This is a genomic window from Niastella yeongjuensis (assembly GCF_900110245.1).
In the GTDB taxonomy this organism is placed as follows: Bacteria; Bacteroidota; Bacteroidia; order Chitinophagales; family Chitinophagaceae; genus Niastella; species Niastella yeongjuensis.
Genome location: NZ_FOCZ01000004.1, coordinates 346,029 through 403,699 on the forward strand (window position 1 = coordinate 346,029; position 57,671 = coordinate 403,699).

The following is a 57,671-nucleotide window of genomic DNA, read 5'->3' on the forward strand; positions in this document are numbered from 1 at the left end:
AGTTTACAACCTGCTGTCAACGCATCTTCTATGGCCGCTAAATGCGTTTTCGTAGTAGTTTGTTGCGAAATAAAATATACCCGTTCTAACATGATGTATGATATCCCAGTAATGACTGGTTACTGTTTAAAAATGTTTCTACATATTGTTTCGCACTACGGCAGGCTGCTGCTACCGTTGCACCCTGCGCCAGCCGGGCCGTGATGGCTGCCGACAACACACAACCCGATCCGTGTTTGGGAAATACTTTTTCAACACCGGGTTCAATGATGGTTTGTCCTGCCGGTTCGTACAAAGTATCGGTGCCCTGTGCATCCGGACGATGTCCGCCCTTTAACAACACCGGGCAATACACCGCCTGGTCGTTTTTCACCAGCGCTTCCCCGGTTATGGATTGCAGTTGCTGCAATTCATTGTAATTGGGTGTAACCAGTGTCAGCGAAGCCAATACCGCATCCAGGTCATGAAAGGTTTCCACTGCATGAAAATCATAACCAGCGCTGGCTTTCAATACCGGGTCCCATACAATTTGTACTTCAGGACTATTCTCCTTTAGGAACGCGATGACATCCACCAATGTATCCAGCGAATCGATGATACCGATCTTGCAGGCCGACACCACATACTTGTTCATCAGCGGTTGCAGCTGCTCGATGATCTGTTCTGCAGACAGCCAGTGAATATTCAAAAAGCGGTCATCGGTTTGAACCGTCCAGGCCGTGGCAACACCAAAGCCATACACTTCGTGTTGTTCAAAGGTTTTGCAATCGGCCAGCAGTCCTGCCCCACCACTGGGGTCGAACCCGGCAATGGTCAATACGTTTGGACGTTCTGTTTGCATAGTTTAAAATTTTCAACGGCGTTTGCCGGTTCCTTCCAGATGGTGCCGAGCAAAGCGGCCCCATCAAAATTCATGGCCATGGCTGATCGAATATTCCGGGCATCCACGCCTCCCAGTGCATAAACCGGCACCGGCTTTTGTTCCGCTTCCAGATAGAAATCATCTGCGGCTACGCCTTTGTAGTGATGTTTAGAAATACTATCGAATACCGGCGAAAAAAAGACATATGAAAAAAGCGACGTCAACCGTTGAACCGTTGGCAGGTCATGTACCGAGGTACTTAACGTGTAGCCTTTGTTTTTCAGTCGCATCATTTCTTCTTTAGTTGTCTCCTGCCGGTGTTCCTCTCTGAAATGCCAGCGATGGATCTTATATTCCTCCATTAAATGAAAGAAACCGTGCATAGCAATGCGGTTATGATAAACAGCAGGTATTGCTTCTATCAACAGCCGCACCGCCTGCTCATCCGCCTCCGGTTTGCGCAGGTGAAACACCTCCAGTCCATCTTCAAACAATTGTTGAATGATGGCGGCTTCATCTGGAACCATAGTAGCATTTGATATAACAACGATCGAAAACATATTGAAAAGCTGTTGCAGGTTGCAGGTTGCAGGTTACAGGTTGCAAGTTGCAGGTTACAAGGAAATCCCGAAACAGCGCCCTGAAACTTGAAACATGGAACCCGAAACTATAAATAGATATTGCTCCCCTTTTCCGCAAATTCCTTCGACTTTTCCTCCATCCCTTTCTGTAATGCATCTCCATCCTGCAGTCCGTTTTCGGCTGCATACTCGCGCACATCCTGCGTAATTTTCATAGAACAGAAGTTCGGTCCGCACATAGAGCAGAAATGCGCCACTTTAGCGCCATCGGCCGGCAGTGTTTCATCATGAAACTCACGTGCGGTATCGGGATCGAGCGACAGGTTGAACTGATCTTCCCAACGGAATTCAAAACGTGCCTTACTCAATGCATTGTCGCGGTATTGCGCACCGGGATGTCCCTTCGCCAGGTCAGCCGCATGGGCAGCGATCTTATAGGTGATCACGCCATCCTTTACATCTTTTTTATTGGGCAGTCCTAAGTGTTCTTTCGGCGTTACATAACATAACATCGCAGTTCCAAACCAGCCGATCATGGCGGCGCCAATAGCAGAAGTGATGTGATCGTATCCAGGTGCAATATCGGTGGTTAAAGGTCCGAGCGTATAAAAAGGCGCTTCCTTACAATGTTTCAATTGTTTGTCCATATTCTCCTTGATCAGGTGCATCGGCACGTGACCTGGTCCTTCTATCATCGTTTGCACATCGTGCTTCCAGGCAATATCGGTGAGTTCACCCAATGTTTCCAGCTCGGCAAACTGCGCGGCATCATTGGCATCGGCCAAACTGCCGGGACGCAATCCATCGCCCAGCGAGAAGGCCACATCATATGCTTTCATGATCTCGCAGATCTCTTCAAAATGCGTATATAAAAAACTTTCTTTGTGATGCGCCAGACACCATTTAGCCATGATGCTACCGCCGCGGGATACAATTCCGGTAACACGTTTTGCCGTTAATGGAATATAACGCAACAGCACACCTGCATGGATCGTGAAATAATCCACGCCCTGCTCGGCCTGCTCTATCAGCGTATCGCGGAACAGTTCCCAGGTCAGCTCTTCGGCTTTGCCATTCACTTTTTCCAGCGCCTGATAAATGGGCACGGTACCAATGGGCACGGGTGAGTTGCGAATGATCCATTCCCGGGTTTCATGAATGTTTTTTCCGGTCGACAGGTCCATGATGGTATCGGCACCCCAGCGACAGGCCCATACGGCTTTTTCCACTTCTTCTTCAATGCTGGACGTTACTGCCGAGTTCCCGATATTAGCATTGATCTTCACCAAAAAGTTACGCCCGATGATCATGGGTTCACTTTCCGGGTGATTGATATTGCTGGGAATAATAGCACGGCCGGCCGCTACTTCTGCCCGTACAAACTCAGGCGTGATATAACTTTTGGGTGTATTGGCGCCAAAGCTGTGTCCCGCATGTTGCTGGGACAGCATGGCATAACTGCCGTTCAGTTGTTCTTTTAACAGGTCGAACCGCTGGTTCTCGCGGATGGCGATGTATTCCATCTCAGGCGTGATGATCCCTTTGCGGGCATAATGCATCTGGCTTACGTTGTAGCCGCTTTTGGCACGCCGCGGTTTGCGGAGATGTTCAAAGCGGAAAGCATCCAGTTTTTCGTTGTTCAATCGTTCAAGACCATACGAAGAAGATACCTGTTGCAATTGGTCGGTATCCTGGCGATCGATGATCCATTTTTCACGCAGGGCAGATAACCCCTTCTTTACATCGATTGCCACATCAGGATCAGTATAAGCGCCACTGGTATCGTATACGGTTACAGAAGCATTCTTTTCAGTAGCACCCTTTTTGCCATGGAGCTGCGTATCGGTCAATGATATTTCACGCATGGCAACAGCTACATCTTTATGCAGTTGCCCTTTTACATATATCTTTTTCGATGCCGGGAAAGGCTCGGTGGTTATTTTACTTTGATTGGGAATAGCTTCTTTCTTCATAATAATATTTTTGTTGTAAATGGTCAATGGAAAAACGGCAGCAAGCCTCAGGCTTTAAGCTGTAAACAGTAGAACTCAGAACTTTGAACTTAAAACTTGAAACTTTAAACTTTAAACCTTGAACTAACTACCCGCCTTGTGTTGCGCGAATCAGCATTATTTTATCAGCTGGCTGAAGCATATAGCCTGGCCAGTCGGTACTGGGAATAACAGTTTGATCAACGGCTACCGCTAAACCGGCTACCGGTATGCCTAATACCTGGGTAAGCAATTGCTCCAACGAACACTGGTCAGGAATATCCCTGGATTGTTGATTAATAAGAATGTTCATACCTATGTTTTTAATCACTTCAGGGAATGAACATGCAGCAAAAGAGAAATGAAAGAATAGAATATAAAAGAAGACTTTCACTTTTCCCTTCGGCAGTACGAACTGCATCAGGTTCAAAGGGTATTATCTCAGTCCGTTATGGACACCCCTAAAGTGGAGTAAAGGTAGAGTTTTTTTTGAAATGGCAATTTTTTTGTGAAAGTCGGCTTTAGTTTAAGCGAGGAGTAAGTTGAATACCAGTTTAAAGTTTTAAGTTCAAAGTTTAAAGTTGTAAGATCATAAGTTACAGGGCTGGCATTCGGCTTTAAACTTTAAACTTTTTCCAACAACATGATCTATATCAACCAGCAGGCTGATAATTTTCATTCGTTATAAGCGTTAACCTAATATCTTTGCCCAAAATTTGGAGACTTGAATAAATGGTGGACGATAGTGTTCTTGATAGGCATGCTGGGGCAAACCTTCAGCAAAAGCCTTATCGTCCTGAATTTCAAGATGAACCAAAAGACCATTGCGGCCACCTTGTGCGAAAACCGCAATAAACCCAAAAGCTGCTGTCATGGTACCTGCTACCTCACCAGGCAGCTGAATAAAGACGAAAAATCGCAGGACATCCCGCTGAATGGCGGTTCCAGCCTGAAATTCGAGATCGTGCTGTACAGTGAAAAGAAGGTTGAAACCCACCATCCCGTAATCAACGACAAACCGGTACATGTATCGCGGTATACCGATCCCATCTCACAAAAGGTAATAGACGCCGTTTTCCATCCTCCACAAGTGTAGCTGCTGCCACACACATTATTATCATTTCATTTTTATCTGTTTCTTACCTGCTGTAAGTATGTCAGTAAAGGCATGCTGTTTACAGTATGTAATGAGATTAACCTGTCCCAACGATCTATTCCACTTCAACCTTAGCATGCGAAAGCATAGCAGGCATTGTATTGCCTGAACTTGCCACTGCATGTGTAATACGCTATGACCATGAGACGCTTTATAAAATGGGCAACTGCTTTATTGATCGTACTGACCGGATCCCGCACCTTTGCGCAAACAAATTGCACCGGCAAAGTAATAGATGCCACAACACATGAACCCATAGCCCGGGCCTCCGTACAGATCAAACAAAGCAACAAAGGAACTATTACCAATACGAATGGAGAATTCAACCTGCCACTGGCAGATACCGCGAACGAACTCATCATTTCATCTTTGGGTTATCAGCCTGTAACCATTACTACAGGCGCACAACGTACATTACTGGTAAACTTACAAAGCAACAACAACAGCTTACAGGAAATAGTGATCAGCGCCAGCAGAACGGCGCAAAAGCGCAGCGAAGCTCCTGTAGCTATTGGCACCATCAGCAAACAAACGATGGAAGATACCCGGGCCACCCGCATAGATCAACTGGTGAATAAAGTGAGTGGCGTAAACATGGTGAACCTCGGCAATGAACAACATCAAATGAGCATTCGCCAGCCCATGACCACCAAGAGCCTGTTCTTATACCTGGAAGACGGCATTCCCATTCGCACCACCGGCGTTTATAACCACAATGCTTTACTGGAAATGAACCTGCCTGCAGCCCGCCAGATCGAGATCATAAAAGGGCCGTCATCTTCCCTGTATGGCGCGGAAGCCATCGGTGGCGCAGTAAACATCATTACACAAGCCCCGCCGGCTATCTTTACCGGACAGGTCAGTGCGCAGCTCACCAACACCGGCTATAAAAGAACAGACCTTCAGGTGGGTAACACGTTTGGGAAATTTGGTTTGCTGATCAGCGGTTATTATGCCAACCGGCATAATGGCCCCGTTGGCCACAGCGATTTTCATAAAACCGGCATTACCATTCGCGGCGATTACGCCATCAGTGAAAAAACAAAATGGGTGAACGACATCACGTATGTAAATTACAACAGCGATATGCTGGGTGCCCTCGACAGCCTGCATTTTGCCAATAAAGATTACAGCACACCGCAGACATTCACCTATCGCAAAGTGCCCGCTCTTCGCTACAAATCACAACTGTTTCATCAATGGAATGCCAACAGCAGTACGCAGGTATCGTTTGTGTATCGCAACAACTCGGTGCAACAAAACCCGGCCTACCGCATAAAAAATGTAGCCAGCGACCCATCCCTGGCTTATGGGGAAATAAACGAAAGCGCGTTCAATACTTATATGGTGGTGGCGCAACACCAACAGTCGTTTAATTTTCTGAACAGTAAACTGATTGCAGGCATAACCATTGACAACAGCCCTTCGACGTACAACGCCAACTTCATCAACATCCAGCGCGATGACCGCGGCTATTACGTAAGTTATGCCACCACCGACTCTGTATTGAGCCAATATAAAACAAAGATCAACAACCTGGCATCGTATCTTCATTACGAAGCAGAACTGGTAAAAGGCTTAAAATTAACAGCAGCACTGCGGTACGATTTCTACCATTACAACTTTATAAACGCATTGCCGCCATCAGCCTATACCGGCGCGCCATCAACCAAAAATAATTTCAAACGCTTCTCGCCCAAAATAGGCGCTACGTATAATTATAAAGGCGCCGGCCTGTACGCCAACTACAGCGAAGGTTTTGTACCACCGCAGATCAGTGACCTATATACAGGCGTTCAGGTGCCTTACCTGGGTTCGCAAACTTTTTACAATTATGAAGTGGGTGGCTGGTTCTCCCTGCTTAAAAACAAACTATATGCCGACTGGAGCTGGTACCTGTTAAATGGCACCAACGAAATCATCACTGTAAAGAACCCTGATGGTTCTACCGAAAACCAAAACGCCGGTAAAACAAAACATACGGGTATTGAATACGGCCTCACCTATCGCCCCGTAAATGGTGTCTCAATACGGTTCAGCGCAGCGAACAGCAAACATACCTTTGGTGATTATATTGAAAAGGGTGTGGCCTACAACAACAACCAGCTGGCTGGCGGTCCGCAATTCATTTGCAATGGAGAAGTCACTTACAAACCTGTTTTTGTAAAAGGCTTACGCGTGGGCGCAGAGTGGCAGCACATCGGTTCTTATTACATGGATAATGCCAATACGAAAAAATATGGTGGCTATGATGTATTGAACCTGCGTGCCGGTTATTCCATTCATGCATTTGAAGTATGGATAAATGCTATGAACGCTACCAATACCTATTACTCCACCTATGCCAGCAAATCGGGCAGCACGTTGAGTTATAACCTGGGTGATCCCCGGGAGTTTAATGTGGGAATTGCCTATAAGTTTGGCACTAAATAAAAGCCGAAGTAAGAAGTATGAGGCAGGAAGTATGAGGCAGGAAGTACGAAGCTCGCGAAAATTCTTACCTCTTATTTCTTACCTCCTACCTCTTACCTCTTACTTCCTATTTCTTACCTCTTACCTCTTACCTCCGTTATCAATCTTTTTTCTGGGATCTATACTGTTTAGGAGACAAACCAATAATCTTACGGAACCGTTTCGAGAAGTAATATGGATCATCGAAACCCATGCTTAAGGCAATGTCTTTTACTGAGCTGCTGCTAAAGTCGAGCTGCTGACTGGCCTTTTGCATTTTCATCTGAATGAAATAATCGATGGGTGCGTAGCCGGTTTTTTGTTTGAACAAACTGGAGAAGCGCGAAGCCGAATAATTATAATGGCTGCTCAGGTCCTGCAGGGAAATATTTTCATTGATGTGTTCCTGCATATACAGGATGGCGCTGTCAACCACATCCAGTTTATCGTTGGGACTAACTGTTGTATGCTTCGAATTATAAATAAACAGGCTCAGGAAATGCGGCAGGGATAAATTGGCGAAAATGAGGTTATCGGTACTATACCCCAATTCCAGGGCTTTGTACATGCGGGAGAACATGGTAATGATCTCACCACTGCTTTTTATATAAAATGGTTTGAAATGTTTTTGTACTGCAATGAGCGAATTCATTTGCGGCAACGATTCGCCTCCAAAATGGATCCAGTAGATGCTCCAGGGATTATCATCATCACTACCATAGGCATGTTCAACGTTTTGCGGTAAAATAAAAAACTGGTTGGGCCCCACCTCCTGTTTTTTATCTCCTATCTGGTACCACCCAGCGCCATCCACACAATAAAATAAAAAGTTTTCCGGTAACCCTTTTTTCCGGTAGGTATAGTGGCCACGCGCATTTGGATAATACCCCAGGCTGCAAACATACAGCTGATTGAGCAAGGTATTCGTTTGTACCTTTTGCTTTAGCACCGTTTTTGGGATCTCTATGCGCTGGCGACCAATTCCATACCAGATGTTTTTATGGCTCCCCTCTTTATTTTTCGCATTCATATGGTATAACAATAGAATTTACGGCAAGATACTTACATTCGCTGATTCCCGGCATGATCTCATAATATTCTAAAAACGGGAACATCGAATCGTACATCAGCCCATGAATAAAAAAAACTTTCTTCTTATTACAGGAATTATCGTTAGTAACCTGCTGCCGCTGGTTTTACCGGCACAGTCTGTATTACCAACTTACAATATTATCTGGAATTCACAAAGTAGAAATGCAGGAGAATCTATGCCCTGTGGCGGCGGTGATATAGGACTGAACGTTTGGGTAGAAAAAGGTGACCTGTTGGTGTACATGGCCAAAAGCGGTTGCTTCGATGAAAACAATGCGTTATTAAAAGCAGGCAGAATACGTGTCAAATGTACACCGAATGCCTTTGAGGGAGAGTCGTTTAAACAGGAGTTGAAATTGGAAGAAGGATATGTACAGATCGAAGGCCGGAACAATAATCTGCAAACGACCGTTAAAATATGGGTAGATGTGTTTCGACCCGTGATCCATATCGACGTTACAGGCAATGAAGCCATTAATACTGAAGTTAGTTATGAAAGCTGGCGTTATGCCAACCGTACCATGACCGGCAAAGCCAATAACGCCAATTCCTACAAATGGGCCCCTCCTACTGAAGTAATTACTAATAAAGATAATATTGACTTTAAGGACAACACCGTACTGTTTTATCACCGTAATCGGGCCGATGTACCAAACGTTTTTGATATAACGGTAAAACAACAGGGGCTGGATGCCGTAAAAGATCAGTTATACAATCCCATTGCCAACCTAACGTTTGGAGGATCTTTACAAGGGAGCAACCTGCAACCAGCCGGTACCTATACGGGCACTTATATGGATACCGATTTCAAAGGCTGGAAATTGCAAAGTAAAAAAGCCAGCCGCGACCATCACATTACCGTTTTATTACATACTGCACAAACCCCTGCGGCTGAAACCTGGCTAACCGGTTTACAAACCGTTAGTACGGATGCTGCTAAAAATTCAGCCCCGGCCTGGCAACAAACCCGTAACTGGTGGAAGCAATACTGGCAACGCAGTTTTGTTTATCTGCAACCTGACCACCCCGATACGAATTCCGTAAACTGGCAAACCGGTCGCAATTACCAGTTGTTCCGGTATATGCTTGGTTGCAATGCCATGGGCAATTACCCTACTAAATTCAATGGCGGGTTGTTTACCTACGATCCGGCCGCAACAGATAGCAGTTTACGTTTTACGCCCGACTTCCGTAATTGGGGCGGTGGAATCCATACCGCCCAGAACCAGCGGCTGGTTTACTTCCCCCTGCTGAAAAGCGGCGATTACGACCTGATGAAACCCCAGTTTGATTTTTACCTGCGGATACTGCGTGCGGCTGAATTGCGGAGTGAAACCTACTGGCACCATGGCGGTGCCTGCTTCCCTGAACAGATCGAAAATTTTGGGTTGCCCAATTGTACCGAATGGGGTTGGAAACGTCCTGCTGATTTTGATAAGGGCGTTGAATACAATGCCTGGCTGGAATATGAATGGGACACTGCGCTGGAGTTTTGCTTAATGATCCTGGAAACAGAACGATATAACGGCAACAACATAAAAGAATATATTCCGCTTATTGAAAGCTGCCTGCGTTTCTTTAACGAACATTACCAATACCTGGCCAGTAAACGGGGAAGAAATAAACTCGATGGCAAAGGACAATTGGTGCTGTTTCCCGGTTCTGCTGCAGAAACTTATAAAATGGCTTATAATGCCAGCAGCACGGTTTCAGGTTTGCGTACGGTGTTGACCCGGTTACTGGAACTACCGGCTCCATACCTTACCGATACAGCACGCACCCAATGGCAGCAGATGCTGTTGCGCATTCCTCCCATTAATTTCCGGCAATTTGGTAGTTACACGACTATTGCGCCGGCCAAACTTTGGGAACGGATCAACAATACCGAATGCCCACAGCTTTATCCTGTTTTCCCATGGGGTATCTATGGCGTTGGCAAACCCGGTCTGGATACCGCCATCAACACCTTCAGGCACGATACAGATGCGCTTAAATTCAGAAGTCATGTGGGCTGGAAGCAGGACAACATTTTTGCCGCACGTCTTGGGTTAACCAGCGAAGCATTACAACTCACTACCCAAAAGTTAAAGAACAGCGGCCGCCGCTTTCCGGCTTTCTGGGGTCCTGGTTTTGACTGGACACCCGATCACAACTGGGGTGGCAGCGGTATGATCGGTTTGCAGGAAATGCTGTTGCAAACCGATGGTAAGAAGATTTACCTCTGTCCTGCCTGGCCAAAAGACCAGGATGTGCATTTTAAATTACACGCGCCCTATAACACTACGGTAGAAGCTACCGTTATAAATGGAAAAGTGCAATCGCTTATCGTGGTTCCGGAAGAAAGAAGAAAAGATGTAGTTGACATGTTAGCTGCAAGCCCCAAGCCGTAAGCAATACACCTCTGCGCGGCAAAGGGTATGCTGAAATAGAAATAAAAAGTTTACCAAATGAAGTCCTTACCCGGCATATCGTTGTTTTGCCTGTTGTCCTGCCTGTCACAGGCGCAATCGCCCTGTGATAAAATAAAGTACCTCGACAAACTGGCGATGGCCCCTTCCGAATTGCCGGTGCAGGATTTCAAATTATTCGATTATAACCAGATCCCTGATTCTGTAAAGAGCCGGCTGCAAAACGAGATCATTCAGGAAACCAGCGCCGCCTTCTTCAGGGAGCTAACAATAAAAAGCGTCAGGTACCTTGATTCTGTTATCAATGAAAAATTATTCACCCCTGTTGTTATGCTCGACAGGGAGAACAACCCGGTGAACTTTGTATATGCTATCTTTTATGAAATGAAGTTTAAAGGCGATATTCCCTTCGTATTTAAACTGGAAGTAAAACAAAACGGCGAGTTGTTAAAGAAAGGACAGTTTGAAGGGATCGTGAACCAAAAGAAAAAGATCATTCCCTGTACAAAAGCATTGACAATTGCTGCTACCGACAAAGAGGCGCCTATTACCAAACCAGGCGATATATACATCTATTACAATCAATCCTACAAAACAATAGTATGGCAGATCATGGAAGCCGATAATACCACCGGCGACAGCCAGCACGTTACCGTGATCAATGTATTCGATGGGGAGATCCTGGAAAGGAATGAGTTTCTGAAAGGGATGCAGGAGTTTGATAATGACCTGTAAGGTCCATCATTGGGTCTTGCATTTTCAGTATGTTGAATTGGACCTGACAGGTCTAATTCAACCACTTAAAAAAAGACCTGTCAGGAGCGCATAAATCGACTACTATAGCTGGCTCAAAAGGCGCACCTTACAGGTCTTCTTTAAATAAATTACTTCCTCACCCACACCGTCATATCCGACTTACCACGATTGCCCCAGGCATAATAAGGGACCATGGTTATTTTTATCGGGGTCGATGTAGTGCGCACTGGTTTATATAAAGCATTCGACCAATCTTCTTTTGGCTCCAGCAAGGCTGTTCCCTGTAAGGTAGCGATCTTGCTTTTGCTGATGGTGGTGATCACAGGCTTAAGATCGTTCTTAAGCGGAATAGCAACATCAAACACGTTTGTTCCTTTGGGCAGGTCAGTCGATTCCAGGCAATAAACCACGGGACCACGTTTCACAGCCAGCTGGTTACGGGTTTCTTCCACCAGCGGATTACTTTCAATCAGTGTTACGGGCATGCTCAGATCCAGCTCTACTACATCACCAGCTTTCCAGGTACGATTGAGCTCGGCGTATTGTGCTGCTTTAGCAGAAGCGGTCACCGGTTTGCCATTTACGGTTAACCCTGCTTTATCACACCAACCGGGTATGCGCAGGAATAAAGAGAAAGATTTTGCCTCAGTTTTTGTAACTGTGAATTTAATATGACCATCCCAGGGATAATTGCTTTGTTGCGTCATTTCCAGGGCAGCACCATCTTCCAGCTTTGTTGCTATTTTGTTGGCGCCATACAAATGCACCCACAAGCCTTTATCAGAAGTAGTGTAGGCATAATCGCTTACTTCCGCCATCGTACGCACGGTATTGGGCGGACAGCAATTCGATAATTTGATATAAGGAACACGTCCGGCTTCCTGCCAACGTAACGTATAAGGAAAATCTGCTGAGTGGCTCAGCGGATTGGTATAAAAGAAATCATTTCCATCGAGGCTGATGCCTGATAAAATACCATTGTACAATTCCAGTTCCATTACATCGGCATACTTGGCGTCGCCCGATAACAACAGCATCCGCCAGTTCCATAACAGGTTGCCGATATTTGCGCAGGTTTCGTTATGTGCCGTAATATTGGGCAACTGGTAAGCCCGGCCATATGCCTGATGCGTTTTTTGAACAACCGGTGGTTTATAAGAGGTACCATAAGGAGACACACCATCATATAAAGCGCCGCAACCGCCGGTAACGTACATTTTTTTATTTACCACATCATTCCAGATGCTGTTCAAACAAGTCATCAGCGAATCATCACCGGTTTCAGCATACACATCCGCTACGCCCGCATACAAATAGTTGGCGCGAACCGCATGGCCCATCGCCTCCATCTGTTGACGGAAAGGAACGCGGTCCTGGTTGTCATCGGTACCTTCTTCTACCAGTCCACGAATATTGATGAGGTTGATAGCCAGTTGCAGGTATTTAGGATCTTTTGTTGTACGATACAGCTCCACCACACCCATGTAATGCGAAGGGCAAATAGCATTGCGTGCGAGTTCAGGCGAAGCGCGTTTGTAAAAATTATCCAGGTAATCGGCTGCTTTGATCGCTACATCCAGTAACGTTCTTTTACCGGTAACGCGGTAATGGATACAACCGGCGGTCATCAGGTGACCCAGGTTATAGGTTTCAAAATTCAACCGGTCTGCAAATGCCTTTTCTTTATTGGTTTGCTTACGTGCTTCGATCAATACAGGCGTATGAATATACCCATCGGCACGCTGACAGGCAGCAATGGTAGCAATGGCCGTATCGAGCATGGTCTCCAGGTGTTTGTCTTTGGTAACCGCATACAAACTGGTTACGCCCTCCAGCAACTTGTAAAAGTCACCATCATGGAACGGCGGCCCGCTGTGCGAACCGGTATCCTTACCAGCGGCAATTTCGAAGTTCTTATAGGCGTGGCTCACATTGGCATCGGTATAGGTGCGCCATAAATGCGGCACCATGGAATCTTTACATACCTGCATGCGTTCGCCCCAAAAACCGCCAGTCCAAACCGTGGCCGACAGATCTACCGGTTGTAGTTTTACATGCGCACTCTTGCTGGTATTCACCAGGCTGTTGTTCTGACTGTACACACAATCTCCCGCTACCAACAGGACAAGGAAAAGATGAATACTTTTATACATAGCTTTTACAAAATTTTCAACGTTCTATATTATTGTTCTACTTCCAAAGTTACCGGGCCTAACAAACCGGCTGGCAACAATGGTTTTTCTTTCGACCAGAAAGGTGCGTTCGTCCAGGTGATGCGCTCTTTCTCCGGCAATAACTGATCCCCTTTTAACCGGTTGAACCAGGTATTGGTCACCTCAATTCTCAATTCATTTTTACCGGGGCGAATGGCGCTGGTAACATCAACCCGGTATGGCGGCGTCCACATTACGCCACAGGATTTTCCATTTACATATACTTCAGCGATATTGGCTACTTTGCCTGCATGTATAAAGATCTTTGATCGGGCCGTCATTGAAGTGTTAAAATTGAGCGCATAGGTATAGGCAGCCGTTCCGGAATAATATTTTATAGCCGGATCATTTTCCGTTGACCAGTCTTTTAATTGACTGAACACAACAGGTTTTGCCGGACCGCCTTTTGTACTGTCAAACGTAACCGTCCAGGGCAGGTTGAGCGGACTCATTGCTGTTCCAACGCCAATGAGATTGTAGTACGCTTTTGTCGTTGGTTTTCGTAACACCACAAATACACTTCCATTGGCGGGTAACATCAGCGGGAATGTGGTACGGCCGTTTTTAAAGCCATACAAATCGGATTTAGCGGTATCGCCAGTTACCGGGTCCCATATTTCAGGAATGCGGTCGGTTACCCGTAATGTTACTAATATCCGGCGTTCTTCATTGCGCTGGTTGCTGATAAAATACATATCATAACCATCGCCCGCTCTGTGCGTCCAGGCCATATCGCGAACAAATTGTCCGGAAGTATCCTGGAAGGTGATGTCTTTTTCCAGTCCAATAGGAGAAAATGAACCTTCCGTATAAGGTCCCTGCACTACAGTACCCTTCCCTACTTTCCATTGTTTCAATTTACCAGCTGGTGCTTTTTTCCAGATGGTGGCAGCAATGGCTTTCACCTGTTTATCGGCAGCAGCAGCCTGTTCCAAACTATAGGATTGTTCAGGCGCATCGTTTACAATAATTGTGGCGCCTGCCTGTACCAGCTCTGCAATCTTTTTTATAACGGCCGGTGTCATACGCCTGGCAACCGGTGATAACGGATGTGGTTGCGGAAACACCAGCACTTTGTAACTGGCGCCGCCAGGGAATTCAACCCTTCCATTGCTCACCTTTGCCTGCAACAGCACATCGGGATTAAAACAATCATATTTGTATCCATGTAATGGATCAATCCAGTTTTCGGGATCGGCCATATTAGCGGTGTGCGTTACGCCTTCGGGCATGGTACGCAAGGGATTACCGTCATTGGCTAATCGTTTTTTCTCTGATTGAACAACAGAGTCGCCAAAAATGCCTGGCAGCGTATTTACCAGCCTATAGGGCAATACAGAACGGCGGGGAATTTCTTCACCGGTAAACACGGCTACATCTACCACCGGCTTACCTGTTTGCAGCAAAGCCTGGCAGCGTTGTGCATATTCCACCCATGCCTTACCCGGTTTCCACCAGGTTTGGTCCCGTTGAAAATACAACCCGATGCCGTTCAGCGTCATGCCCGGTTTGCGGTTGAGCCAGGGATTTTCCATGGACACATGATATACCAGTTTGTTTATACCCAGGGCATAATTCCTGTCACCCAGTGCTTTTAACATGCCGGGGTGTTCATCCCAGGCCAAACGCAATTCAGTAAACGCTTCGGCGCCTATTACCGGTTTGCCATAGATATGTGCGCCTGAAATGGCATCGAACATATCGTTTGGCTTATCGTGTGTTGGGCTCTTTAACCAAAACTCGCCCATGGGAAGATCGGCCTCTTTATAATGCAACAACCCGTCGCTGGTCATGGTGGGTGCAATGCTTTCCGCACTCATGATACAGCCTTTTTCATGCGCCAGGTTTTTCAACGTTACATAAAACACATCTCTTATAAGCTCTATAATAGTTTGGCGTACGTCATATAGAAAACGTTCCGAAACATCGGCGCTTTGCACGGGCACACCGGTCATGGTAAGGAGATAGGGTAAACAATCATACCCACGGCGCTTTTTAAATTCTTCTCTGAAAACCGGCGACCAGTTCTGGCTGCCACATTCCCAGCTATCGATATGGAATAGTTTCAATGCTTCTTTCGCTAAATCCGGTCCGGCCTGACGAATGGCTTCTGCAAACCAGCTGTTAAATTGCAGCTTTACTGCTTCGGGATTGAATTTATCGCACTCCAGTCCTTTCCCACCACCACCGGTTGCGTTTGTTTGTCCGGTTGAAGTATGGCCAATCCGCATGATGGTCCAGTTGCCTTCGGGCACGTCCCAGTTAAGATGGCCATCAGCTGTCATTTTGCTGGTGAGATCGATGATGCGGTTCAACGGTACACACAAAGAGTCGGGCACCTGTGCCGTAGTGGTACGGTCGCTTACGCGCCAGATAGCGCCGCTTTTTCCTTCATATTGATGAACCACCGGTTCGCCTGATAAATAAATACCAGTGACTTTTAACACCGGTTTCCATTTGGCGGGGTCCATGTCTTCCGATCCGGGCTCCAGTTCTTTTTTATCATATACAAACCGGAAATACTTAGCGGTAGTTGTTTTAATGGCATGGGTGATATCCAGGTCATAATCCTGCCAACCGCTGCGAGGTGCCTGTAACCGTTCAACGGGTTTGAAGGTTTTGCCATCATTACTCACCTGGATCAGTAACCGGCGGGAGGAATAGTTATTACCACCTGTTTTTACTACAATAGCCCTACAGGTAAATGGCTTGTCGTAGGCGTACTGGATCCAGCAGGCGCTGTCGCTTTTAAAACTTTGGCGGCCGCCTTTCTCCGTCAGGAATTGGGGCGAAACACCCGCCACACTGCTGGTTACCACCGGTACCATGGCGGTATCTGCAATGCTTTTTTTGATCATCGTGGGATAAGCAAATACCGCGATGTCTTTATAATAATTTTCTTTTGTTTCAGGTTGTGGCAGTACCCGGTTAAAGGCTTGTTTGCCGGAAACGTAGGTTCTTGAGCTTACCACCCGCTGCATAGAAAGCTCGGGTTTTATCCAGGGACCACCGGCCAGTGCAAAACCATCACTTACGTGCATCCCCAGTTGAAAATGCAGCCGTTTGGCTTCCTGCATGGCAAACTTTACCAATTCCCACCAATGAGGTGATAACTGTTGCGCTGCCGGGCTGAACAGGGGAACACTATCAGCACCTTTGATGAACATCATATAGGCGCCGCCCAATCCTGCCGATTTCATGGCTTCCAGATCGGCCGTTATTCCCTCTTTTGAAGCCGCAGCCTGCATCCAGTACCAGAAGACCCAGGGCTTTGCCTGCTCTGGCGGATGCCGGAACAAGTCATCTAATGAGGTATCGGTTAGCGGAGCATTGTTTCCTATCGAACCTACATCCGGGAAATTCCGGGCCTGCGGAAAAAGGAACAGCACCGCTAAACAACAAGCTAATATTATACTATGTTTCTTCATTTCTTAATGATGGAGCGTGAAACGGCCATTGCAATCGGCAACTCGAAACCTGGAACTGATAGTTTAAAGTTAATAGTTCAAAGTTTAAAGAGAAGAGGTTGTTAGGCTTTAACCGGCCTTTTTTTCCAGTAATTAGCCAGTATAGAACCGGCCACATTCATCCACGGACTAAACACGGCAGCCGGTAAGCCCAGCGTGCCCAGCTTGCCCATGCTGGCGGCAATACCGGAAGCCATACCCGCATTTTGCAGACCCACTTCAAAGGCTACGGTGCGGGCCGAGTTTTTATCCAACTTGAATAAACGGCCTAACCAGTATCCAAAGAAGAAACCGGCCGCATTGTGGATCACGGAGCACAGGAACAACAAAAAGCCAGTCTTTAATAAATTGTCATGTCCGGCAGCGGTAGTAACCGTGGTAAAATAAATGATGCCGAACATGGAGAAATAAGGCATTACGGAATCAAGCTTTGTAACAACACGCGCCAGCTGGTGATACAAAACACCGGCCACTACAGCGCTCAACAAAAAGCCAAATATTTCTATGGATTGCAGCATCGATTCATTCGTGGTGTGGGCAGACAAATAATCCCACCAACCCAGCGGCAGGGCTATCAGCCAGCAGGCTGCTATTATAAATAAAACAGTTACCACCCGAATGCCTTTGGGCGATGCTGTTTTTAAAAAATCGTGTAACAGGGCGGCGCCAATGGGAACGATCACGATCTTGATGATCTCCATCATCATATTGATCACTTTTACCTGCACCAGCGTACCCGCCAGTAATTTCATCAATAAAGGCGTAAAGAAAGGGGCGGCCATGGTGGCCATAGCGGTAACCACAACAGACAACATCAGATTGGCCTTTGCCAGATACACCATTACGTTAGAGGCCAGGCCACTGGAGGTGGAACCTATTAAAATGATACCGGCGGCAATCTCCGGTTCAAAATGAAATACTTTTGTAAGCATCAATCCCATCAGGGGCATAATGGAAAAATGGCACATGAGGCCAATCACCACTCCCCGGCCGGTTTTACCAACACTGGTAAAATCTTCCAGTTTCATTTGAATGCCCATGCCAAACATCACCAGCTGAATGATGATCAACATCAGCCACTTGTTCCGCAAATCGATCTGTCCTACGTGGAATGGGCCCCAGTTTATTTTCAAATAGGTAAAAGCAAGCGGATACATCATGCCGGCAACCACAGCCGCAATGATCCAGGCAGTGTACCTATATCCCTTTAATGCAGGAATAGCGCCTAACCCCAGCGCGGTGCATACAGCCGTAATAACCGCTGCCGGTTTGTACACCGATTCCTGCTGCATAAAAACACCGATCAGTAAGACTACTAAACCAACGAGACCAGTTATCAGGCATGTTACCAGTGAGATTCTCTTCATATGGATTTTTCGAAAGAATTGCAGTTCCGGGTTTCAAGTTCCAGGTTACAAGGCCTCATTAAATGAATACCCCTGAAACCTGCAACTTGTAACCTGTAACTACTATTGATGAACTAAAAGGCCGTTCTTAAAACTTAAGCCTGTTTAAGAAGCGATGCGATATGTTGTACAGCAATTCCCGGACTGGCCAGAATAGGCACTTTTTTGTCTTCAGGCGCCAGGGCATCTGCCACACGGGCCATAGAAGCCTGAGCCAATACGATCACATCCACTTTGGTTGATAATTCGCGCAATGCTTTTCCAACCATGTCATCGTGTTTAGCGCCATCGCCGCTCATCAATGCGTCAAAAGCGCCTTCGCACAACACCGCCTGCAATTCTATCTCCTTGCCTGCTACTGCCGCTCTGCGTTTTACCAGGTCGCTGGTGGGGCCCAATGTGGTTGACAAGGTAGCGATCACCCCAATGCGTTTGCCGGTGCGTACTGCCTGATCGGCCATTGGCTGATCAACGCGCAATACCGGTACATTGGTTAAATCAGCAGCGGCTTCCACAGCAGCGCCAATAGAAGAACAGGTTACCAGAATAAAATCGGCGCCTGCAGCTTCTGCTGACCCTACATAGTTTACTACCCGGCGTGCGGTTGAGGGCGTTAACTCACCACAAGCGATGGTATTCTTGATAAGGCTGTCATCGACAATATTGAACACCTTTACCTGTGGCAAATATTCGCTTACTAATTGCTGGAACATAGGTACCAATGTGGCTGAGGTATGAATAAGCCCTAATGTTTTTTGTTGCATGTTGTATGATATTTTCTTCTGTTATAGTCTGATTAATTCAAATTACCCTGCATCAACACTTCAAAATAGTCTTCACCGCCAACCTGTCCGCCCTTGAAGTTCACTTCCATTCCATCGATGGGTGAAACGGGTGCTGTTGCTTTACACAAAGGTGCTCCGGGCACCAGGGCCGCGATCATTTCAACCGCTTCTATCCCCATGGCGCGGGCCGCATAACTGCTGGTATCACCTCCGGCAATCACGATCCTTTGTAAAGAAGTTTTACTTGCCGCATCCCGGGCAATTGATCCCAATGCAGTGCCCAATTGTGCTGCAGGTAAGTTTATTGTTTGTTGCTGTCCGGACCCGCCAGTGCTTATAATTACATGTTTCCCTTGCTGCAGGTGATCAACGGCTTTGCTGATCGCGGCATGAATGGATTGTTGATCGTTGTTGCATATAGCGGGTGCATCCAATACAATCTCTTCAAACCCTTTTGATTTGGCGTAATTGATCTGTCCGGCCGTTACAGGCGAACAACTGCCTACAATCACCAGTAAAGGCACTGCTTTACCGGGATGCGCCCAGGATGGTTTTGGGTTCAGTTGATTGGTGAAATTCCAGTGCTGGCCCAACGCCATTTCAATACCGGATGAACCTACAGAGAACAGGGTCCCTGAATTGGCCTGCGCATCGATTAACTCACCGATGGGCATTAATTGCTCCTGGTACAACGCATCGAACAAGGCTACCTCGAATCCCTGCTGTATCACCTGGTCCCAGGCATTTGCCAGCGATCCGTTCGATACCTGCAGAATGTCTATCAACCCTGTTTTCTTCGTCGTTTGTTTTTCCAGGTGCAACCGCAGGTCGCTTTCATCGGCCGGTGTTACCGGGTGTTTGCTCATGGAAGGATGCCGGTCTAACCGGTATATTTTTCCATTGCTGCCGATCCCCATGCGGGCAAACAGGTTGCCGAACATACAGTAACGGCCCAGTACAGGTGCTGCAACCAGTAAGGGCACACATTTGTTTTTGAAAACAGCCATTCCGGTATCGATCGCTTTTCCTATGCTTCCTATCGTGGGAGAAGAATCAAAGGTGGAGCAAACTTTATAATGCACATGCCGCGCGCCGGTTTGCCGTAACTTTTCAAAAGCAGGCAACAGCGTTTGTTCCATTTCTGCCGGCGCCATGGCCCGGGTTTTACCGGCTACACCAAATGCATTAAGACCCGGATACTTTTTTAATTGTTCCGCAGTAGGCGGCTCAATAAATAAAGCGGTCTTAGCACCGGCCCTGGCCAGAAATTCCAGTGCATCGGTAGAACCGGTAAAGTCGTCACCGTAGAATGCCAGTAATATATTCTTGCTTTTTGAATCCATTGTTTATTTCGTAATTGTGAGTAGTGAGTAGTCAGTAGTGAGTGGGCTCAAAATAGTTGTGATTTCTGAATAATAGCGAGCCAACACACCACTCACTTGTCAACTTGTTAACTTATTAACTTGTTAATTTGTTAACCTGTTAACCTGTTAACACATCAACCCTATCAACTTCCCCTACTTCTTCCCAAACTGTCTCACCGACTCAGAAAACTCCTTATACTTAGCCGCTGCCTGCTCAACACTCAGTCCATCCACCGCAGCCTGCCATGCCTGTTGTAAGGCAACAACACCTGCTGCAGCACCCATGGGATGCGCCATAATACCGCCACCGGCCATATACAACAGATCAACTGTATTGGTACGGCGATAGGTTTCCGGCGCCTGTCCGCCCCACTGGCCTGATGATACCACCGGCAATACCGATTCGTGATCATAGAATGGCGTTTGTAATGCTTTTATAGAAGCTACTACCGAGTCATCGCTTTCCCAGAATTTATTCTGAATGCCATTTACGTGCAGCTGGTCAACGCCTGCTACGCGCCATAATTTTTGATAGGCACGAAAATCGATCCCGAGCAACGGATGACGCGTTTGCATGCCCCAGCCATTGCGGTGCGCATGAATAGCCAGCTGGCGTTGATCACAGATCTTTTTCACCCCGGCCATGCCCACACTGTTAATGCTTACCATAGCACAGGTACCTCCGCTTTTTACTATGTATTCATAGCGTTGCAACATTTCATCTATCTCGCCGCTGATGTTAAAAGCATACATCACTTTTTTACCCGTAGCGTCGGCATGGGCATTGATCACTTTCATGATGGCATCTACCCTGCCCTTAAAAGAGGAGTTGGCTGATGAAGACAGCAACTCGTCGTCTTTTATAAAGTCTATTCCCGCACCGGCCAGTGTTTTAACCATCTCCGCCGTTTGTTCCGGCGTAAGCCCGATACTGGGTTTTATGATGGTACCGATCAACGGTCTGTTTTCTACTTTGGTCAACTGGCGGCAGCCTTTGACACCAAAGGCAGGTCCTTTGTAATGTTGCGCATAGGAAGCAGGCAACTCAATATCCATCAGCTTTAAACCAGTGAACTGACGCAGCTCATACAAATTACCCTGCAGGGTCGATGTCAACACCGGCAGGTTATACCCGAAGTTCTCGATACTCCACGATACCTGGATCTCAGCACGATGGTATTGCCCATTAGGACTGGCAGCACCGGGCATGGCCGGCGTAGTAACGGTTTCCAATGGGGTCACCTTTTCTACCCGCGCGGCAAAGCGCTGTTTCAACTCTTCGGTTTCACCGGGCACTGCAATGAATGTTCCTGATGATTGTTCACCGGCTAATACCGCTGCTGCTTTTTCCGGATCTAAAGGCGTTTCGATATAGTATGTCGCTGTTATCCTTTCCATCTTCAGTTCGTAGTTCTATGTTTTTAGTTCTTTGTTTAAGATTTGTATTTTATCTCGTAATCCTTACCTGCCTCAACTGTCATTTCATATACATTTCCACCTTTGCTGGTAATTGCTCCGCTTTTGCTGCTGGGTTTCGACTGACTCCTGAATCGCAGCGTTCCGGTTCCTACGGCACCCTTTATTTTGATTTGGGTAGTGCTGCAATACACGCTGATGTCGCCATGCGGTGTAGGCACTTTACCTTCCATCCATTGCAGGCCGCCCAGGACTGGCTCTGCTGTCCAGGTTGCATAACCGGGTGAAGTAGGTTGTACGCCCAGGTAATATTTGCCCAACAGGTAAATGGGGCTCGCTCCCCAGGCATGACAAAGACTTTTTCCAAACGGACGGCCATACATGGAGTAATGGTCGGCACCTGATTTGGAAGGATCGTATTCTTCCCAGAATGAAGTAGCACCGGCTTTCAACATGCCGCCCCAGTAGTTCTTCATTTCGTTCAGCACATACTTCTGCTCGCCCATCGCACACAATGCTTCCAGCTCATAGAAACGCATATACGGAGTGGTGATCTTCTGGATCTTGTCGTTCAGCAACACATTTTGCTTTACCGCCTGTTTTTGTTCTTCATTAAAGTAATTAAAGAAGATGCCGAACATATTGGCATACCGGGTCACATTATCGGTTGGTTTTCCATCCACGCGGCTGTGCACCAGCGCGTGTTTGCTTTCGTTCCAGTAAATAGAAAACAGTTTCGACCGCATATCGGCAGCCAGTTGTTTGTACAGGGTTTCATTTTTGGTATCGTTCACCATATTCGCACAAAGCGCCATGGTTTCCAGACTGCGGCAGAACAACATCTGCTCAAAGCTTACTTCCCCTTTTTTGCTTAAACCAGGCGCCCAGTCAATAAAGATCCAGTCGCCGGAGAGCCCTTGCATCATACCGTCTTTATTACGACGACTCAGGCAATACTCCATCATGCTTTGCATGCGGGGGTAGAACTGTTGAATAAAGGTTTTATCGCCGGTATACTGGTACAGGTCATAGATACCCAGGAACCAGTAAAAAGTATAATCCATAATGGTGTTGATGTGGCTGGTAACGGGGTCTTTTCCACGCAATGCCATCAACGTGCGGTTTACCGTGGGCACATCGAAGAACAGGTAATAGTTCATCAGGTAGCTTTGGTACGCATCGCCACTCCAGATCCAGCGATCGCGTTTTATGCCATCAATGAAAAACTCCCGGGTGCTCAAATGCATCGTATAAGCCGCTACATCCCAGATTTTATTGATGCCGGTATCTGAACAACGGAAAGAACCGCGGTTTTCAACTGGCAGGTATTCGTACAACATCGAAATAGAATCCAGGGTAACACCTCCTTCAGCCTGTACATTTACATAGCGGAAAGCTTTGGTGAGCACCATCACCGAATCCATCTTTGAAGAAGCATTTACATCTACCCTGTCCAGCGTTTCGCAGGTACCGGTAGCCAGGGCTTCTTCTTTCGATTCGCCATAATACAACGACACCTTGCCTTTGCCCTGCAATCCATGCAACCTGATATAACCAAAGGTTTCTTTGCCAAAATCAACCAGTAAGGATCCGTTGTTTTTGGTAACAGATGCAGCTGATTGTGGTTTAGTCGCCAGCTTGAATGTAGAAGGGCGTTGTGCAGGTTCATTGAAATTCCAGCTGCCGGCATTCAGCCAAACAGTGGCCGACACATCGGAAGTCTTCCCTGTTTCATCGATCCATTCTTTATCTTCAAAGGTTACCAGCCAGGAAGAATCAGACGCAATGGTTTTGCCTTTTACATAAATAGCAGGCACCGTACCGGCGCTGAATACTTTTACATTGATGCGGTGTTTGCCCGCAGGTATAGTTACGTGTGACGGGGTCCCTTCAAACCCTTTGCCATCGAGTTTAAGGATGTATTTTCCTTCCACATATACATCGATCACTTCGGGTTCGGTCAGCTCCACATCCTTGTGAAAATCCATCAGCACATAATGGCCATCCAGCTTCCAGAAGGGCGGAAAGAAAGAACCACGTTCCGTACGGCGGTTCTGCATGTTATTGGCCAGCCAGATCTCAAAGTCACCGGGGTACCAGATCCAGGTTGCCTGAGCGGCCTGAGCCTTGGGTACAGGCTCCCCTTTATAAAGCGGTTGTGCCTGCGTGGTGCAGGCAAATAATACTAATGCTATCCAAACAGTGTGTTGCAATATGGCATGTCTGCAATTCATTTCCGGAAAGATTTATTAAATGCAAAAATTAGTGTCCATTGAAAAATATGTATAAACCCAGCATCACGGCAACCAATACGCCCCACATCACCCAAACCTGTTTATCGGGTTTGGCCAGGCTTTTAAAATAAGTGGCCTGCTGTAATTGCAAGGCGCCTTTTTTATCAAAAACCGAGATCAAAATGGTCATGGCGCTTAATACCAGAAACAGGTAAAACGACAATAGCATAAAATGCGGCCAAACAGTATATGTTTTTGACGGGTATACCCACAAATATAAGATCCCTATCAACAGGCAAAACGCCGTGCCGATGGTCAATACACAATTGATGGCGCGGGGCGTTGTTTTCTTCCAAAGCACGCCAAACAAAAAGGCAACAGTCATAGGCGGCGCCAGGAAACCTAATACCGACTGAAACACATTAAAGAGGTCCAGTCCTTTTATCATGTCAATCGCCAGTGCCACTGCAACTGAAATAATGGCTCCGGCCACCGTAATGATCCGGCCTACACGAATGATCTCCCGGTTGGTAGCCTGTGCATTGTATTTTTTTACATAGATATCCATGGTAAACACCGTACTCACTGAATTGAGCGAGGCGCCAATAGTGCTTATTAAACAAGCCACCAGTACTACGATGATCAGCCCCTTCAAACCTGCCGGAAACAAATTGGTTACCATCGTCAGGTAAGCTTCATCAGGATTTATATTCGGATACAGCACATAACAGATTATCCCGGGTAAAATAAACAGGGGCACATCCAATATTTTTAACCAGCCAATAAAGTTGGCGCCCAATTGTCCCTGTTTTAAACTTTTGGCTCCTAATACTGACTGTACCATGGATTGTTCGGTACAAAAGAACCATACACCCATAACGGGGTACCCGAGCAGAATAGGCAGCCAGGGATAACTTGTATCGCTGTTAGGTTGAAACAAATTCCAGAAATGCGCCGGTGTCTTTTCATATATAGCATGGAGACCGCCTGCTTTTGACACGCCCAGTACCACCAGTAACAATGATACCGCAATCAGCAACAACATTTGAAATACACTGGTATAGGCAATGGTTTTTAAGCCACCTGCAATAACAAACAAGGTAGATACCACCACCATAACGATCACCGACAACCACATATCCAATCCCAGCAATTGCCTGATCAACACACCGCCGGCAAATAACCCCAGCGATAACCAGGAAATTAAAATAGTGATGAGCGTATACCAGGCCAGAATGTTGCGGGTATTCTCCCCAAACCGTTTTCCTAAAAACTCAGGCAAGGTAGATACATTGGCGCCCAGGTAACGGGGCGCAAATACCACCGCCAGCATTAAAATGAACACAAATGCATACCAGGCAAAATTACCAGACACGATGCCGGATAAATAACCGGCACTGGCTGATGCTACTAACATAGAGGGCCCGACATTGGTGCCCCACATGGTAAAACCTATGCTCGCCCAGCCTAATGACTTATCGGCCAGGAACAGGTTTTGATCTTTGTTCTTTCTTTGTCCAAAACTTACCCAGAGCCCTATGCCAATAAGGATCGCCAGGTAAATGGCAACAACTACAAAATCTACTGGTTGTAACAGATTGTATATGGCCTTCATCGTGCTGTTTTAGTTATCAGGGTTTAATTATCTATAAGCCATGTGCCTTCAAAATCTCACTCACTCTAACAGGCATGCCGGTTTTCAATGTTTTATCCATCGCCTGCAACAATGCGATCGTTCCTATGCCCTCTTTCAGATCGGGATAAGCTGTTGTATTGTTGTTGATGCTGTCAGCAAAATACTCCAGGTAATTCTGGTATTCACCGGCATGGTGGCTTTGACCTTCAAAACGGAAATAGTATTTAATGGTCTTATCGCCCCATTGCACGATCTTCTCTTCACCGGTTTTATCAGTGATCGCATAACGCAGTTCATGATAATCGGCCTGAGAAGCACCTTCGGTACCCCGTAAGATCACACTCATACCGCTGTCTCGTTGTGCCGGCTGAATAGGTCCGGTATAAGCACCGCTTACGCGGGCAATGCGGCCATCTGTTGCCCTGAAAATAAAGTGCATGGTATCTTCGTTTTTCAGACCAGCCGTTTTTCCGTTGCTGCTGATCATGCCATAGCCCATTACTTCTTCCACCTCAGGCAGGTACCAACGGATAAAATCTACCGGATGGCTTAAACCGCCATAGAGCCATTTGAACGCATTTTCCAACGCCCATGGTTTTTCTAAAAACCAGCGATGGTCGGCATGATAATGGCTTTCCACGGTGATCAGGTCACCTATCAAACCAGCTTCAAAATCTTTCCGTTGTCTTTTAGCCGGCTCAAAAAACCGGGAGCTTTGTCCTACAAATAATTTCTTACCGGTTTTCTGTTGCAGATCGAGCAACTCCTTTGCTGTAGACAGGTCATCTATCAACGGCTTGGTACAGATCACGTGTTTGTTGGCCAGCAATGCCTGTTTAATATGCGCGGCATGCCATTTATCAGGTGTATATATGGCAATGATATCGATCTCCGGGTCATTCAGCATATCTTCATACTTAGTGGTATAATTGAAGAACTGAAACTCTTTGCTGCGGTGTTTGCACAGTTCTTCATTCATATCACAAATGGTTTTCAGGTTCACCTTGCTGCTGTTCAGCGCGGCAGACATAGTACTACGTCCTTCACCTAACCCTAAGATTCCGAGATTCAACATATAATAAGTTTATACAGTTAGTTTAATTTTTTATTGCTTTATACGCTTCTTCCAACCCTGCCCTGTTTTTTATACTATCCGCCACCTTGGGTCCATTGTTCTCCCAGGTATTACCCGGGCCATTGGAGTTCTTCAGGTATTTCTCCACTTCCGTCCAGTTATCTTTTAACTGGATGTAGGCAGAACCTTCATCGAGATAGAGATAAAAGAAATGGTTGGGATCATGGGCATAAGGCGCTTTCAGGATCGTGTGCACCGCATTCTCACTGATCACCGAACCGGGCATGGCCGACAATGTATAGATGCCGCTTACATCATACATATGTTTGGCATAATGATGCACCAGGTTGGCATGAATGCGGTTTTCCCGGGCCGCATTGATGGTTTTCGTCCAGCCCCAGCCTACGCAAATACCACTATAAGGAAGATCGCTTAATTCGTTGTGATCGATATTGATCCCCTGCACATAACCGGCACTGATACCTACGCAACCCCAGTCTTCATTGGCGCAATTGGTAATAAAACAATTGCTGATGGTAAGCTTGCGGCACAATTCCCGAACATCACCCGGATTGTAGGGCAGGTGTGTTTCAAAACCCGGATCAGAGAACATGCCGGCCTGTATAGCAGTACCCGCAATGTCGTGGAAAGTGCAACCCACAATGGTATCGTATTGGGTGCCTTTAATATAATCGAGACCGGTAGCCGCCATGTGCGAGAAATTACAACGCTCAAAACCGGTGTTGTGTACGAATTGTAATTCTACCCCGCCAGGTTGACGGCCGATCCAGCCCTGGTTTTCCAATCCTCTTTTATCAGGCGTGCCGGGTATTTTCAACTTGTAAGCATCCAGCAAAAACATACCGGCCTGTAACGGCACATGACCGGCCTGCGAAGGACGCAGCCAGGTAGCATGTTTAAAGTCGATGCCTTTGAAATATACATGCGACACGGGTTCATCGATGGTCCCTTCCACCCGGACAATGGTTTGTAAATACGGGGCTACCACTTGCGCAGTACTCATATTTTCATTGTTGCGTGGCCAGTATACGATCTGTTGGTTCTTTACATCCAAATACCATTCACCAGGCTCATCGAGAAATTCGATGGCATTGGTGAGAAAGAAAGCCGAGTTACCGGTTTTCTGCGAGATCCACGGCGCAGGCCAGGGATGCTCTGACTGTATACGGCTCTCGGGTTGACAAAAACTCAACAAGGCACTATCACCTTTTACCGTAACCGATTTTACCCGTAGAATAGCAATAGCCCACCATTGGTGAATAAACATTTCCAGCCCCGCTGCTTTTTCCCAACCCGCTGTTTTGGGTTTGGGGATCCAGCATTGTTGCGTTTCATGATTCCAGGAAAGAATGCGGTTCATGCTATCGGCATTGCGATCACGGGCGCGAATGGCCTTCTGATCGTTTACCCATAACTGCCGGAAGTCGAGCAGCCGGCCCGCTTCTACAGGCGCATCGGCCACCCATACTTTTCCTTGTGCCGCAGCAGGCAAACCAGGAATTTTCCCGGTGGCTTTCCGCCAGCCTTTTACTGACAACCCGCCGCTGAACACTGGTTTAGCACCAGGCGCAGCTTCTATAACAGTTGGGCTTTCAGGTGTACCCGAATCTTCGGGCCGCACAAACAGCGGTTCACTAAATGCATACACGCCGTTTTCAACCACAATATGTATTCCGTTTGTAATACCCGGTTCTTTTAACCGGCGCATTTCCCTGGCCTTACGTAATGCCATGGCTATGGTAGCCATGGGTTTTTCTTTTGTTCCGGGATTCGTATCAGCCCCACCAGGCGCTACATAAATGTCAGCAGCCTGTACAGTTAATCCAATAAACCAGGTGAAAAAAGAGCAAGCAATCGTGTATTTAAATAGTCGTTTCATCTTACGTTATAATTCTCCTGCTATTGAAAGATCGATTTCATATAAGCTACATTTGCGCTGAAATTTCTTTTTACGTTTCTGGGATCACTTTGATCGCGTGAACGCTCGATCACCAGCCACCCTTTGTAACCAATTTTATCGAGCACCTGTTTTACCTGGTTCATATTAATGGTTTTATCGTTCTGCAGCCATACACTGTCTTTATTGGTGCAATGGATCTGACAGATGTGGCTACCCAGTATTTCTATTTCTTTGCACAGATCTCTTCCGTTTTGTACGGCGTTGGAAAAGTTGAAATAGATCTGAACTGCAGGCGAACCGATATCTTTCAACAGTTGTAATTCTTCAGTAGCACTCAAAGCAGTTTCAACACCAATCACCACACCCGCCTGCTCTGCTATTTTACCTACTTCTTTCAGACGTGATACAACCGCTGGTCTTAAGTTAGGGTATTTAACCAGATCTCCTTTGATGCCCAGGGGAAGAAAACCAACTTTAATATTCATCTTCTTCATGGTATTGATACAGTCCTGCACCGCTTTCACCGCAGTAGGCCGCTCAGGGAACGATTGTGCATAAAAACCAGTCATACCCAGGGAAGCTATTTCCAGGTTGTACTCTTTGGCTTTGTCCAGAAACAAATTGCGGATGGTATCATCAGCCAGTTTGCTATCGAACGTTTCGCGATCGCCCAATCCACCCATATCCACTTCTACGCCATCGGCGCCTAATTCTTTTGATAACTGGAATGCACTAAGCTTTTGTCTCTTCAAAATCATAAGGTCTACAACGGCAATCTTATACCGCCCATTTGACTTTACCAGTTTTTGCGCAGATACAGTAAAGCCTGACAGTAATGTTACTAAAAGTGCAAATGTGAATACGTGATTCTTCATTATAACGGGTTTAACTTATTCGTGAATCGGCATTGCAATCGTGAAACATCTAACTACTTCCCCTTCCCTTCAAACTGCTTCTTCAACTCATCATAACCATGAATAGCATTCGCCGGTAATTTCTCACCATGATCGCCGAACACATACAAAGAAGTTTCGGGTTCAATGGTCACCTTGCTTTCATCGAACTGGCCGGTTGTTTTATCTTTTACAGCTGTAAGGTCCAAATGAAAATGTTTGCCAATAAATTCATACAGAGCCGTGCGTTTATTGATGCCGTAATCGTGTTTTTCATTGGGCAGGTGTACATTCTCTACCTGATCGGGTTTGCCATAATATCCATACATTTTTTTCAGGAAGGGAAATTCAACCTCGGGCACATGGGCCGTCCAGTCGCCCCCATCAGACACTACCAGTTGCGGACGCGGCGCCGCCATGGCAGCGATCTCAACGTTATTGGTACCATTGCCGCACAAATGCACCGGCATACCGCTTTCGCAAGGGCAGCCGCCGCTGTGGAACGAAGATACCATCACCACTGGCACCGTTAATTTGATGCGGTCATCCAGGGCTGTTACCAGCATGGTATGGCTGCCCCCACCCGATCCTCCACTGATGGCCACCCGGCTGGTATCGACTTCTTTTAATTTCAGCATATAGTCCAGAATGCGAAACGCATTTAACGTCTGGACCGTCATAGCCAGTGAGCGGCGATGATCTTCTGATTTAAATTGCAGCAGCGATTCTCCCCAGGCAAAGATGTCGTAACTGATGGCCATACAACCCATGCGGGCCAGTGTGGCACAGCGGTACTGACAATCGGCTCGGTACCGGTGTTTTTCCCAGTGCCCGTCCGGACACAACACCACCGGGATCTTTCCTTTTATTTTTGCCGGTTTGTACAACGACGCGCAGGTATACACCCCGGGCAATACTTCAAATGCAATATTCTCTACTGTATATCCATCCATTTTACGCACAGGCGTAGTAATGGGTTTTGATACAGGCGCCGGCGGAACGGGCGATAACTGCAACGCCTGATACATGCATGCGCGTAATTCAGTTTTGCGCTTTTCCCAGCTGGCTACATCATTGTATAAGGAAGACAGGTACTCCAATTGCGCCTTACCCTCTTCCACTGTTTTTAAATGATATTGAAACGCACTGATCTTATAACTTTTGTCGCCTGTTTTACTGAACGACAGGTCCTGTGTAGCCAGCACATTGGTAAGTGTTTTCTCAACATCAGGACGAAAACGCCAGCGGGCATAGGTAACAAAATGATCGTTTACCATAGCATCGCTGTACCGGATCTTGATACCATACTGGCCTTCAATTTCCGTTAACACCTGTTTCAACGGTTCGCGGTAAGCGTCGTCTGAAGTCTGGCTTCTGCCGTCCATCCATATTAACAAGCCACAAAGGATATAAAATAGTTTTCGCATCGTTATTATTTTAATAGAAACTAATCTGCTTTTGTCACCACTCACCCTCACACTGCTCTCAATGTAACTTTCTCCTTCCTTCTCGCTTCCTTCCAGCCAGAGTACAGGAGGTTTTTATCCAGTACCGGTTTGGGGAAGAACAAACTGGCCACATAGCCTACAACAATCACCACCAGGTGGCTGTATACACCGAGCATCAATTTATCGTGACCGAAATTGTATTTACCAAAATCGAGCAAGAGGTGTTTATTGTTGCCTATTCCAATTTGGGTAGACGTCAAAAACGCATAGGAGGTAAACAGGATACAGGAAATAATGCCAATGGTAATACCCTGTTGGTTGGCACGGGCGCTGAAAATACCCAGCAGGAAAATACCCACAATACCACCGGAGAAGATCGCATACAGTGTAAATACAATTCCCAATACGCCTTCACTGCCGGCGTTGATATATAAACAACCAATGCCCATCGCAATCAAACCGGAGATCACTACGGTCCATCTGCCGGCTTTTAAATAAGCGGCATCAGACTGACCACGACGCATTTTCTTATAATAATCTTCTACCCCTACAGCAGCCAGGCTGTTCAGGTCGGCACTCAAACTGCAAATGGCAGCTGAGATCATGGCTGAAAGGATCAAGCCTCTTACACCAACGGGTAATTGGGTTCCAATAAAATAAGGGAATACCTGTTCGGGATGCAGCCCGGCGGGCAGCGGATTCTGTTTGTAAAAAACAAACAGCGCCGTACCAATGAACATAAACAGCATCCAAACAGGAACGGTGAGTAAGATACCCATCAAAGAAGCGCAAATGGCGCCTCTATCGGTTTTGGCGGTTAAATAACGTTGTACTACGGTTTGGTCGGTGCCATATTTCTGGATGGCATAAAACAATCCATTGATGGCCATTACCAGGAAGGTTACATGGGTAAGGTCAGCATCATAGGGGCCAAATCCTGTGCGGCCATTGGCTTTCGCCACCTGCCAGATCTCTGAAATACCGCCATGGGTAGAGAACAGGATCACAGTTATACAAATAATTCCGGTAGCAAATAACATGAATCCCTGGAACACATCGAGCCAGATCACCGCTTCCATGCCGCCCATCAGGTTCACGCCAATGATGATCAACCCTACCACCGCAATCATGATCATGGTATTGCCACCTATCATGCTATCCAGAGCCAGGGCCAGTAAGAACAGCACAGTACCCATACCGGAAAACTGCCGCAGCACAAAGGCCAGCGAGCTGTAATAGCGGGCAAAAACGCCAAAACGTCTTTCAAAATATTCATAGGTGCTTAAACCAATTACCTTACGGTACAACGGAACAATAAACCAGATGGTGCCTAATAAAACAATGGGTACCATCAACCCCTGTACCAACAAGATCCAGTTACTGGTGAACCCGGTTCCCGGATATGCCAGAAAAGTTACACTACTGATCAGTGTCGCCAATAACGACATGCCTATCGCCCAGGAAGGAACCCGGCCATGTGCCAGAAAGTAGGATTTAAAAGAATCCTGTTTTCGCGCAAACCGGTACCCTACATATAATGTCACCACCAGAAAAACAATGATGATGATATAATCCAACAATGATAAATTCATATGGCAATTATAAAATGATAGCTCTCTTTTTTAAAAATCCCATAACCCGTCCGGCCATTGATAACTGCCGGGTTTAACCGTAATAAATAAATTAGGATCATTTGTCTGCATCCGCACCACACCCGGTGCCATTTCTTCCACGGGATAGAACCGGGTCAGATTTGACTGATTGATCAATGCCCAGGCGGTAGCGCCCCCTTCCACGATCAGCTCCTGCACCATGCTGCGTTGCAATACTTCATTCACCAGTCCGGCCATCTTTTCTTTCAGCTGACCGGCGCCAACGGCGGTATCCCTGGTGCTGTCTTCATGTATGGCCACAATGGCTTTTCCATGATATTTTACCAGGGCCACTACTTCATTGGCCCATTTCACATAACTGTAGGTACCGTTGTGCACCGATCTGATTATCTCATCGGGCATATAGCACACAGGACCACCAGCAGCTTTTATTTGTTTGATGGTGTTACGGCTTTGCGAAAAAGTAGTTCCACACACAAACAAACTGAATGGCAGGCGTTCGGCCGGCGGTTCGCTTTTAGCAGGCCGTTTACCGGCCAGCATTTTATCCAGCATAGCGGTAAAGAAGCCAGCCGCACCAGCTATCAGCGTGGTGTTATCCATACGGGTAGCCCAGGCCTGCAGGTCGGCCGTTTGAGTGGCCTCCCCTACTATAATGCCTGCGTCGGGTAATGTTTCATCAAATCTTTTCACATATACCGATCCCTCTCTGCTGCGCAGCATATCCAGGATGACTGAACTGCTGATGGCAAAATCAGGATCGTGTGCAAAACTGCTTTCATGCACAGGTTTTCCATGCAGGTAATACTGGCCATTTTCAATCGTTCTGCCCAGTGCCGGATTGGCCGCTACCAATACCGCTTTTTTAAAACCGGTGAGCGACAATTGCGCCTGGATCTCCGCCAGCACATGTCCCCGTAAAACAGAATCTGTTTTTTTGAAGATCATGGCCGGCTGTAAGGCCAATAGTTCGCGGGTATGCTTTTGCATAACTGCAACCGCTTCCACTTCGGGTAACGACCGGGCATCTGTGGCTATAACAAACAGATCAGCATTGGTAGCCGTATTTACTTCGGTGCCCAGCTCTACGGTCAGGTTATAGCGTAAGCCAATACCCGCCAGCTCGGCAGCACCCGTAAAATCATCTGCGATCACCGCTATCATTATGCTGGGTTTTGTTGTTTAATCCGGTGTTTACTTAATTGTACAGCAGCTTCGATGGCCAACACCATTGCGTCGGGGCTGGCAATGCCTTTACCCGCAATTTCAAAGGCGGTGCCGTGGTCAACCGAAGTACGGATGATGGGCAGACCCATGGTGATGTTCACACCTTTCACACTGTCCATTTGTTTTTTCTCGGCATTCCATTTAAACCCGGTGAGTTTAAATGGAATATGTCCCTGGTCGTGGTACATAGCCACAATACCACCATAGGTACCGGTTGCTGCTTTCGAGAACAACGTATCAGCCGGTACAGGACCGTCTACATCATATCCCATTTTGCGGGCTTCTTCCACCGCTGGTTTTATTTCGCCATCATCTTCGGTCCCAAACAAACCGCTGTCACCTGCATGCGGATTCAAACCGGCCACACCAATTTTTGTATTGGTAGCACCCAGCGACAGAATGCCGTTGTGCAACAATTCAATCACCTGTATAATGCGGTCTTTTTTTACCAGGTCGCAAGCCTCGCGCAACGATACGTGGGTTGACACGTGGATCACGCGCATATTCTCTTCCACCAGCAGCATCGCATATTTCCTGGTGCCGGTATAGTGAGCATAGATCTCTGTATGACCGGCAAAGTGATGCCCGGCCTCGTTGATCGATTTTTTATTGATGGGACCTGTTACGGTTGCGTCTACATCACCCGCCAGTGCCAGCTCAATTACTTTTTTCACGGCTTCGAAAGAAGCGGCACCTGCCATGGCCGAGATCTCGCCAAATTGCAGCTTGCCCATGTCTACATTCTTCAGATCAAACACATCGATAACGCCTGGGGTAAAAGTAGCATCGGCCACTTTAGTAATGGCGTTTACTTTAGCCGATAATTTCAACCGGGTAATGATATCATTGAACACGCCGGCATCGCCTACGACCAGCGGGCGGCAAATTGCGTGGATCTTTTCATTCAATAATGCTTTAACGGCAATCTCCGGTCCAATACTGGCCGGGTCACCCATGGTAATACCTACAATCGGTTTCTGCATGATAGTTTATTTTGTAGCGCCGGTGCTTACTACAGCTTCCCAGGCAGTTAATACTTTTTGTTCTTCTTCGCCCGACAACTGGTGTAATGGCGGCATCATATGCGTTTCACACAACCCTTCTTTTTTCATCAGCACTTTCAACGCCCATAATGATTCACCCAACGTTTTACCACCCTGGTAAATATTTCCCAATACGTCGGAGGTCTTTTGCAGTGCATTGGCCTTGGTTTCGTTTCCACTCAGGGCAGCTTTGTACAACTCACTGTACAGCCCCGGTGCCACGTTGCCAGTGCTGGGGATAATACCATCGCCACCCTTTAACAAAGAGGCGGCGCTTTGTGCTGCCCAGCCGGCGAAATAAACGAAGTCGGCGCGACCGGCGCTCAATTTCAGCGCTGCCTGCAAACGTTCTTCATTTCGTTCAGAATCCTTCAACCCAACAATATTGGGGTGATGGCTCAATGCTTCCACTACGTCCAACGGGATCGACATATGCACCGTAGGCGGAATGTTATAGATCATCAACGGACCACCTACTGCATCAGCCAGGCGCTCAAAGTAGGTTTTCATCTGGTCGGGTGTCAGCGGATAATAGTTGGGCAATGTAGCTACCACCACATCCACCCCGGCATCAAATGATTGTTTTGCGAACAATACCGACTCTTCCATGATGTTGGAAGAAATACCGGCATACAGCACATCACCCGCTTGTTTTACCCGGGCGGCCACTTTCAGGTAATCCTGTTTTATTGACTGTGGCAGCGAAGCTGCTTCTCCGGTAGTGCCCAAAATAAATGGCATTACCTGATGTTGACGAAAGTTCGCAAACATTCTTTCTACGGCCTCCGCATCCAGCGAAAGCCTGTTGGCCGTGGGCGACGCCAGGGGCGTTACCGCCGGTACCACTACACCTTTATACTTCTTTTGTTGCATGTTTAATAAGCTGCATTAAATATATCAATAGCATCTTTCTCGGTGATCAGACGCGCATTAAAAATCAACAAACGCGTTATTTTCATGGCATCTACGGCCATTTGCGGAATGGCTTCCTTTGGAATGCCTACATCGCGCAAACGGGCAGGGATACCACAGGCGCTGATCAGGGAACGGATCTTTTCGATCCCCTTCAGTGCTGTTTTTACATCATCGGCTTCGCGTTCACAACCTAAGGCAACAGCCACATCAGCATAGCGTTTAGGCGCTGCCACATAGTTGAACTCCATTACATACGGTAACAACAGGGCATTCGATAAACCATGCGCCAAATGATAGGCACTACCCAGCGGATAAGAGAGTGCATGCACACCAGCCGTATTTACCGGACCTAAACAGAAACCACCCAGTAAACTGCCCATTGCCACCTGCGTGCGGGCTTCTTCATCATTCCCGTTTTGTACAGCCTGCACAATGTTGGCCGCGATCAGGCGCATACCTTCATATGCATACACATCGATAAAGGGATGTGCAAACAAATTGGTGTAGGCTTCCAGGCAATGCGTCAATGCATCGATACCGGTTGCCGCAGTAATAGCAGGCGGCACGCCCATGGTCAGTAACGGATCTACATACACTATATCGGGTACCAGGAAGGGACTGATGATCCCCTTCTTCTGATTATCTGTTTCATCAACCAAAATAGAGTTGGGCGACACTTCACTTCCTGTACCGGAAGTAGTGGGTATACAGATCAGCTTTTTAGGCCGGCGTTTCAAAAAGCCAATACCTACTATATCTTTTAATCCCTGTTCGTTATCGAGGAGCGCGGCAATTACCTTGGCCACATCCAGCACACTGCCACCGCCTATGCCTATCACCACATCAGGATTGAACCCTTTTACTTCCTGTAACAGTTGTTGTACTTCAGCAAATGATGGCTCGTTAACGATGCCCGTATTCGTTTGCACCTGTACACCGCTTGCTTCCAGTTTGCTGGTAAAACCTTTCAACTGGTTCAACAAAGGAGTAATGGTTATTACCAATGCCCGGGTGCAGGATAAAGCCGTTACTTCATCAGGCAACTGCTCTAAAGTATTTTTGCCAAACACCAGCTTCCCTGGGAAGCTTATTTTCATGATATCCTGCATATGCTACTTAAGTTTCTTTTCGTTTTTTTTAAGTTTCAGGGCTAAAGCCAAAAAGGTTAAAGCTGAAAGCAAATACAGGCTTTGAGCTTTGGCCTTTTACCTTTAGCCTTTCACCTGTCTTACAAATCACTATCACCATTCTGATTTCCCGAAGGAAATTCAGTCAAAGGAACCAGTTTTAATTTCGACGGATCAACCTTTACGTATTTCACGCGTTGCCGGCGCCAGGTGTATACAATGTGCACCATACCATCGGCCGACTGGATCACTGACGGATAAGAATACTGGCTCACAGGTGAATCTTCCAGTACCAGCGCTGCCTGCCACAATTTACCATCCAGTGATACCGCCACATTCAAAGGCGTGCGGGCACCCTTGGGTGCTCCCTTTGGCGTTTTCACGTGGTTGTACACGATCAACTGCCGGCCATCTTTCAGGGTCACGGCATCGGTACCGGAGTTGTTGTTTGGCAACATACTTTCGGCCAGCGGCGTCCAGGTTTTACCGTTATCGGCTGACCAGGATTCCACTACGGCTGCACTTTTACTCCGGCAAAGGATCTGCAGCTTACCATCTTTATACGTTAATACGCTGGGTTGAATAGCGTTGATCTTTTTATCAGGATTGATTGGTCCAACCATGCGCCAGGTTTTGCCGTTGTCGGAAGTCACTTCAAAGTGAACGGTCCAGCCGCTGCCTTCCCGGCTGCTTGGGCAAACGAGGTCACCGTTGGGCAACAGCACCGGTTTATTTTTTACCGGGCCGAGGAATCCTTCAGGCAATGCTTCAGGTTTACCCCAGGTTACGCCATTATCGGCAGAACGAATGAGCCAGCCTTTCCAGCCACCTACATTAGGCCCTACTTTATAGAATAACAGCAATTCGCCATTGGGCACCTGGTACAATACCGGGTTCCAGCAGGCATAACGCAACGTATCGTTGATAATACCATTGGCTACGTTTACGGGCTGCGTCCATTTATTGTTTACCTGGCGGCTTACCCAGATACATACATCGGGGTTTCTTTCTTTGGTACCGCCAAACCAGGCAGTCACCAACCCTTTAGGTGTTTCGGCAATAGTAGCGGCATGGCTTTCGGGGAAAGACGTTTTGTCGAAGATGAACTCATCGGTCAACATCCCGCTTTTGAATTTGTAATTGCTTACAAACGAATAATCGCCCGATCCTACTTCCAGCAGGGCTTTCTTTCCGCCCATGCGTACAAAGCGAATGCCCTCTGCGCCGGCAATTGGTTTATTGTTCTCCAGGATGCTTTTTACATCGTCTGCAGGAATGTATAACAACGCGGTGGTGTTGGCCGGAATGGTTACATTCCAGGTAAACCGGTCGATTGTATTTTTCCAGCTGCTTTTTATAAGGCCATGTACCGATTGGTACGAAGCATTTACAAAGGTCAACCCATCAACCGGCGTTGGTTGCATGATGATCTTTTTGAAACCGGCTGCGGAGTCATCAGATTTAATACCCGCCGCATTCTCATACATCCACACCAGCAGATCACCCAGCAACATCACGTGGTTTTGTGAGTTCATTTGCGGTGCAGCCGTATTGCCATTCCATAACTCCCAAATGGTAGTGGCGCCATGTTTTACCATGTAGCCCCAGCTGGGATAGGTAGTATCGGAGATCAGGGTGTAGGCCATATCGGGCAGCTTGTTTGCGCTCAAACAACGCATCAGCCATTGGGTACCGATCACCCCGGTACTGATGTGGCCATGATTGGCCGACCAGATCTTATTGGCAATATTATTGAACACCCCTTCGCGCATACTATCTGGCGTAATGCCGAAATATAATGGCAGCAGGTTGGCGGTTACGGTGTTGTTGTCGTACGATTTCTTTTGTTTGTTGAAGAACTTCTTTGTGAAGGCTTCCTGAATGTGCTGGTTAAATTCCGCAAAGGCTTTTGCATCTTCGGGTTTGTTCAGCAACCCGGCAAACTTTTGCATGTACCATAACAAGCGGTAATAATAAGCGGTGGCAATGAGGTTGCCATTGGTATTACGCAGGCTGTCCTGTGAATGGATCAGCTCTGGAGATTCAGGCGGTACGCACCAGTCGCCATATTTATCTTTCGAGATGATATAGTCCTTCATGAATTTGGTCTGCATGTATTGCAGCCATTTCTTCATAGAGGCATAGTGTTTTTCAATGACGCGTTTGTCGCCATACTGGTTATACAGCATATCGGCCACCACCAGGTAAGTACCGGGCCAGGTCATGTTATCGCTGTAGTAATTCCAGTAAGCGGGCGCCACATCAGGGATGGAACCTTCCTCTGTTTGGGCTTCTTCAATATCCTGCAGCCATTTGGCATACAGGTTACCATTGCCAAACAAAAAGCTTTCACCCAGCGAACCAATGGCATGGTCGGCCAGCCAGGGCATGCGCTCATTGCGTTGCGGACAATCGAGCGGCATTCCTTTGTAGTTGGCGCTGATGCCCCACCAGGCATTTTGATGAATGCGGTTTATTATTTCGTTCGAAGTTTCTAATGTACCGGTAGTAGCGAGGTCATCAAAGATCACCTTGCCTTCAAAATTATTTACGGCAGGCGTACCGGGATAACCAGTGATCTCTACATACCGGAAACCATGGTATACAAAATCGGGCATCCAGGTTTCAGTACCCACTCCTTTAGCGGTATAAACGTCGGTCACCTTTGCATCGCGCAGGTTGCGCACATACAATTCGCCATTCGGTTGCAGGCTTTCGCCAAACCGCAGGGTCACCTGCTGGCCTTTGCCTGCTTTTACCTGCATTTGTAAACGGCCTACCATATTCTGTCCCATATCCAACATGAAAACACCCGGTTTCAATTGGCTAATACCCACCGGTTTTATGGTCTTCATTATTTTAATGGGTTCATTCATTTGTGCAGTTAAATGGCCACCGGGTGCCTCCACAATTGCCGGCTGTAACCAGCCTTTATCGTTGAAACCGGTATTGTTCCAACCAGTCATTTCTTTTGTAGCATCGTATTCTTCACCATCGTATTCGTTGTTGGTACGAATAGGGCCATCGGCTGTCATCTTCCACGTGCCATCGGTAACAATGGTTTTCTTTGTGCCGTTGGTGTATTCTACTTCCAGTTGTAACAGCAGTTTGGGAAAACCAAAAGTGTTGATCTTTTTAGGTTTGTAATTCTGCCGCATGGTGAAGAAACGGCCGTTGCCCAGTACTGCAGCAATGGCGTTGTTCCCCTGCTTTACCTGTTTTGTTACATCGTAGGTATTGTAGAGAACAGATTTATTGAAGTTGGTTTGGGCGGGTGCCATAACTGACTCGCCTATCCGTTGTCCGTTTATGAACAATTCATACAAACCAAGACCAGAAACATACACCGTTGCTTTCTTTACGGCCAATGGCTGTGTAAACGTTTTCAGGAAATAACGTGCAGAAAGCCGTGAATACTGTGTAACACTGTCCCAGGGCATAGCTTTATCCAATCCGATCCACTGTGCTTTCCAGTCGCCGGGCGTTAATAAACCCATGCTCCAGAACGCGGGTTGGCTCCAGCCTGTCTCCCCTTTGTTGGTGAACACTTTTACTTTCCAGTAACAGGCGGTACGGCTGGCCAATGCCTTGCCTTTGTATTCCACGTTAATGGATTGGTTGGAACTTACTTTACCGGAGTTCCAGATATCGCCTTCCTGTTTGGCCAGCTTCTCGGGGCTTGAGGCAACCAGTACCTGGTAAGCTACCTGCTGAATATTGCGGACTTTCCCGGCCAGCTGCCAGCTAAGGCGCGGTTCCGTTACATCGATACCCGCAGGATTGTTCAACATTTCACATCGGAGATGCTGTGTCGTAAGCTGTGCTTTAACGGACGATGCTGCTGATAAAATCAGCAGCATGCCTGTTAATAAAAGTTTGTATTTAACTAAGTGCTTCATCCTTTTTAATCCTTTCCTGAGAAGTCAAAGAATAGGGTTATGTCTTTTGCATACATCGGGTCCTTGCCATAATCATAGAACATATGCTTTCTCCCCATGGGGCCCATGTTCTCCGCTTTCTGCGATTTGGTACCAATGGGTGAAATGCCATGCATGAACGACAGATCGCCACCGGGAAATACAGGTGCGGTATTAAATGCTGGATCCGAAAACTTCGGCGTGAACAACCGTAAAAACACATCTTCATTGGTACACACTACAGTCAGTGGTTGTCCGGTGGTATTCAACTTCATCCAGTACAGGTTCGAGAAATATCCTTTGAATTCAGGATAGATCAGTTTGCCTTCACCGGTTGCGGTATTGTTATAGTCTTTGTTCCAGATATTCAACGTACCGCCTTTCATCCGGTTCTTCCAAACACGGTAGGGTCCATTACCCATCCATTGCACTGATTTCACTATGCTCTCAGGAAATGAGAAGTTGATACCTACCAATGAGGTTTCATATTCTTTCGGAAAATATTTCACCTGCATTTTCACCCAGCCTGAAGGGAAGATGGTCCACTCCAGCAACTGGCAAAGACTTTTCTTCTGAAACTCGGCTGCAATGATCTGGTTGTTTCCTTCCTTACGGGTATTCCATTTTACAAAGCCGGTTTCCCCTTCACATAATAATGGACCATTGCTTAAAGGAAGGACGCCTTTGCCGTTTTGCACGGTTTGTAACAACCCGGTTCTTTTATTGAACGAAATGGTTACATCACCGGCAGTAGCGATGATCAACGAATCTTTTTCCGACACGTTAACAGCAGCGTTGCCTTCTAACTTAATAATATTCTTTGCTACCGCAGCAGGCAGTTTTATTGGCCAGCTCCAGGTATATATTTCATGACCGGTCACATCGTATGCGGTTACATACAATGCGCTGTACTGTTGCCAGTTGGCAGGCAGGTTGCAGGTAATGGTACCACTTGTACCAGGTGTAATATTCGGAACATTTACAGTTCCCACAACACTGTCTTTGCTGCCATTTTGCAGGGAAGCCAGTTTATACGTAAAGCGGCACTGATTCAGGTTGGTGAAGAAATACCTGTTCTCTACATTGAGTTGTCCATTGAAAGCAGGAGTAATATCTTTTAATTCGAAATGAACGGGCGCCCATACTTCTTTAATGGTATAATAGCTGCCTTCTTTTTCGTGGAAGGGACCAACAATACCATCAGGTGCGTGGTTGCCATCATTGTCGATGCTGTCGTTTTTGTCTTTTCTGGCTACGCCCTCATCGGCAAACACCCACAGGAAACCACCGGCTGAACGGGGATGATGCCACATCAGTTCCCAGTAATCTTCCAGTCCGGCGCCTAAACCACCATCATATAAACCATGCAGAAATTCTGTAGGGAATACGATCTGGTGACCATGCAGGTGGGTTTCATTACCGTAATCGTAATTGATATAGTGTTGGGTATCGAACTGACGGAACACCTGCCAGGGATGGATCAGCGGACGGTGTTGAATATCCAGCTCATCGAACCAATGATCCAGCTCGGCGTTGCTGCCACCTTCATTGCCATTGTCCCAAATAACAATAGAGGGGTGATTAACATCATGCACGATCATTTCCTGCGCCAGTTTGCTGCCCACCTGGGTATCATAGGCTTTGTGCCAGCCGCACAGTTCGTCAAGCACCATTAAACCCAATGAATCGCAGGTATTCAGGAAGTGTGCATCGGGCGGATAATGCGACATCCGCACTGCGTTCATGTTCATGTCTTTCATCATCAGCACATCTTCCAGGCTGCGGGTTTCGTTCATCGCCCGGGCGGTGGTAGGCCAGAACGAGTGCCGGCATACCCCTTTGAATTTTATTTTTATTCCATTCAGGTAAATGCCATCGCGCTCGCGTACGTCAATGGTACGGAAACCGAATTTCTCCTGCAGGGTGTGAACCGGTTTTCCTTTGGCCAGCAAGGTGAATTGCACTTTGTAGCGGTTGGGAAACTCAGGTGTCCATAAAGCGGGAGAAGCTACAGACGTTTGCAAAGTAGCTACGGTATCGCCTGATTTTATTTTTGAAGAAAAGGCCTCGCCTACTTTTTTACCATCCATGGTAAACAGTTGGGCACTTACTTCATCGGCCTGTGCAACGGCTGCTACTTTTACTTTTGCAGTAAAAGCACCGGTTGCTTTTCCATCTACAGCTACCTGCTCCACGTGCTCAACTGGCAATGCCTGCAAAAACACGGGTCTGTAGATGCCGCCAAAGATCCAGTAATCACCATGGCGTTCTGCCCAGTTCACCGATTCATTGGCTGAATGTTTGCTCACGGTTACTTCCAGCAGGTTCTTTTTACCAAAATTCAACAGCCTGGTAATATCATAAGAGAAACTGTAAAAAGATCCCTGATGGGTTGCTCCGGCCGATTTACCGTTGATCTTTACTTCGGTATCGGTCATGGAACCTTCAAAAGTTATTTTGATGGTTTTGCCCTGCCAGTTGGCGGGTACGTTGAAATTGTACTTATATAAACCCTGTTCTTTACCGCGAACAGAATCCTTATCGTGTCCGTAGTTATATTTTCCAAACCCCTGCTGTTCCCAGTTACTGGGCACCGCAATGGTTGTCCATTTACCAGAATTGCGACCGGCCGTACAAAAGAACTGCCAGTTCACCGTCTTATCACTTCCAGTCCCTGACAGATACTGGATTTCAGTTGACTGAGCGTTTGCTGCGCTGAAAGCTATAAGCTGCAAGCTGCAAGCCAAAGCCAGTACTTTGAATAATTTAGTTTTTATAGTCGGTTTCATTTCCATCGTAGCTATTCAAGATTTCCGGTTACTTTTTGTAAATGTTCAGCTGACACTACTTTCTTTCCATTCACCCAAACACTCAGCCCTTTGCCTTTTTTATATTTTGTTCCGTCTTTGTCCCAGATGATGGTCACCAGTTTACCATGGTACGCTACATTGTCGAGACAAAACCAGTTCCATTTATTTTCGGGGATCAACGGATTTACTTCTATTTTATTATCGTTGCGTGGCCGTAAACCCATTAGCCCGGTTATCACCAGATCGTTGAACGTGGAGTGGTTGTAATACCGGCTGCGTTCCTGATCGTCTTTCAACCAATACCCGTGTGTTTCATCGAGGTATTCGCCTATGTACGGACGGCCGCGGCGGTACTGTGATTCCACATACGTCTCCATCAGGCGAAAATACACCGAATCGTTCACAACCGACTGCTGATAATTATTCATTAAGTTGGCCATGGCAGTCATGGTTTGTGAGGTAGCATAAGGCCATACTGCCCCATCCCACTCACAGGCGCAGCAACCCCGTTTACGGAACCGTGGATCACTTCTGTCGGCCGTAGTGATGCCAAAGGGCGCATTGAACGTTTTCTCCTCTGCTACTTTCTTCCAGGCATTTTCATACCCTGCATCGGGCAAATTAAAATACCAGGGAATAAAACCAATTTCTTCCCGCACATGGGCAAGAGTGTCAGTTTGTTTGCGGGTTTCAAAGAAGGTATCTACCGGGTTCCAGAGTAAATTCTGGATCAGCTTTTTAAGGGTATCTGCTTTAGCCGTATACAGACTGGCTTTGGCTTTGTTGCCGGCCATGGTTTCCATGGTGGCCAATGCGATGGCATTGCCATACATATAGCTGTTGATGGTGGGCCGGTAGTTCTTTTCTTTTCTGCCGCCGCTGATGGTTTCTTCCATGCCATCCTTTACATCTGTTTGCCAGAAGAGGCCGTTGGGCATCCGTTTTTCCGTTTCCCAGCGGGCATAATCCGTTTCAAAATCAGGCAGCATATTCAGCAACCAGCTGCTGTCGCCATTTACCAGGTACCGGTTGTACAGGGCATAAATGTTCCAGCTGCTGAACGTATGTAACCTGTTCATAGGTTTGCCTTCATTGCCCCGGTACCAGATCTGAAAATCTTCATTCAGGTACTTGCTGTCGCGCAGCCAGCGGGCTTCATAAATATGATGTCCCAGAGCGCTTCCAATGAGGTTGTACTTGTCTGCATAGGAACGGGGCACCAGAAACTCGGTGATCGCAAACCCTAATGGAGTTTGTTTGATGTGTTTGCGCAACGTCCACCAGCGGTAATACCACATTTCCTCAAAATTGTGTTGCGGACACTCAAACAACGGAACATTTACTTTCAGCCAGTCCCATGCCTGTGCATTGGGAATAGCCTGCGCAATATTCTCGTCTTCCATTTTATTGAAATAGTCTACATAGTGACGGAAATCGTCTGCTTTCAAAACAGCGCTGCTTTTCGTGCTCTTTTGAGCAAAAACGCCGCCAGCGCAACAGACAATCAGTATTAATAATATGTTTATTCTTCTAGTCATTGTTTTTTCATTTCAAGCTGTTAGTGAGTTGTCAGTAGTGAGTAGTGAGTAGTGAGTGAGTTCCCGATTTTTATGCATGCCGAGCGTTCGCGAGCCCACTCACTACTCACTATTCATCACTCACTATTGTACTTTTTTCGTTTTTACTGACTTGATCAAATATGCTGCTGGCTGAGCCTGTGCGCCAGGGTTCGGCAGATCATACATCTGATCTGTTGGGGTATCGGCATCGGGGAAACGGCGTATGTCGCCGGTTCTGAAAACCAGTCGTTGTACATTTTCCAGAGGGGCAAAAAAGATCTGGTTGCCACTCTCCTTTCCATTCACGGATACGGTATAAAAACGGGCATTTGTGTTTAAGGACACGGTAACTTCATATTGTTTTCCTGCCTCGTATTTCATGATGCTTCTGTTTCTATAGCCAGCCTTTACATACAAAGTGCCTGTTGAGTCGAATACCATTCTGATGCCTGCGTTGCCTTTGGCATCCTGAAACTCGATTTGCAGGTTACCATGATCATTTTGTTGTGGCACTACCGTAAACGTTGCCGTCATTCTTTTTGCGGCTGGCAATACGTGTTCGGCCTTTCCAAAATCAAAAGGATCTTTATCCTTCAACGACAGTACCTGGGTGCCATCCGGCGCTTTCTCTATGGCTACCGGCGCCCACATGGGACTGTATATATTCCATTCTTTTAATGCACTGGCGGCGGGTAAGGTGGTGAAATCATCGTTCACATCCGTATCCACTTTATCCTTCACCGGTACAGGAATGCTCGCCACCCAGATGTCTTCCTTGTTCATGCTGTACGTAACCCAGCAATTGCCATCGGGTGATACGGCGCCTGCTTCCAGCCCACGCGTATATTGCGGGCCGTAACTTTTGTAAGCACCGCCATAACGCAGGGAAGTGATCTCGCCATTTACCAGCAACAGGTTCTTATAGTTCAAACCATCATCACTTACCGACAGGGCCAGCGGCCACCGGAACTCTGATGGATTGTATACCGTTACATATTTACCATCGGAAGTGCGTTGTCCCCAGATCTTGGCATTGCTGTTTACGAAATGAGGGGCGCGTACCGGGTTATACAACCAGGATTTTCCTTTATCGGCACTGATGGAGGTCAACGCCAGTTTCCACAGCCCAACCGTTCTTCCATCGGGCAGGGTATAAAAATTAAATGCTTTGTAATTATCGTTGTGCAAAGCGATCAATGGATCATTGCGATCGGCCTCTTCACTCCACTGCTGTACCATCAGGTTGTTGCTCAGCAATTCCTTACAGGCTTCCACAAATCCTTTGTCCTTGCTTTTTTCATAGAAGGGATAGCTGGTGTTCTTTTCATTGAACGCATGGTTGTAGCGAATAAAATAGATGGGGCCCAGGCTGCCATCTTTATTTATTTCGCGTACTACGCGGCCAATGCCATTGCCATCATTGGGATCATCATGCGGCCCCAGTACAATGCCATAAAACCCGAGTAACAGTAACCGGTTTTTGGTTGAATTATAAAAACCCATGCGCTGGTGCATTACTGCTGACAGGTTATGGGCTACTGAATCTTTGTAATCTTCTTTGGTAGTACCATCGGGTACTTTATAAATGGGGAACGAGATCTTTGGTGCCGTCCAGTGATACCCGTCTTTAGACGTCATCAACAGGGATTGACCGGGTGGCACGTGCTCTCCCACCGGATTGCTCAGGTATTCCAGGTACCAGGTATTGTTCCAGTACGTGATCAAAGGCTGGTGATTATACGTCCAGCCAAAACCGGTAGTAGAATCTTTTATATCCCGATTGGCCCGCATTACCTGCACATTGTGCACCCCTACTGCCGGTGATAACTGACCATGGTGGTAATCTACATTCGACAAAGTAGTACCAACATAGCGAACGGTATCCTGGGCAGCAGCCTGTTGCATACTTCCTATTAACAATGTTCCTATTACTAGTATCTTGTTCATGCTAATCATCATTATCGTGAAACTTTAAACTTTCAACTTTAAACTTTTCTACTTCGCATCCAACAACTTCTTCAATTCCTCTCTGCTGGTCATAAAGATCGTCCCGTGTTTGTGACCTTCCGGAACCGATACGGTTGCTGAATCAAAATGTATAAAATCCGTTGTTTTAACGGCTTCGTATTTTTTATCACCGTACGAGTCGAAATAGATCAACCAGTCCTTTCCCACATGGGCCACAGAAGGGCCTTCGGTTAAATGTTGTGTAAAGGGGGCGGAAATATTGTTCCAGGGGCCTAATGGAGTATTGCCAAAAGCCACTTTTATATTGCGCATGGGGCGGGTATTGTCTTTCAACACCAGCACATAATCCTTAGGTGCTCTTTTTACGATCTCGGCGTCGATCACACTGAACTTTGGATCGAGGTATAATGCAGAAGGAGAAAAGGTTTTAAAGTCTTTTGTAACCGTGTAGTACAGGCGGTGGTTATTGTCTTCTGCTTCTTCGCCTTTGGGAAAACGGAATGGAATGGTAGAAGCCCATACAATGATGAACTGGTTGTTTTCATCATCAAAAAAGATCTCCGGCGCCCATACATTTACCACGTTGGAGTCCTTTTCCATAACAGGTATAAACTCCGGTGTTGACCAATGGATCAGGTCTTTTGAATGGGCATATCCAAATCCCTTGTCATTCTTCCAACCGCTTGTCCATACCAGGCGGTATTCTCCATCTGCACCTTTTGCAATGGAGGGATCACGCATTACTTTGGAACCTACTTCAGGTTTTACAAAGGTGCGGCCTACGTCTGTCCATTTATAGCCATCATAGCTATACAACAACCGCAACCCGTCAGCGGCAGGTTCGTGGAAGGAGGTAAAGAGGTATACCGGCCTGTGTGAAGAACAGGCTGCCAGGAATAAACAAGCTATATATAATAAGTTTCGCATGATATACAGTTGAAGGTTTAAAGTTTAAAGGACTGAAAACTTTGAACTTTAAACTTTGAACTTAGAAATCTAAAACCAGTACCCAATCGTTTCCTTCTTTTGTATCACCCGGTGCATCAAATTCATGAACGCCTTTGTTTTCAAAAGAACCGATCTCAGTGTACTTACCATCTCTTGGACTGAACCACGATGCCTTGATCGTTTTTCCGGTCAGTTTATCCATCTTTACAGAGAAGTTGCGGCCGTTGCAGGTATAAAACAACGCATAGTTATTGCCACGGGTGGCCAGAATACGATTGTACTTAACCCCTACCGTTCCGGCAACCAGGGACTGATCAGGCACCCGGTCGAAATATGATGATCTCGACAGCATCAGGTCTTTTAAGTATTGCATTTGTCCGGAGCCAGGCGCCGCTATTGCATCATACCAGTTATTGAATACGCCGTAATTGTGGTCTTTATCGCCTGGGCGGTGCATTTGCATTACGGCGTTATCGCCATAGGTATATCCACAGGCGCCGGCAAATACCGACCAGTAACCATATCTTCTTACATCGGCAGCTGACCATCTTTTCTCCAGGGAATCGTGTAAACCCTGGGGGATCTCTTCATAAGAAGGTTCCGCATCGAAAGTAGGTTTCGCCGGCTTTTTTACATAATCCATGGCTACATACTTCCAGTTGTCTTCCCCAAAATGCAGATCGCCTTTGCTGGTATCCTGGTTATAGCGGCGATGGCCACTTTGAAAAACATTGAACTGCATCCAGGGCTCATTGTGAAACCAGATGGAAGAAGTGGTGCGGCCACGCGGATGGAAAGTTATCAAATGACCGGGATCCTTTTCATGCAGGGTACGGCCAATCGTTTTCCAAACGGCTATTGAATCTGTGCCTTTGATATCACCGCCATTCATCCAGATCACATTGGTTTGTGATTTATACCGGTCAGCTAAAAACGCTGCATATTGTTTTGCCTGGGCCGGGCTCACATGTCCTTCTTTTACCACGCTGCCCCAAACCGGTACCATCGCTACATAAATACCTCTTTCAGCAGCTGCCTTTACCACAAAATCTACATGGTCCCAATAATCGTATTGCGCCGCATCATCGGGGTTATCGCCCGGTGTGGTGATGGGTTTGCTTACGTTGCCTTTTCTTACAGCGGTATCGCCATATACGTTTACCACTTTAGCGGTATGCAGCAGCATAACCTGTACTACGTTAAAGCCTTTTTGCTGACGGTCGTCCAACAGTTTGATCGCTTCTTCACGTTTCAGTTTTGAAAACAACAACCAATCGGTATCCGCCAACCAAAAGAAGGGTTTGCCATCGGCTGTCATAAAATAGCGGCCATTGGGCGATACTTTTAATGGTTGCAGCGGCTCTATGGGACGTTTTTCAGCGGCTGCTGCCTGCTGTTTAACATTACCTGCCACTGCCATTGCAGCCATTAATACGAGCGAAAAGACTTTATACATAACGGTTTCTATACTGCTGTTTAATTATGTTCTATTATCCTTTCCTGATCCAGGCCACTACAGCACCGGATTGGGCGTTTTTCAAGGTAACTACTTTCCCGCCTTTTGCCTTCTCTTCTTTTCCTATTACCTGTCCTTTGGCGGCATCGAACCATTTTACTTTATAGTTGCCTGGCGCATTGGCAAGGTCAACCTGTACATCGCTGCCATTACTGTATACGATATAGCCGTTGCCTGTATTCGCCAAAGTATATTGTTCCTTTGATGGGCCATCAACCGGTTTCATTGCAGCGGCTGCGCCCACAAAACCCGCATCTGCTATTGCCGGGATATTTGCCAGCGAACCACCAGCCATGAACACGGCCCAACCCAAATTGTCATAACTATCACCGGAGTAGATCACTGCTTTACCGGCAAATTTTTCGCGGTATTCCCTAACTGCCCGGTATACCTGCTCAAAAGAAGTCTTTTTAGGTTTGAACTGACGGGCCTGCTGACGGGGTGCCAGGCTTTGTCCGCCCGGAGGCGCATAAGCCGAACCATCCTGCTGATAATGCCAGTAGCGGATATCGATGATATCGATCGCAGCTGCGCGGTCAGCATCGGCTAAAATGGCATCCTGTACATCTTTGGTAGTGCTTAAGCCGATCAGTTGTTTCTTACCGGTTTCCTTTTCCCATTCTTTCACCACATCTACCCAGAACTGTACAAAATGCAGCGGGCCGGTAAATTCAGCACCGGTCAGTTGTATTACGCCATTGTTGTTAGCGAAGTTGTTCAAACACTGGCGAATGTAGGCGCGCAACAGTTCGCGGCGAACAGGATGGGTTACATCATAAAACTGTTCAGCCATGAAAACGCGTTTGTCGCCAGCGAATGGAACTGGTTCAGGCAACCCGGTATTGTTTATGTTGTTCACCGGGCGGAAAGGGAAATCTACATAGTGGGCACCGGCTTCAATAATGTTATGCTGGAAGAAGTTCTGATGAACCAGTACCAGCCCTTTCTGATCGGCGAGATCAGCAAATTGTTTCAGGCGGTTCCAGTACCAGTAATTGTATTTGGTAAGATCGTATTTGCTCAGTCCATCCCAGGCAGTGTCTTTACCACTGCGGGAGAATGGCAATTCGTAGAAGGGCGTCCATACATCGCCATCCATACGGCGGATGCGTTCGTGGTCATCACGGCGACGCTCATACCACAAAGCATAATTTTGTTCAAAGGCTACTTCGTGCGTGGCCTTCATCTCATCGGTCATCTCGCTCAGGTCTGTGGTAAGGCCTTTGGCGGTTTCACCGGGTATAAAGCGGGTGATCGCATCTTTAGGGTTCGCCATTGCGTACCGGCGGGCGCTGCCATTCCACCAGGGTGATTCGGAGCGGCTGCCGGTCAGTACATTGTTACCACGTACCAGCCAGCTGTTCTGCACATGCATGGCCGGACCGTTCACCACAGCTACAGGTTGTTTAAACCCGATCTCGTCGATCGTTTTAACACCAGTTGCTACTGTTGGGATGGGCTGGCGTTTGCCGGCGCCATCGATGAAGTCTTTTACTGTAGGCTGCGGATCTTTCGACAGGGCAGTTAACGCGGCAGCCTGCGCTACAGTAGGGCTGCTGGTGGCGTCTGATTCAATCAACAGCAACTGCATTCTGCCGGTAAGATCTGTATTTAATCTTTCTTTCAATTGCGCATAATACAAACTGCGGGGCTCGATGGTGTTGTTCGATTCTGCCCAATAGCCATCGCCCGAAAACTGCGCCCAGCTGCCAAATGACCAGTTCTGTGCAGTAGGCGGCTGATAACAATCGATGCGGGCGGCTGAGCAATTCCAGAAAACACTGTTGGCAATGTTCCAGCCGGCGCCATTGCCATCCTGACCACGGTTCAAAAAGCTGATGGGTTGACCATCTACAGTCACCATATCAAACAACACCCCGGCAGACCAACTGTCTAAACCACCGCTGAATCCATTAGGGCGGTACGATTGACATTGTACAAAAGCATTGGGACCAGCTGCACAAAAACCAGTGGCAAAATCATGATTGCCATACTCGGCATACAAACGCTGGAACAATACCTGTTGACCAGCGGTATAAAAGGTATTACGACGATGACCGCCAATTTCTGAAACGGGGGCCAGCGATTTACAATCTTCTACTGTAATGCGGTTACTGGTTTCAGGTATAAACACGGCAGAACCGGCAAAATGTTCGAACACAACCTGGCGTACCCACGCATCAATTGTATTCTCAATACCGATGGCCATCCAGCGATGCGCTTCATCTTTTGGATTATTGGTATCATACTCAGATACCAGGCGAAGGTTCTCCACTCCTGCCTGTTGTATGCGGCCGTTCCAGTTGTAGGAAGCGATCAACCCGCCGCCGTATTGCTCATCGAGCGCAGTGGTCAATGGCGCATCCAGTTGAACGGAACCATTATTTACCGAAACAACGGTACGGTCCCAATACAGATCACGCTGACCGGGTTTCCAGCCCAATGCAGTAATGCCGCCGCCAAAATGATTGGTGTGCAGCTCGTTTATCCAGTTTTGGGTAGAAGGGCGATGAATGACCACCTTATCCCCTGCCTTGAAATTATTAGGAGCAGCTACGTTAACAGTAACACTGTTAACAGGAATATATTTATCAGTAAGCTTGATTTCTGTGTTGAGTTGCCGGTCGTTTTTACCGGCTATGGCTATCAGGGTCTGCCGGTCTTTACCGGTCCCTTTTAAAACAGTTCCGTTATCGCCAAATCCGCTGCCGCGTAATACCACACCGGATGCGCGAATGATCAACTGTCCGGCCACTTCGTATTGGCCTGGCAGTAACAAAACGGCGCCGCGAATATTATTTTTATCGAGGGGTAAGCTGGCTACATAATCGAGCGCAGCCTGGATGCGAATGGTAGCATCGCCTGCTTTTATGGGCACTACTACTTTAACCGGTGCATCGGGAATGGCGTTATTGCCACCCATATAACCACTATAAGAGAAATCGGGAACCCGGTTGCCCAGTGAATCGGCAACATAGGCGAGTTTACCTTTTACATTTGATAAGGGAGGCGGAGGCTGGGGCTTTTTATCTTTCTGGGAGTAACCCGTACTTGTCATCAGCAGCAGGCTGCCAATAAAGAACGGTTTTATGAAAACGTTTACAAAATTAGCCGTATGTATGGGGCGAATTGCTAAAAACATAACTGCCGATTATTTGTGTTAAAGTCCCCCGACAAGTCGGGGGACTAACATTTTGCGTAACCTAAAATATCTAACTGCGAAATGAACGCTGGTTTATTTCTGAGCCGTAGTTGTTTTACTTACTTCGGGTCTCTCAATGGTCATAGGCACCAGGCTGTTCAAATACTCTTCAATATTTGTATAGCCACCTTTTGTTTTGTATTGAGAAGCGTCGGCTGCATTCTTCGGGTTCAGGCCATGTTTTACTTCATAATCATCAGGCATACCGTCGTTATCACTGTCTTTATAGGGTGTGCCTTTGTATTCAGGGTAACCGCCCACTTGTACGGGATCTGTAATGATACCTGATTTGTAAGAATCGATAGGCAGTTTACGGTGTTCAAATTGGGTAGTAGGTAAAGGTACTCCCTCTTTGTAAGTGATTTTACCTGTTTTTACCTGCTCTGAAATACGGAGATCCACCGCATCGCGTTTTGGTAACAGGGCGCCTGCATTTTTCACTACATAACCATAGGCTTCTGTAGCAGAGATCATGGTTATTTTAGGCATGGGAAGGGGTTCGTTCACTTTGATGAAATCAGTGTACTCACCGGCATCTTTCATTTCTTCAACCTGTACACCACCAGCCCAGTTGTTTTTGGTGATCTCAGGATAACCTTCCATGATGTTACCGCTTACATAAGCACGGCCGTATACTTTTGTTTTCAGTTTGCTGCGGCCTGATTCCGGTTTCAGGAAACGGTGGCCCACAGCACCCTCTTTGGTAGTAACCGGACCGGGTTTGTAATAGTTATTGATGAAGTTGTACATAGCCCGGTAGTCGCCGCCATCGCTGGAACGGTGCATCCAGTTAAATACAACGTTGTTTACAAAGTTGAAGGTACCGTTCCAACCCACTGATGGGTTACGACCGGTATTGTTCGCCCACATGTTGCGCATGAAGGTACAATTTTCGCCACCCAGGGTACTACCGAATGAGTGGTTGTAAGTATCCAGTGCTTCGGCAAAAATCGAGTTCTGGATGGTGATGTTCACCGTTCCCAGTTTTTGCTCTATGGCACCAGTGCTGTCGTTGTACATGTGACGGTACATACTCATGTTCTCATCGAGACCCCATGAAGCAGATACGTGGTCGATCATGATATTACCAACAGGGTTGCCACCGATGGCGTCGTCGCGACGGCCAACATTGGTTTCACCACGACGGAAACGCATAAAGCGCACCACTACATCGTGGGTATTGAGCCATACTGATTCACCGGCAATACATACGCCATCGCCGGGAGCACTCTGGCCTTCGATGGTAATATAGGGAGCACGGATAATAACTGGTGTTGTCAGGTGAATGATACCTGCAACATTGAACACTATGATACGGGCGCCACCTGTTTCGCAGGCTTCGCGGAAGGTACCGGGGCCTCTGTCTTCGAGGCTGGTTACCACAATCACTTTACCACCACGACCGCCGAAGCTGTAAGCGCCACCGCCTTCAGCACCGGGGAAAGCCACAATATTTGCCTGGGGCAAATCATAAGGACGAGCCGCCCAGGGAATATAAGGTTTACCCTCTCTTGCCTCTTTTTCAATAATGGGTAATGCTTTGTCCCAGGCCTCATCAGACCGTTTGCGTTCTGCGCTCATCAATGAATCTGCCCACCGCTGTGTAGCCTGAGGAATTTTTGGGTACTGAGCAAATACCGGCTGTGCCAATCCCACAGCGGAAACTAAAAGAAGGTTGCGAAATTTTTTCATTTTCATCATTAACAATTTTCAAATCATGGTGTGTTTTATAGCCGAATAAGGTACGTTGTATTGTCGGTCTTCTTTCGGGCCTCCCCTAACCATGGTTGCCAAAGTTAAGCCGGGAGTTTTAAAAGGTACAATTTACAATTATTCTTAAAAAACTACAGGGAGGATTATTCATCCTCCCTGCTTGTAGACGGTAAGTTGCTATCTAAAAGTTGCACTTACTAAAAATAATATAGCATTTTAACACCCTTTTGTTCCAATCTCCTTCGTGTAAAAGAACATCGAATAGGATAGGATTAAAACAAAAGAGGGCATTCCAAGAATGCCCTCTGATTGTATATTTAAAATTTAAGCGGATCGAAAGTTCCTGGTCCATATAACCCGTCCCAACCTTTTGTTTGCTCGAGGTAAGGAGAGTTATTGATTATTGCCTGGTTAAGGCCAAAGAAATAATACTCATTGTACCATTTGAAATTCCAGATCGTGTTAGGCTGTGCTGTTGATTCCAGATCGTCTTTTTCTTTTACTACAAAATAATTTCTGTACAGGTAATTCACTAAGCTATCCTGATTTGGCGCCACGCCTGCAGGATAAGTAGTTGTATTATCTCTGTCCAAAATCGGCGCACCGGAAGTTGCTGTGTAATTGGTTCTTGAGAATGGATCTGATTTAGCATCAGCAATGTACAAGGTACCGGCTGCTTTGTCTTTATATACAATAATTTTTATTCCGGTTCTGCGGGTACCATCCAAAGGTTTTACCCCAAGGCGGGCACATGTACCGAAATCATTATTGAACAACATCCAGCGGCGCAGGTCCCAGAAACGTTTTCCTTCATAAGCCAGCTCTATTTTTCTTTCATTCAATACAGCTGCAAACATAGGATCGCGACCACTTACAGCAGACAGGCCATAAGATCCGTCTCTGTTCTCGATGCCGGCTCTTTCCCTGATATTTTTCAGGTAGGTCATTGCATCACCAAGGTTATTGATACCTACAGCAGCTTCTGCCAGGTTCAGCAATAATTCAGTGTAACGCAATTCCATATAATCGAGCCCGTTGAGCGCAAAACTTCCGTTGGTATTATTGCTCGCGTTGGGTGAAGTGGCTTTGCGAACATATACACCACTGCTGTTTGCACCTTTTAATTCGGTAGTACCAGACAGTACAGTATCCTTAGTGTTAGCCTGAAATTTTGGATACCATTTGTAGGTCCACACGCGGGCGTTTGGATTTTCTTTATACGGCCACTTTGCACCATTATAGGCAAAGGTTTTATAAAAACGTGGATCTCTGTCTTTATAGAATGAATCCAGCCCATATATATAGTTACCAGGTTCATCGATTTTTTTACCATCCTTCATAGGGAAGGCATCCATCATTTGCTTGGTAGCATTGAGCGAGCCGCCACCCAGGAATTCTTTAGCCCGGCAGGAATTCTCCCAGCCATTTGCTTTAGCAATTTGGTCGGAAGTATTGGTATTGAAACCATACAGGATCAATGCCTCAGGATTGTCTAACTCTTTGAGGAATACATTCTCAAAAGCCGAACCATCAGTAGTTACGCCGCTCTTGTATAAACCAAATCCACTTTTATCAGCTAAGTCTTTAGCCGCTTTATTGATGTCATATGCTTTTTGCCAAAGCGCACCATCATCGTTGCGGTTAAACAAAGGACTTGCATAAGTCAGGGCTACACGGCCTTTGAAAGCAAGCGCTCCAACGCTGGTAATGCGACCCCAATCAGTTGCAACCCATTTTGCAGGCAACATAGTGATTGCCGAATCCAGGTCGGCATAGATCTGGGTAAAAGTTTCGCTTGTAGAACTACGAGGCACCTTTAAGTCCGGATTATCCGCAGCAGCAACAGCAGCCTGAGAGTGTAATACCAATGGAACACCACCATACAAACGAACCAGGTCGAAGTACTGGAATGCGCGCCAGTAGTACATTTGCCCTTTCAATCTCGTTCTTGTCCCTTCAGGCAAACCATATTTATCGATATTATCCAGGAACAGATTGATCTGCTTCATGCGGGTCCAGGTATTGTTGGCAATACTGGTGCCGGGAGGCGTACCGAAATAGTTCAGGGCCTGCGCATTGACATAAGATACGTTCGCCCATACTTTATTCCAGGTAACTTCACCAGGTAATTCCTCAGTAACCTGGTCGAACTGTGTATTATTGGTAGCTATGTTCCAAAGGGCAGCCGGTTGGCCCGCCGCTGGTTGAAACAGACCATATATATAATCTACATACGCCTGCGCTTCCAAAGAATCTTTGAATACTTCTTCGTTTACACCACCCAGGTCACGCTTTTCCTCCAGAAAATCTTTTTTACAACCTATGATGCCCGCCAGTAAGGCTGCAGCAACTATTGTTAATTTATAATTTCGCTTCATTTTTTTTCAAGCATTTCGTTTTCAAAAACTGATTTACAATCTCCTAAATTAAAATCCGAGGTTCACACCCAATGAATAAGTTTTCAAATTGGGATAAATATCATACGCGCCATCCGGTCCTTTCCAGCTGTACGGATTGTACAGAATGAATGGGTTCAGCGCAGTCAGCACAACACGTGCACTGCTCAGGCGTATTCTGTCTACATACTTTTTAGGAATTGAATAACCCAGATTTATGTTTTTCAAAGCCACTTGCGTAGCGCTGACTTGCCAGAAAGTTGAACTGGGATCAAGGCTGATTGCCTGCCAGTAAGGGTTAGGCATGCTTCCGGTTGGGTTCAACACAGGATCATAGATGTTGTTCCATATTTCAGGACGGCTTTGATAGTTCTGTCTGGTTGATGTCTTCATTGCTTTTCTGGCAGTACCATCAACTTCATTCCAACCACCAAATGAACCGGTTATTACCGCATCCAGTGTTATGCCTTTGTAACCTGCTTTTAAAGTAACGCCAAAGCCATAGTGGTTGCTTGCTTTTTTACTCAACTGAACCTGGTCGTTTGCGTCGATAATGCCATCA

The 57,671-nt window shown here is 46.8% G+C and carries 37 protein-coding genes and 1 riboswitch (2 of these 38 cut by a window edge); of the genes, 4 read left to right on the forward strand and 33 right to left on the reverse strand.

Going from position 1 to position 57,671, the window contains the following annotated elements:
* From BMX95_RS12805 to thiS, 5 genes are all read right to left on the reverse strand, one after another.
* Window positions 1-92, reverse strand: the 5' portion of a protein-coding gene (locus BMX95_RS12805) for a thiamine phosphate synthase (RefSeq protein ID WP_081204818.1). The gene continues 532 nt to the left of window position 1, outside the view; the window shows 92 of its 624 coding nt (coding positions 1-92); it begins with the start codon at window positions 90-92; its stop codon lies beyond the left edge, outside the window.
* Entirely contained in the window at window positions 86-841 is a 756-nt protein-coding gene (locus tag BMX95_RS12810) for a hydroxymethylpyrimidine/phosphomethylpyrimidine kinase (protein WP_081204817.1), read from the reverse strand. Before BMX95_RS12810 ends, BMX95_RS12805 begins: the two co-directional genes overlap by 7 nt.
* Window positions 814-1,422 (reverse strand): thiamine phosphate synthase, encoded by a 609-nt coding sequence (locus BMX95_RS12815; RefSeq protein ID WP_081204816.1) that lies wholly within the window; start codon window positions 1,420-1,422, stop codon window positions 814-816. Before BMX95_RS12815 ends, BMX95_RS12810 begins: the two co-directional genes overlap by 28 nt.
* A gap of 107 nt (window positions 1,423-1,529) precedes the next feature.
* Complete coding sequence (gene thiC, locus BMX95_RS12820; protein WP_081204934.1) at window positions 1,530-3,416, reverse strand: phosphomethylpyrimidine synthase ThiC; 1,887 nt, start codon at window positions 3,414-3,416, stop codon at window positions 1,530-1,532.
* A 127-nt stretch (window positions 3,417-3,543) separates the two neighbouring features.
* Window positions 3,544-3,747, reverse strand: coding sequence for a sulfur carrier protein ThiS (gene thiS / locus BMX95_RS12825; protein WP_081204815.1), 204 nt, complete (start codon window positions 3,745-3,747; stop codon window positions 3,544-3,546).
* Window positions 3,748-3,814: 67 nt separating this feature from the next.
* Window positions 3,815-3,907: riboswitch (TPP riboswitch) on the reverse strand.
* 251 nt (window positions 3,908-4,158) lie between these two features.
* On the opposite strand from thiS, the gene BMX95_RS12830 reads away from it, so the two are divergent.
* A complete protein-coding gene (locus BMX95_RS12830) occupies window positions 4,159-4,530 on the forward strand; it encodes a hypothetical protein (RefSeq protein WP_133054097.1) in 372 nt (123 codons plus the stop codon).
* Between the two features lie 201 nt (window positions 4,531-4,731).
* The gene (locus BMX95_RS12835; protein WP_165759125.1) at window positions 4,732-7,023 is read left to right on the forward strand and encodes a TonB-dependent receptor; all 2,292 of its coding nucleotides are present in this window, start codon (window positions 4,732-4,734) and stop codon (window positions 7,021-7,023) included.
* 139 nt (window positions 7,024-7,162) lie between these two features.
* On the opposite strand, the gene BMX95_RS12840 is transcribed toward BMX95_RS12835, so the two are convergent.
* Complete coding sequence (locus BMX95_RS12840) at window positions 7,163-8,071, reverse strand: AraC family transcriptional regulator (protein ID WP_081204812.1); 909 nt, start codon at window positions 8,069-8,071, stop codon at window positions 7,163-7,165.
* Between the two features lie 103 nt (window positions 8,072-8,174).
* Here BMX95_RS12840 and BMX95_RS12845 point away from each other — a divergent pair, with 103 nt between their 5' ends.
* Both BMX95_RS12845 and BMX95_RS12850 read left to right on the forward strand, forming a co-directional pair.
* On the forward strand, window positions 8,175-10,523 hold the full coding sequence (locus BMX95_RS12845; protein WP_081204811.1) for a DUF5703 domain-containing protein: 2,349 nt from the start codon (window positions 8,175-8,177) through the stop codon (window positions 10,521-10,523).
* A 57-nt stretch (window positions 10,524-10,580) separates the two neighbouring features.
* Window positions 10,581-11,276, forward strand: coding sequence for a hypothetical protein (locus BMX95_RS12850; protein ID WP_081204810.1), 696 nt, complete (start codon window positions 10,581-10,583; stop codon window positions 11,274-11,276).
* A 149-nt stretch (window positions 11,277-11,425) separates the two neighbouring features.
* Here the strand turns inward: BMX95_RS12850 and BMX95_RS12855 are convergent, their stop codons facing one another.
* From BMX95_RS12855 to BMX95_RS12985, 27 genes are all read right to left on the reverse strand, one after another.
* Window positions 11,426-13,450 (reverse strand): aceric acid hydrolase, encoded by a 2,025-nt coding sequence (locus BMX95_RS12855; protein ID WP_081204809.1) that lies wholly within the window; start codon window positions 13,448-13,450, stop codon window positions 11,426-11,428.
* A gap of 29 nt (window positions 13,451-13,479) precedes the next feature.
* Window positions 13,480-16,938, reverse strand: a complete 3,459-nt coding sequence (locus BMX95_RS12860; RefSeq protein WP_081204808.1) for a glycosyl hydrolase — start codon at window positions 16,936-16,938, stop codon at window positions 13,480-13,482.
* A 101-nt stretch (window positions 16,939-17,039) separates the two neighbouring features.
* Window positions 17,040-18,344 (reverse strand): bile acid:sodium symporter family protein, encoded by a 1,305-nt coding sequence (locus tag BMX95_RS12865; protein ID WP_081204807.1) that lies wholly within the window; start codon window positions 18,342-18,344, stop codon window positions 17,040-17,042.
* Window positions 18,345-18,478: 134 nt separating this feature from the next.
* Complete coding sequence (locus BMX95_RS12870; protein ID WP_081204806.1) at window positions 18,479-19,147, reverse strand: aspartate/glutamate racemase family protein; 669 nt, start codon at window positions 19,145-19,147, stop codon at window positions 18,479-18,481.
* A 32-nt stretch (window positions 19,148-19,179) separates the two neighbouring features.
* A complete protein-coding gene (locus tag BMX95_RS12875; RefSeq protein WP_081204805.1) occupies window positions 19,180-20,511 on the reverse strand; it encodes a four-carbon acid sugar kinase family protein in 1,332 nt (443 codons plus the stop codon).
* Window positions 20,512-20,685: 174 nt separating this feature from the next.
* Window positions 20,686-21,936, reverse strand: coding sequence for a ribulose-bisphosphate carboxylase large subunit family protein (locus BMX95_RS12880; protein ID WP_342342283.1), 1,251 nt, complete (start codon window positions 21,934-21,936; stop codon window positions 20,686-20,688).
* A gap of 29 nt (window positions 21,937-21,965) precedes the next feature.
* Entirely contained in the window at window positions 21,966-24,182 is a 2,217-nt protein-coding gene (locus BMX95_RS12885) for an alpha-L-rhamnosidase-related protein (RefSeq protein WP_081204803.1), read from the reverse strand.
* A gap of 28 nt (window positions 24,183-24,210) precedes the next feature.
* The gene (locus tag BMX95_RS12890; protein WP_081204802.1) at window positions 24,211-25,797 is read right to left on the reverse strand and encodes a sodium:solute symporter; all 1,587 of its coding nucleotides are present in this window, start codon (window positions 25,795-25,797) and stop codon (window positions 24,211-24,213) included.
* Between the two features lie 31 nt (window positions 25,798-25,828).
* A complete protein-coding gene (locus BMX95_RS12895; RefSeq protein WP_081204801.1) occupies window positions 25,829-26,893 on the reverse strand; it encodes a Gfo/Idh/MocA family protein in 1,065 nt (354 codons plus the stop codon).
* Window positions 26,894-26,915: 22 nt separating this feature from the next.
* Window positions 26,916-28,793, reverse strand: coding sequence for a right-handed parallel beta-helix repeat-containing protein (locus BMX95_RS12900; RefSeq protein ID WP_081204800.1), 1,878 nt, complete (start codon window positions 28,791-28,793; stop codon window positions 26,916-26,918).
* Between the two features lie 20 nt (window positions 28,794-28,813).
* Window positions 28,814-29,689: a sugar phosphate isomerase/epimerase family protein gene (locus BMX95_RS12905; protein WP_081204799.1), complete on the reverse strand. Its 876-nt coding sequence runs from the start codon at window positions 29,687-29,689 to the stop codon at window positions 28,814-28,816.
* Window positions 29,690-29,742: 53 nt separating this feature from the next.
* Entirely contained in the window at window positions 29,743-31,134 is a 1,392-nt protein-coding gene (locus BMX95_RS12910; RefSeq protein WP_081204798.1) for an alpha/beta hydrolase family protein, read from the reverse strand.
* A gap of 47 nt (window positions 31,135-31,181) precedes the next feature.
* Window positions 31,182-32,747, reverse strand: coding sequence for a sodium:solute symporter family protein (locus BMX95_RS12915; protein ID WP_081204797.1), 1,566 nt, complete (start codon window positions 32,745-32,747; stop codon window positions 31,182-31,184).
* 30 nt (window positions 32,748-32,777) lie between these two features.
* The gene (locus tag BMX95_RS12920) at window positions 32,778-33,932 is read right to left on the reverse strand and encodes a four-carbon acid sugar kinase family protein (RefSeq protein ID WP_081204796.1); all 1,155 of its coding nucleotides are present in this window, start codon (window positions 33,930-33,932) and stop codon (window positions 32,778-32,780) included.
* Window positions 33,932-34,978 carry a 4-hydroxythreonine-4-phosphate dehydrogenase PdxA gene (gene pdxA / locus BMX95_RS12925; protein WP_081204795.1) on the reverse strand — a complete coding sequence of 349 codons (1,047 nt, stop codon included), beginning with the start codon at window positions 34,976-34,978 and terminating at the stop codon, window positions 33,932-33,934. The genes BMX95_RS12920 and pdxA overlap by 1 nt, the downstream gene beginning before the upstream one ends.
* A gap of 6 nt (window positions 34,979-34,984) precedes the next feature.
* The gene (locus BMX95_RS12930) at window positions 34,985-35,911 is read right to left on the reverse strand and encodes a dihydrodipicolinate synthase family protein (protein ID WP_081204794.1); all 927 of its coding nucleotides are present in this window, start codon (window positions 35,909-35,911) and stop codon (window positions 34,985-34,987) included.
* Window positions 35,912-35,913: 2 nt separating this feature from the next.
* On the reverse strand, window positions 35,914-37,050 hold the full coding sequence (locus tag BMX95_RS12935; RefSeq protein WP_244898098.1) for an iron-containing alcohol dehydrogenase: 1,137 nt from the start codon (window positions 37,048-37,050) through the stop codon (window positions 35,914-35,916).
* Window positions 37,051-37,181: 131 nt separating this feature from the next.
* Window positions 37,182-40,940: a family 78 glycoside hydrolase catalytic domain gene (locus BMX95_RS12940; protein ID WP_242673277.1), complete on the reverse strand. Its 3,759-nt coding sequence runs from the start codon at window positions 40,938-40,940 to the stop codon at window positions 37,182-37,184.
* Window positions 40,941-40,984: 44 nt separating this feature from the next.
* Window positions 40,985-43,786 carry a glycoside hydrolase family 2 protein gene (locus tag BMX95_RS12945; RefSeq protein ID WP_244898100.1) on the reverse strand — a complete coding sequence of 934 codons (2,802 nt, stop codon included), beginning with the start codon at window positions 43,784-43,786 and terminating at the stop codon, window positions 40,985-40,987.
* An 11-nt stretch (window positions 43,787-43,797) separates the two neighbouring features.
* Complete coding sequence (locus tag BMX95_RS12950) at window positions 43,798-45,345, reverse strand: MGH1-like glycoside hydrolase domain-containing protein (protein WP_081204790.1); 1,548 nt, start codon at window positions 45,343-45,345, stop codon at window positions 43,798-43,800.
* A gap of 123 nt (window positions 45,346-45,468) precedes the next feature.
* The gene (locus tag BMX95_RS12955; RefSeq protein ID WP_081204933.1) at window positions 45,469-47,313 is read right to left on the reverse strand and encodes a sialidase/neuraminidase family protein; all 1,845 of its coding nucleotides are present in this window, start codon (window positions 47,311-47,313) and stop codon (window positions 45,469-45,471) included.
* A gap of 48 nt (window positions 47,314-47,361) precedes the next feature.
* Window positions 47,362-48,261, reverse strand: a complete 900-nt coding sequence (locus BMX95_RS12960) for a glycoside hydrolase family 43 protein (protein WP_081204789.1) — start codon at window positions 48,259-48,261, stop codon at window positions 47,362-47,364.
* 61 nt (window positions 48,262-48,322) lie between these two features.
* Entirely contained in the window at window positions 48,323-49,738 is a 1,416-nt protein-coding gene (locus BMX95_RS12965; RefSeq protein ID WP_090519399.1) for a glycoside hydrolase family 140 protein, read from the reverse strand.
* A 34-nt stretch (window positions 49,739-49,772) separates the two neighbouring features.
* On the reverse strand, window positions 49,773-52,940 hold the full coding sequence (locus tag BMX95_RS12970; RefSeq protein WP_081204788.1) for a DUF6298 domain-containing protein: 3,168 nt from the start codon (window positions 52,938-52,940) through the stop codon (window positions 49,773-49,775).
* 93 nt (window positions 52,941-53,033) lie between these two features.
* A complete protein-coding gene (locus BMX95_RS12975) occupies window positions 53,034-54,692 on the reverse strand; it encodes a polysaccharide lyase (RefSeq protein WP_394335012.1) in 1,659 nt (552 codons plus the stop codon).
* A 338-nt stretch (window positions 54,693-55,030) separates the two neighbouring features.
* On the reverse strand, window positions 55,031-57,091 hold the full coding sequence (locus tag BMX95_RS12980; protein WP_081204787.1) for a RagB/SusD family nutrient uptake outer membrane protein: 2,061 nt from the start codon (window positions 57,089-57,091) through the stop codon (window positions 55,031-55,033).
* A 48-nt stretch (window positions 57,092-57,139) separates the two neighbouring features.
* Window positions 57,140-57,671, reverse strand: the 3' end of a protein-coding gene (locus BMX95_RS12985) for a SusC/RagA family TonB-linked outer membrane protein (RefSeq protein ID WP_081204786.1). Its footprint extends 2,696 nt past the window's final position; only the last 532 of its 3,228 coding nucleotides appear in the window; its start codon lies beyond the right edge, outside the window; the stop codon is at window positions 57,140-57,142.

Excerpts from the sequence above, each read along its gene's own strand:
- BMX95_RS12900 (WP_081204800.1), bottom strand. The coding sequence starts at position 28,793 with ATGAAACGACTATTTAAATACACGATTGCTTGCTCTTTTTTCACCTGG.
- BMX95_RS12950 (WP_081204790.1), bottom strand. The coding sequence starts at position 45,345 with ATGACTAGAAGAATAAACATATTATTAATACTGATTGTCTGTTGCGCT.
- BMX95_RS12810 (WP_081204817.1), bottom strand. The coding sequence starts at position 841 with ATGCAAACAGAACGTCCAAACGTATTGACCATTGCCGGGTTCGACCCC.
- BMX95_RS12980 (WP_081204787.1), bottom strand. The coding sequence starts at position 57,091 with ATGAAGCGAAATTATAAATTAACAATAGTTGCTGCAGCCTTACTGGCG.
- BMX95_RS12895 (WP_081204801.1), bottom strand. The coding sequence starts at position 26,893 with ATGTTGAATCTCGGAATCTTAGGGTTAGGTGAAGGACGTAGTACTATG.
- BMX95_RS12865 (WP_081204807.1), bottom strand. The coding sequence starts at position 18,344 with ATGAAGAGAATCTCACTGGTAACATGCCTGATAACTGGTCTCGTTGGT.
- thiS (WP_081204815.1), bottom strand. The coding sequence starts at position 3,747 with ATGAACATTCTTATTAATCAACAATCCAGGGATATTCCTGACCAGTGT.
- BMX95_RS12945 (WP_244898100.1), bottom strand. The coding sequence starts at position 43,786 with ATGAAACCGACTATAAAAACTAAATTATTCAAAGTACTGGCTTTGGCT.
- BMX95_RS12905 (WP_081204799.1), bottom strand. The coding sequence starts at position 29,689 with ATGAAGAATCACGTATTCACATTTGCACTTTTAGTAACATTACTGTCA.
- BMX95_RS12875 (WP_081204805.1), bottom strand. The coding sequence starts at position 20,511 with ATGGATTCAAAAAGCAAGAATATATTACTGGCATTCTACGGTGACGAC.
- BMX95_RS12935 (WP_244898098.1), bottom strand. The coding sequence starts at position 37,050 with ATGAAAATAAGCTTCCCAGGGAAGCTGGTGTTTGGCAAAAATACTTTA.
- BMX95_RS12910 (WP_081204798.1), bottom strand. The coding sequence starts at position 31,134 with ATGCGAAAACTATTTTATATCCTTTGTGGCTTGTTAATATGGATGGAC.
- BMX95_RS12815 (WP_081204816.1), bottom strand. The coding sequence starts at position 1,422 with ATGTTTTCGATCGTTGTTATATCAAATGCTACTATGGTTCCAGATGAA.
- thiC (WP_081204934.1), bottom strand. The coding sequence starts at position 3,416 with ATGAAGAAAGAAGCTATTCCCAATCAAAGTAAAATAACCACCGAGCCT.
- BMX95_RS12975 (WP_394335012.1), bottom strand. The coding sequence starts at position 54,692 with ATGAAAAAATTTCGCAACCTTCTTTTAGTTTCCGCTGTGGGATTGGCA.
- pdxA (WP_081204795.1), bottom strand. The coding sequence starts at position 34,978 with ATGCAGAAACCGATTGTAGGTATTACCATGGGTGACCCGGCCAGTATT.
- BMX95_RS12855 (WP_081204809.1), bottom strand. The coding sequence starts at position 13,450 with ATGTATAAAAGTATTCATCTTTTCCTTGTCCTGTTGGTAGCGGGAGAT.
- BMX95_RS12965 (WP_090519399.1), bottom strand. The coding sequence starts at position 49,738 with ATGTATAAAGTCTTTTCGCTCGTATTAATGGCTGCAATGGCAGTGGCA.
- BMX95_RS12835 (WP_165759125.1), top strand. The coding sequence starts at position 4,732 with ATGAGACGCTTTATAAAATGGGCAACTGCTTTATTGATCGTACTGACC.
- BMX95_RS12870 (WP_081204806.1), bottom strand. The coding sequence starts at position 19,147 with ATGCAACAAAAAACATTAGGGCTTATTCATACCTCAGCCACATTGGTA.
- BMX95_RS12955 (WP_081204933.1), bottom strand. The coding sequence starts at position 47,313 with ATGAACAAGATACTAGTAATAGGAACATTGTTAATAGGAAGTATGCAA.
- BMX95_RS12970 (WP_081204788.1), bottom strand. The coding sequence starts at position 52,940 with ATGTTTTTAGCAATTCGCCCCATACATACGGCTAATTTTGTAAACGTT.
- BMX95_RS12930 (WP_081204794.1), bottom strand. The coding sequence starts at position 35,911 with ATGCAACAAAAGAAGTATAAAGGTGTAGTGGTACCGGCGGTAACGCCC.
- BMX95_RS12915 (WP_081204797.1), bottom strand. The coding sequence starts at position 32,747 with ATGAATTTATCATTGTTGGATTATATCATCATCATTGTTTTTCTGGTG.
- BMX95_RS12840 (WP_081204812.1), bottom strand. The coding sequence starts at position 8,071 with ATGAATGCGAAAAATAAAGAGGGGAGCCATAAAAACATCTGGTATGGA.
- BMX95_RS12885 (WP_081204803.1), bottom strand. The coding sequence starts at position 24,182 with ATGAATTGCAGACATGCCATATTGCAACACACTGTTTGGATAGCATTA.
- BMX95_RS12920 (WP_081204796.1), bottom strand. The coding sequence starts at position 33,932 with ATGATAGCGGTGATCGCAGATGATTTTACGGGTGCTGCCGAGCTGGCG.
- BMX95_RS12960 (WP_081204789.1), bottom strand. The coding sequence starts at position 48,261 with ATGCGAAACTTATTATATATAGCTTGTTTATTCCTGGCAGCCTGTTCT.
- BMX95_RS12850 (WP_081204810.1), top strand. The coding sequence starts at position 10,581 with ATGAAGTCCTTACCCGGCATATCGTTGTTTTGCCTGTTGTCCTGCCTG.
- BMX95_RS12940 (WP_242673277.1), bottom strand. The coding sequence starts at position 40,940 with ATGCTGCTGATTTTATCAGCAGCATCGTCCGTTAAAGCACAGCTTACG.
- BMX95_RS12890 (WP_081204802.1), bottom strand. The coding sequence starts at position 25,797 with ATGAAGGCCATATACAATCTGTTACAACCAGTAGATTTTGTAGTTGTT.
- BMX95_RS12845 (WP_081204811.1), top strand. The coding sequence starts at position 8,175 with ATGAATAAAAAAAACTTTCTTCTTATTACAGGAATTATCGTTAGTAAC.
- BMX95_RS12860 (WP_081204808.1), bottom strand. The coding sequence starts at position 16,938 with ATGAAGAAACATAGTATAATATTAGCTTGTTGTTTAGCGGTGCTGTTC.